Raw genomic sequence first — 56446 nt, 5'->3', positions numbered from 1 at the left:
GAAGGCGGGCTGGTCCCAATAGTTGGATACGTCGGTTGTCAACGCCTGCGCCAGTTGGCCTGGCAGCGCACGGAATGCGCTTTGGATCGCGCCCATGTCAACGGCGAGTGGGGTGTCCGGGGTGTTGCCGGTATGGGTCAGGACGTCTGGGCGGGTGTCGACCAGTTTGCTGTTGGCGGGCAAGTCGGGGACCGCACCGTCTACCAGGTATTCCAGGGCCAGCGTCGTCAGCGGCTTGCGTTTGAACTGACCCGGGTTGTCCGGGTCGGGCTGGGCCAAGTCGACCTGATTGATGTCGAAGTCCAGCCCGGGTGATGCACTCTTTATGGCGTCCGTCAGCAGCCGTCCCACGACCGCTTGCAAACCGGGCTCGCCGGCAAACTGCTGCCTGGCGATCTCGGCGGTCGGGGAGCGGCGGGGAGGGATGGTGATGGGTTTATCGGCGGCAGCTTGCTGATCGAGTTGTTGTTTGACGGCCAGTTGGTTTTGCTTGACCTCCCGTGATCGCGGGTCGTGCGCAGCGTTGGTCAACGCGCTGAAACCGTTGCGATTGAGGGCCGAGCTCTGCTTGAGCACGCCTTGCAGGCTGGGATCCGCCGGCGGCTCGCCATAGAAACTCAGAACCTGGCCCAGGCTTGCGGTTTCAACGTTGAAGCACGGTACGAGCGCCCCGGTTCCGGCACTCAGTTTTTTCGCCAGCGCCACTATGGCCGGGGCCACCTGCGCCCAGCCTGACGAGTCATCGCGCGTGAACATCTTGGGTGGCGCATCGGAGCCTTTGTGGCTGCGGACCAGCAGGTTGCCGGTGGTCGGGTCCACCCTGAGGTTGGCAACGACCAGGTTGTTTTTTTCGACGAAATCCAAAAAAGCCTCACTGGAGAGGGCTTCGTTAAATGCCTTGAATGTTTGGGCCAGTGTCGAAAGGGGCGGCAGTTCCAGAAACAGGCGTCTGGCAGGGGGCAGGGCAGCAGCGGGGCGCGTTTCTTTGCGCAGCGTCAGCAGGGCTGTCGCGGTGTTCTGCGCCAACTCCCGGTCAGCCTCATCAACCTGCGCGGACGGCGTTTGCTCAAGAGGCACTGAGGCGGGTTCTTTGGCGAGGACCTCTGCGGTTTGGCGTTGCTGTTCGACGATATGTGCAGCTTGCAGGCTATTGGTGTTTGCCGGCAGGAGGGAGGGAAACGATTGCTGGGTCAGCAACTGCTCGATTGAGGCTGACCGCTGGCTTTTGGTGCTGTAGGCGTCATGGCCGTAGAAGTCGCCGATCAGCGCCAGCGGAGCACTGTGTTCCCCGGTATGCACGAAGGAGTGCTCAGCGCTGGGTTCCAGTGCTCTTGCCGCAGCGGCAACGTCTGCGGATGCCGCTTCCCACCCGGGGGTGTATTTCGAGAAGTGGCCAGACGCACCGCGAATTTCGAAGTCCAGCGACGCTGAACTGGGGGTCCAGGTAAAGTTTTGCGTATTGATGGTGTTGTTTTTGGCAAACGTTGCAAAAGGCTCTGCTTTCAAGGCGTCGTTGAATTTTTTCCAGGCCCTGCCGAATGTGGAGTAGGGCGGGATGTTGTTAACGGTCATTTTGCTCGGGTCGAAGTCTGCAGCAGGCTCGTTGGATGTCTCGTGAAAGGCCAGGGTCAGGGCGTACTGTTTCGCCAGTTCGCGGTCACTGTCTTGCACAAGTTGCCGGGCATTCTCCAGTTCGTGGGCAGTCACATCCACGGCGTCGCGCCGGGATCGACTTGACGTAAGGGCTGCGCCCGATTCCGGCGGGGGTTCTGCGAAGGAGCGTGTGGCATTGGAAAAACTAGGTAGGCGTGATTCGATAGAATTCATGGACACGTCCTTGGAAAGAAGGGGGGAGATGATTCTTTGAACGCAGTGATTCAGCGGCCAGGGCAATGACTGGGTGATGAGCGACGAGCATCAGTTCCGCTGCACGTTGTAAGCGCCTTCAAGTGCGATCCACAGGGGCTGGTTTACGGCGTGTGGGCGGCCTACAGTGGCGCGACTTGCCTGGATCGCTGTGACATCTAGAAATCACTTAACCCGTGGAGCTTTGTATGCCGGCCACCCGCTTGACCCTGATTGCCCACGCCAGCACCCAGGCCCGCAAACGCACGCGCTTTGCCTTGGATGAACCGTTGGAGACGGAGGGGCAGCAGATGCCGTTGGCCCAGGCAAAGCGCTTCAAGCGCGCCCCCCGTTTGCTGTGCGGCCCCGAGCTGCGCACCCGGCAGACGGCCCTGCTGTTTGGCGAGCACCCGCAGGTAGACGAGGCCCTGCGCGATTGTGATTTCGGGCGATGGCGAGGGCAGCGGCTGGATGAGATAGAGCAAGCCGAACCCGAGGCTTTGCAGGCCTGGTTGACGGACAGCACGGCCGCTCCCCATGGCGGCGAATCCGTTGCACAAGTGTGTGAACGGGTCGGGCAGTGGCTGCACACCCTGGAGCAGATCCCGGGCCATGTCGTGGCGGTGACTCACCCCTTTGTGATCCGCGCCGCGTTGCTCTGCGTCATGCAAGGCCCGCTGGCGATGTTCAACCGGATAGATGTGGAGCCGTTGTCCTCCACCGAACTGCGTTTCAACGGTGTGTGGCGCCTGCGCCTGGAAACACGCGAGACCTGAGCCGCGCGAACATGGCAAAATCGCAGCCCCGCACTGAGAACCCCTTCATGAAAAAGATCCTGATCATCGGCATTGGCGCCGGCAACCCCGACTACATCACGATGCAGGCGGTGAAGGCGCTTAACCGCACCGACGTGTTTTTCCTGATGGACAAGGGCCAGAGCAAGGACAAGCTGATCGACCTGCGCCGGGAAATCTGCCAGACCTATATCGACGCCGACCGCACCTACCGCTTTGTCGAAGCCGACTGCCCCGAGCGTGTGCGTGGCGAGATCGACTACACCACGGCCGTGCAGGATCTGAATCGCGACAAGCAACAGACGTTCGAGCGCATGATCAACCAGGAAATGGCCGACGGCGAAGTGGGCGCTTTCCTGGCCTGGGGCGACCCGGCGTTGTACGACAGCACCATCCGCATCCTGCAGGCGATCCTGGCCAGTGGCGGCAGTGAGTTTGAGTTCGAGGTTATCCCCGGGATTACCAGCGTCCAGGCCCTGGCGGCCCAGCACAAAGTGCCGTTGAACCGCATTGGCCGGTCCATCGAGATCACCACCGGGCGCCGGCTCGCGGCGGGGCAGGCCAGCGATGCCGATACCCTGGTGGTGATGCTCGACGCCGAGGACTCCTACCGCAGCGTCGCGGACCAGGACCTGGAGATTTACTGGGGCGCGTACCTGGGCACGCCGGATGAAATCCTGATCAGCGGCAAGGTGGCCGAGGTGGCCGAGGAAATCGAGCGCGTGCGCAAGGCGGCGCGCCAGGCCAATGGCTGGATCATGGATACCTACCTGCTACGCAAGCCGTAGGGGGGAATGCAATAAACAAAGTGGGAGCGGGCTTGCCCGCGATGGCGGCGTGTCAGTCAGCCTATGTATTGGCTGATACACCGCGATCGCGGGCAAACCCGCTCCCACATTGGATGTGTGGTGCTTAGGGGAATGTCACTTGCCGCTGGTGATCTGCCTGACCAGCAGCCCATGCCCCGTCACATCCTCAGCCCGGGAAATAGCCTGGATCACCAGCAACCGGTTGCCGGAGCCTGCGAGGAAGGTCGAGTTCAAGGTCTTGCCGCCGCCCATGGTGGCCGTGCCATCAATCTGGCGCAGGCCCACGCCTTTGATCAGCAGTTTCTTCTGCGCCAGTTTCTTGTAGTCCGGCAGGCTGGTGCCGACGTCCTTGAGGAAACCCTCGACCGCGCTGTCGAGAAACAGCGGTTCGTCGTCCTTCAAGTCGATCCCGTCATTGCGCAGGGTCTGGGCCACCACCACCACGCTTTTTGAGGCCTGGTTGATATACATCGTGCCGTTGGCGCCAGCGGTGCCCTGGGCTTGCGCGCCGGCAGGCAGGGCATCGGCGACATAGCCCTTGGGCAGGGTGAAGGTGAATTTGCCGTCCAGGGTCGAGACGATCTGGAAGTCGTCCGGCGGCGCGGCGGCCGGCTTGGCTGCCGCGAACAGCGGGCTGGCGCCCAGGCTGACGGTCAGCGCCAGGGCCAGGCGGGTGGCGATTTTGCTGAGGGTGAGCATGAGGTCTTCCAATGGATGAACGAAATTGCGCCATATTCTGTCAGAAAATTCGCAATTTCGTTCGGATCCATCCTCAGACCTTTGCGGACTCCTCTTCGAGGCGGTCCATTTCAAACAACCGCGCCAGTTCCGCACGGGCTTCCTGGGCCGACTGCATCACCTTGGCCGCGTCGTCGTACACCGCGTGCTGGGCCGCCAGCAATTGCAGGTCGTGGTGCTTGAAGCGGTTGATCCGCGCATCGGCCTGGGTCTCGCTCAGGCCCAGGCCGACCAGGGTGCGGCGGCTCATTTCGAGGCTGGAATAGAAGGTTTCGCGCACCGGTGACGCGTCCAGGTCCACCAGGCGGTGTACGTGCTGGCGGTTACGGGCGCGGGCGATGATCTTCATGTGCGGGTAGAGATTGCGCACCAGCTCGGCGGTCTTGATGTTGATTTCCGGATCATCCATGGCAATCACGAAATACTCGGCCTGGTCGACCTTCGCCGCGTGCAGGATCTCTGGGCGCTGGGGATCGCCGTAGAACACCGGCATGCCGCCGAAACTGCGGGTCAGATCGATGGTTTCCACCGAGGTGTCGAGGGCGATAAATGAAATGTTCTGCGCCCGCAGGATCCGCGCCACGATCTGCCCCATCCGGCCCATCCCGGCGATCACCACGCGCGGCGCATCGCTCTCGATCGCGCGGTATTCTTCCGGCACGTCCACCGGCTTGGTCTTGGGCCGGAACAGCTTCGGGCACAGCAATAGCAGGAGCGGGGTGAGGGCCATGGACAGGGTGATGGTCAGCACCAGCACATCGTACAGGTGCGGGGCAAACAGGCCCTGGTCGCGGCCGATCTTGAACACCACAAAGGCAAACTCACCGCCGGCCGCCAGGACCACGCCCAGGCGCACCGCGCTCTCGCGGTTCAGCTCGCCGACCATCTGCCCGACTGCGTACAGCAGCGGCAACTTGATGGCGATCAGCAGCAGGGTCAGGCCCAGCACCACGAAGGGCGTGCTGAACAACAGGCCGATATTGGCGCCCATGCCCACGCTGATAAAGAACAACCCCAGCAGCAGGCCCTTGAACGGCTCGATCTGCGATTCCAGTTCGTGGCGGTACTCCGAGTCGGCCAGCAGCAGGCCGGCGAGGAATGCGCCGAGGGCCATGGACACGCCCACCAGCTCCATCAGCCAGGCGGTGCCGATCACCACCAGCAGCGCGGTGGCGGTGGACACTTCGCGCAGGCCGGTCTTGGCGACAATACGAAACACCGGCCGCAGCAGGTAGCGACCGCCGATGATCACCACGGCGATGCTGCCCAGTACCTGCAAACCGTGGTTCAGGTCCTGGGCGGCAGTGGTGGTGTGGTCGCTGCCGGCCAGCAGCGGCACCATGGCGATCAGCGGGATCGCCGCGATGTCCTGGAACAGCAGGATCGCAAAGGCCAGGCGCCCGTGGGGGCTGTTCAGTTCCTTGCGTTCGGCCAGGCTTTGCAGGCCGAAGGCGGTGGAGGACAGCGCCAGGCCCAGGCCCAGCACAATCGCGCTATTCCACGACTGACCAAAGGCCCAGAGCGCTACTGCACCTATCACCATCGCGGTCAGCAGCACCTGCGCCAGGCCCACGCCAAACACCGCCTTGCGCATCACCCACAGGCGTTTTGGCGACAGTTCCAGGCCGATGATGAACAGCAACAACACCACCCCCAGCTCGGAGAACTGCGCGACACTTTGCGGGTTGCCCACCAACCCCAGCACCGAGGGGCCGATGATCACACCGGCGAACAGATAGCCCAGTACCGCGCCCAATTGCAGGCGCTTGGCCAGAGGCACGGTCAGCACCGCCGCCAACAGGAAAACTACGGCCGCTTGTAACAGGTTGCCTTCATGAGGCATCGCTTACTCCAGAATCTTTGAGGCGAATCGACAGGGCGCTATTAGAGCGCGCTTTTACGCTGTTGAATCTGAATTTTTGCCAAGGCACGACGCATTGCGCCAGCGCCTGTTGAGCCAGGAAAGCCTGGCCAAGGCATTAGATATCAACCAGGCGGCGGTTTCCAAGATGGAGCGTCGTACCGACCTTGCGCAACTACATCCGGGCGACGTTCCCGGACGGGCAGGTCAAGATCGACAACTTCGCCACCTGTTGTGCTGGATGCAGTCCTTTACAGGGCCAGGTCCCGCGCCAATTCTTGTTACTATCGCCCTGCGTTTTCACCAGGAGCCAACGCCTCATGCAACACCAGTGGAATGAAATGCACCGCACCCGCAAGCCCTCGTTCGTGCTGTGCGGCGAGCCCCAGGGGCAGGTGCTCAATCTCTATGTCCATGGTTATTCTGCGTTTTTCAACCAGCAACAACTGGCCAGTTTCCAGGCGCAGCTGGCGGGGATCGAGGGTTCGACCAACCTGATGCTGTTCTGGCCGGCCGGGCATTTCCTGGAAAACCTCTTCGCCCCCTTCAAGGACATCATTGCCTCGATGCTCGGCGGCGGCAGCCTGGGCGCGGCGACCGTGGGTCTGGGCAAGGCGGTGGGTTATTTTCTCGATCACTACAAAAGTGTCGAGGCGCGAGTGGACGAGGTGGCCAGGACGCTGTTGGCGGAGCTGGCCAACTACCTGCACGCCGAGTCGATCGAGGTCCGTCAGATCAACTTGATCGGCCACTCCCTGGGCGCACGCCTGCTGGTCAAGAGCCTGTTGGCCAGCCCGGAGCTGGCCCGGGAACTGCCCCTCAATCACCTGTTGTTGATGGGCGGGGCGATTTGCACGTCCAGCCCCTGGGAGCAGGTGTCGGCACCGCTCAAGGGGCGCGTGATCAATTGCCATTCCAGCAAGGACTGGGCCCTGGCGCTCAAGCCGGATACCGAGCGCTGTATTGGCCGCTATGCCATCCCCCTGACGCCATCCCTCAAGGGCAAAGTGACCAATGTGCATCTGGTCACGTTCGACCACGCTGCCTACTGGCCGCAGTTGCAGACCGTGGTGCAGTACACCGACTTGCTGCAAGAGCGCCGAGGCATGATCCGTGCGGACCAGCGCAGTGCCGAGGTGCGCTTTGCCGAAGAGGATGTGGACCTGTATCCGGTGCTGCTCCAGGCACGGGCGCCAGAGTTGCAGTTCCTCGCCGAGCTGATGGCCGCCAAGCGCAGTGCGACCATCGCTGCGGATGTGCGCGACCCACTGCAGTTGGCCATCGAGTTGCAGCGCATGGGCGGTGACAGCTTTATGAACTTGGCCCGTGGGCACGGCGTGAGTTACCGCCAATTGGCCCAGGACGTGGCCCTGCGCGTCGGTATCAAGTTTGACCAGCCGATCGACAGCGTGGCCCTGGTGAGCCTGGAAGAGCGGGTCGCCGAGACCCTGATCGAACAGTACAAGGACAAACTCAGCCAGGCCGACCGCCAGGTGTTCGAGGCCGAACTCCGGGCCGCCGCGCAAAAGGAACAGGGGTTTTTCCACCGTTTCGATGTTGGCCGCTCGGCCACCACCGCCTTGAGCGGAACGGCGCTGGCCGGGTTGACCGGGTTTATCCTGCGGCGCGGTGCGGCCACGGCGATTCCGGTGGTGGGGCAGGCGCTGGCGGCGGCCATGCTGCTGGTGAGCGGGGTACGGGCGTTTTCCGGGCCGGCGTATTCCATCACGACCCTGGCGGTGCTGGTGCTGGGGGTGATTCGCCAGCGCATGGAGCGCGAGGCGCTGAATCAGGAAATGGACCTGGTGGTGCAGGTGGTCGAGGCGCTTGATCTGCCCCGGGAAACGCTGATGCGCACGGTCTCGCCTGACTGCTAAGCTGCGTCCTTGTCTTGTGTGTCTGCCGGGTACCCCGCGTGAAATTCAGCCTGCCGAAAATTGCGACCGCCCCGTTTTGCCCTCCGGAAGTGGCGGGCACCATCCCCGTCGATCCCCGTGCGCCGTTTTTCAAACGGGTGCTGCAGTTTGCCGGTCCCGGCCTGCTGATTTCCATCGGCTACATGGACCCCGGCAACTGGGCCACGGCCATCGAGGCCGGGTCGCGCTATGGCTATAACCTGCTGTTTGTGGTGTTGCTCGCCAGCCTGGCGGGGATGGCGGTGCAGTGCCTGTGTTCGCGGCTGGGCATCGCCACCGGCAAGGACCTGGCGCAGCTGTGCCGCGAGCGCTACAGCCGGCGTTCAGCGCGCACGCAATGGGTGCTGGCGGAAATCTCGATTATCGCCACCGACCTGGCCGAAGTCCTCGGCTGCGCCCTGGCGTTCCACCTGTTGCTGGGGGTATCGCTGACCACCGGTATTGTCATTACCGCGTTTGACACGCTGCTGATCCTGGCCCTGCAAAACCGCGGCTTCCGGCGCCTGGAAGCGATCATGCTGGCGCTGGTGGCGACCATCGGTGTGTGTTTCTTTGTCGAACTGGTGTTGATCAAGCCCTATTGGCCGGACGTCATGCGTGGCTTCACCCCGTCGCTCTCGGCGATCAGTGATGCGGCGCCGTTGTACCTGGCCATCGGTATCCTCGGGGCCACCGTGATGCCACATAACCTGTATCTGCACACGTCCATCGTGCAAACCCGCCTGTTCGGCAAAGACCTGGCCAGCCGCCAGGACGCGGTCAAGCTGGCGCGTATCGACACCATCGGTTCCCTGGCCCTGGCCTTGCTGGTCAACTCGGCGATCCTGGTGCTGGCCGCCGCGGCATTCCACCAGAGCGGTCATACCGAGGTCGTGGAAATCCAGGACGCCTACCACCTGCTGGACCCGCTGGTGGGCGGCGCCTTTGCCAGTATCCTGTTCGGCATTGCCTTGCTGGCGTCCGGGCAAAGCTCGACCTTCACCGGCACCATCGCCGGCCAGGTGATCATGGAGGGTTACCTCAACCTGCGCATTCCTTGCTGGCAACGCCGCCTGATCACCCGTGGCCTGGCGCTGATCCCGGCGTTTCTCGGGGTGTGGTTGATGGGCGATGATGCCATTGGAAAGTTGCTGATCCTCAGCCAGGTGGTGCTCAGCCTGCAGTTGCCCTTTGCTCTGTACCCGTTGATCCGCATGACCGGCGACCGGCAATTGATGGGGCCGTTCGTCAATCGCCTGCCCACCAGGATCCTGGCCTGGAGCCTGTTTAGTGTGATCAGCGGCGCCAACGCCTGGCTGATCGGCCAGTGGCTGTTCTGAGTCAGCGGTCCCAGTAGGGCACGCTGCCGAAGCGTTCGACAAAGAAGTCGATGACCGTGCGCACCTTCACCGACAACCGCCGGCTGCCGGGCCACAGCGCGGCAATCTGCTGCGGCTCCAGGGTGGTGGCCACTTCATATTCGGTCAGCACCGCCTGCAAGCGTCCGGCGCGCAGGCTGTCGCCGATCAGCCACGAAGGGAACACCACGAACCCCAGGCCCTGTTCGGCGGCGTGCGCCAGGGTGTCGGCGTGGTTGCCGGTGATCGGGCCCTTGACTGTATAGGGCGTCCAGTCGTCCTGGGCGCGGCGGAAGAACCAACGCTGCTGGCCGTTCACGCCCTTGTACGCCAGGCACTGGTGATTGAGCAGTTCATCGGGATGGCGTGGAGTGCCAAAGCGCGCCAGGTAGTCGGGGCTGGCGGCGATCCGGTAGCGCTGGGGCGCGAAAATACGCGCCTGCATTCCGGAATCGTTGAGCACACCGATACGGAACAACAAGTCGGCGCCTTCCTGCAGAGGATCGACGTAGGTGTCGGTCTGCTGGATATCCAGTTGCAGCTTGGGGTATCGCTGGCACAACTCGGCCAGCCAGGGTGACAGGTGGCGCTGGCCGAACACCATGGGCGCATTGATGCGCACCAGGCCGCTGGGCTCGCTTTCCTGTTCCTGCAGGGCCTGCCCGGCTTCTTCCAGCTGTTGCAGCATCAAGCGCGCATGATGCCCGAGCAAGCGCCCGGCCTCCGTGGGGCTGACCGCACGGGTATGCCGATACAGCAATTGCTGGCTCAGGGCCTGTTCCATCAACTGGATCTGCCGGGAGATGGAAGAGGGCGCCAGGCCTTCGCGGCGTGCGACTTCAGAGAAGCTGCCGTGGTCCAGCACCGCGACAAACAGGCGTAGCGCCTTGAAACTCAGCTCGTTGAAGCCCTGCATCGTCACTCCATGCTGTGCGTATTGCGCAAAGGTGTTGTCGGCATGCTCCCATTTATCGCACAGGTGTGCCACCGGATAATGCGCGTCATTGTTCTTCTGACCTGTAGGTGCTGTATGCAAAGTTCTTCTCTTGAGGCCGCGGCCCAGGCCCGACCAAAAAACCGCCTGGGGCTGCTGCTGTTGCCGCTGGTGATCCTGGCAGGCATGGGCCTGTCGGTGGAGGCCGGGTTGCTGGGGCCGTTGGGTGCCCAGGTGGGGCACTTGTGGGCGACCTTGAGCATCTTCGCGGTGGGCACGGCGATCCTCCTGTTACTGCTGCTGTTCAGCGGCCCACAACAAGGTCCGGCCCTCAACGAGCTGCCGCGCTGGCAGCTGATCGGTGGGTTCCTGGGGCCGATGTATGTGGTGGTGCTGACCCTGGCCACGCCCCATATCGGCATTGCCATGACCATGATCGCGATCCTCTCCGGGCAGGTCGGCAAGAGTGTGCTGATCGACCACTTTGGCTGGTTCGGCACCGCCCGCAAGCGGGTCAACGGTGAACGCTGGATTGCGCTGCTGTTGATTGTGGTGGCTCTTGTTTTGATTGCGCGGGGTTAAGGCGATGAATCTGCTTCTATTGTTGGTGCTGGTGGTTGCCGCCGGCGCGGTGTTGAGTGTGCAGGCGGCGATCAATGGGCGCCTGGGGCAAACCGTCGGTGTGTTGCGCAGCAGTCTGGTGACGTTCTCGGTGGGCACGCTGGTGACTGGCCTGCTGATCCTGTTCTTCGAACCGGCCCAGGCCGTCAGCCTGTTGGAGGTGCCCAAGTGGCAACTGACCGGGGCGTTATTCGGTGTGGTGTACATGATGGTGATGGTCGGTGCGGTGCCGATCGTGGGCACGGCGGTGGCGACGGTCGCGGTGATCGTCGGTCAATTGGCCATGGGCATGCTGATCGACAACTTCGGCTGGCTGGGCAACACCGCCATCGAACTGTCCGGCAGCCGGGTGCTGGCGATGCTGTGCCTGGCGTTGGCACTGGTGTTCATGTACCGCAGCAGTGCACGCCAGGCTGATTAACGGCGCTGAACCTTGGGTGGCGGGCGGGAGTCACTGCTTAAGGTGCCAGCATTCGCTGCACCAGGACGACCATGAAAAAGGAGTCTTAACATGCCAGATCCAACCTGTGCTTGCCCGCATTGCAAATGTGTACTGGGGCCGAACGCTGTGATCAAAGACGGCAAGGGCTATTGCTGCCAGGGTTGTGCCGAGCACCATGCCCATGGTGAGCCGTGCGAATCGGCGACCGGGTGCGAGTGTGCCAAGTCGGCCCATGGCTGATCGGCCAATAGCGCCAACACCACCAGGCAGCGTAAGCTGCCTGACTTTTTCCCCTGTCGTGGAGTTTTATCGTGGCCAAAGCAGCTGCTGTCATTGAAATCCCGGTCTCGGCCGATCAAGTCTGGCAACTGGTCGGCGGGTTCAACTCGTTGCCTGACTGGCTGCCATTGATTGCCAAGAGCGAGCCGGGTGAAGGCGGGCGCGTGCGTCACCTGCAAACGGCGGATGGCGCCGTGGTGGTCGAGCACTTGCAGACCTTTGACAACGTTGCGCGCACCTACAGCTACACCATCAGCGAATCGCCGTTTCCGGTCAGTGCCTATTTGGCGACATTGCAGGTTGAAGCGCTGGGTGAGCATTCGGCCAAAGTCACTTGGTCCGGTGTGTTCACTCCGATTGCCGGCGTGACGGATGCCGAGGTGGAAGAGCTGTTCAGCGGCGTCTACACCGGCGGCGTCGAGGCCCTGCGCAAAAACTTCCCGGCCTGATCCGCCACTATCGACGGCAAGTCGGCTCCTACAGCGGCTGTTGTGTGCGGCACTCCAGGGTCAACCGCGCGCCCCCACGCTCGCTACTGCCGACTTCCAGGCCGAAGCCATGCAGGTTGACGATCGCCGCCACAATCGACAGGCCCAGGCCAAAGCTGCCCTGCTGACCACCGTCGACCCGGTAAAACCGCTGGAATACCGCCGCGCGTTCCGTTTCCGGGATTCCCGGGCCGGAGTCCAGTACCTCGATGCGCGCACTGCCCGCCTGGTCGAGCCCGCGCAGAATCACTTCGCCGCCCGACGGGGTGAACTTGATCGAATTGCTCAGCAGGTTGGCCAGGGCCTCGAACAACAGTGCGCGGTCACCGGTGATCGGCGGCAATGATTCGGGGGCTTGCAGCAGCAGCTCCAACTGGCCTTCTTCCGCCAGTGGCAGGTAGAAATCATGCAGTTCCTGGAGCAAGGGCAGGGGATCGAAGACCAGGAAGCCGGAGCGTCGTTGACGGTCTTCCAGCTCGGAGATGCGCAACAGGCCGCGAAAGCGCGCCATCAGGGTGTCGGTCTCGCTGATGACTTCATCAAGCTGCAGGGCCTGCGGCGAACCTTCATCGGTCTGCTGCTTGATTCGGTACAGCTGCGCACGCAAGCGGGTCAGTGGGGTGCGCAGGTCGTGGGCAATGTTGTCGCACACGCCCTTGACCTCGTTCATCAGCTTTTCAATACGCTCAAGCATGGCATTGACGATGGCCGCGAGCATGTCCAGTTCATCGCGGCGGTTGGACAGCGGCAGGCGGTGAGTCAGGTCGCCGGCGACGATGGCTTCGGCGCTGGCCTGGATCCCGCGAATCCGCCGCAAAGGGCGCCGCCGCAACAGATGCCAGCCGGCGACGCCGGGGATGATGGTCAGAGAGATCGCCCAGAGCAGGGCCTGCAGGATGATCCGCGTCACGCCCAGCAACGAGCCGTTGTCGCGCACCAGCACCAGCCAGCGGCCATCCTGGGTGTGGGTCGCCACGGCGTCGCAGCTGCCCCGGGGCAGTTTCGGGTCATCCGATTCGATGCAGTTGGCCAAGGCATGGATGCGCCCGTCCAGGGGCAAGCCTGCGGGGATCTGCTGGAGCGGGCCGCTGAGGGGGCGTTGTTGCCCATCGAACAGGCCATAGGCATCCATGCCCTTCATATCGAAGGTCATGCTGGTGGCCAGGGCTTCATCCAGTTGCGCGCCGTTGAAACGCTGGAACAGATGCTGACGCTGCATCAGCGAGTGGCGCGACAGGTCGCCCAGATAACCCGAGACCTCGTAATACAGCACTCCCATGAGGATGCAGCTCCAGGCCACGAACAGCGAGCTGTACAGTGCCAGCAGACGGCTGCTGGACGAGCGCCAGCCGTTAGACGGGTTCAGCAATGACATAGCCCGAACCTCGTACCGTGCGGATCAGCGGCGTCAGGCCCGGCGGGTCGATTTTTTTGCGCAGGCGGCCAATGTGCACGTCGATCAGGTTGGTCCCCGGGTCGAAGTGATAACCCCAGACTTCCTCGAAGATCATCATCCGCGAGAGGATCTGCCCGGTGTTGCGCATCAGGAATTCCAGCAACTTGTACTCGGTCGGCAGCAGGCTCAGCGGCTGGTCGGCACGGCTGGCCTCGCGGCTGATCAGGTTCAGTTCCAGGTCAGCCACGCGCAGTGCGGTTTGCGCGGCCTTGACCGCGTTGTTGCGGCGCAGCAGCACCTCGACCCGCGCGGCCATCTCGTCGGAGGCAAAGGGTTTGGTCAGGTAGTCATCGCCACCGGCGCGCAGGCCGCGTACCCGTTCATCCACGTCGGAGAGGGCGCTGATCATCAGGATCGGCGTCGACACGCCGAGGGTGCGCAAGGTGGTGACAATGGCCAGGCCATCGAGCTCCGGGAGCATGCGATCGAGGGTGATCAGGTCGTAATCGCCACTGACTGCCCGCGTCAGGCCTTCGCGGCCGTTGTCGACCCAGTCCACGTCCAGTCCATGACTGCTTAACTCAGCGACGATCTCGCGGGCCGTCACGGCGTCGTCTTCGATGGTCAAAATGCGGGTCATACAGGTTACCTGGTCACACGGGAGTGGGGCATTTTGCCAAGAAATGCCAGCGAGGTTTCTAAAAGAAAATTCATGTAGGCCATTCTCAAGGTCGCCTCGGTCAAATGTGGGAGCCGGCGTGCTCGCGATAGCGGTAGATCAGCCCAAGCATTCGGTGACTGACACGCCGCTATCGCGGGCAAGCCCGCTCCCACAGGGGTTGGCGGTGTCGGTCCTGGGAGTGCATAACGCCCGCCCTCTATGCCTGGTTCTTGCAAGTTGCATGATTCTTGGAAGTTCAACTTGCTTATCTGATTGAAATTAATGGGTTTTTATTTTCAAGGCGACTGGCACGGCGTCTGCACCGTCCGTTTCGACAGATGTAACACCATTTTTCAATGCCTGGAGCACAACAACAATGATGACATCCTCATCCACTTTGCAAGAGTCGAGCACGCTCTCCGGGGTTTCCTGGGGGGCGATCTTTGCCGGGGCTGCGGCCGCCGCTGCGTTGTCCCTGGTCCTGGTGCTGCTGGGCTTCGGCCTGGGCTTTTCGGCGGTGTCGCCGTGGGCCGACAGTGGCATCAGCGCCAAGGGCCTGGGCATTTCCACGATTGTCTGGCTGGCCTTCACCCAGATTGTCGCGGCGGGACTGGGCGGTTATCTCGCCGGTCGGCTGCGGGTCAAGTGGGCCAATATGCATGGCGATGAGGTGTACTTTCGCGACACCGCCCATGGTTTTCTCGCCTGGGCCGTGGCCACGCTGGTGACCGCGACCCTGGTGGTCGGCTCGGTCAGCAGCATCGTCGGTGGTGGGGTGCAGGCCGGTGCGAGTGTGGCCTCGGGCGCAGCCAGCGGCTTGACCCAGGCCGCCGGCAATGCGGCCAATGGCGACGATTTCGGCTATTACGTTGACAGCCTGTTCCGCGATGATCGCCCGGCAGCCGCCAGTGATGACGCAGTGCATGGGGTGGTGGCGCGGATCTTCGCCCGCACCCTGGGCAATGACGGCCAGTTGGCCCCGCAGGACCGTGCCTACCTGGCGCAGTTGATCAGCCAGCGCACCAACCTCAGCCAGGCCGATGCCGAACGGCGCGTCGACCAGGTCTACGGTGACGCCCGCAAAGCCCTGGAAGAGGCCAAGTTGCAAGCCAAGCAGGCCGCCGACACCGCCAGCAAAATCGCCGCCGTGACCTCGCTGTGGACCTTCGTCGCACTGTTGCTCGGTGCTTTCTTCGCCAGTTTCGCCGCCACCTTCGGCGGTCGCCGCCGCGACGCCGTGGTGTATCTGGAAACCATTCGTTAACTCAAGGAGAACGTCATGCGCTCATTACTGCTGTGGTTCCTCGGTGTGCCGATCCCGGTCATTATCCTGATCGCGATCTTCATGCACTAACCCGCGTACCCGCTTGATCAAGGCCGCTCCTGCATGGCAGGGCGGCCTTTTTTAGTCGTCAAACCCTACCTGTTCGTGAATCTCATCAACCTTCAGTTCCAGCCGGTACGCCACCGCAATAAACAGCGCCTGGCACAGGCACAGCGTGGCACTCAGCGAGCGGAACGCGAACGACGACCCTTCATTGACCAGCAGCACCGTGTTGGCGCGCTTGGCCAGCGGTGACAGGTTGCTGTCGGTGATGATCAGCGTCTTGGCCTGGTGGTGCTGGGCGATACGCAGGCAGTGCTGGGTTTCCTTGCCGTAGGGCGTGAAGCTGATCGCGATCACCAAGTCATTGGCGCGCACGCTGCGCATCTGTTCGCGGTAGCTGCCGCCCAGGCCCGAGACCAGGTGGATACGCTTGTTGGTGTGCTGCAGGTTGTAGACCAGATAGTCGGCCACCGCAAAGGAGCGGCGTACGCCGACCACATAGATATTGTCGGCGTTGACCACCAGGTCCACGGCTTTCTCGAAGGCCGCGTCGTCCAGCTCCAGGCCCAGGCGCTCGATGCCCGACAGCGTGGCATTCACGCATTCACGGGCCAGGTCGCCGCCGCTGGCTTTCTGCGACTTGTTGGCGATCATGCTGCGGATGCGCTGCTGGTAGTTCTGCACCGGCGTGGTCTTGTGGGTATACGCCTCGCGAAACAGCGCCTGCATTTCGCTGAAGCCGCTGAAACCAAAGCGCTGGGAAAACCGCACGATGGCCGAAGGGTGAACTTCGCATTCCCGGGCGATATCGCTGATGCGGTCGACCATGATCCGATCGCTCTGCTGGCTCATATAGCTGGCGATGCGCTTGAGCTGGCGGGGCAGGCTTTCGTATTCATCGGTGATCAACTGCAACAGACGCTCGGCATTGATCGGAGGACTGGCGAGAACCTCGGTGACCTCGGTCTCGGCGGGAGCCTGCTGATCGGTGCGGGACATAGGCAATCCTTCTGGCTTGTTCTTACGGAGCATGCGGCTGGCACGTCGCCCCTGACAATAGGTCAATGGGCACAAGTCTACAGGGAAGGCGGCAAAAAATATCTTAATGGAAAATATATTCCACATAAAAAATTTATAGAATAAATATTGATTGATGGCGCCGGACGTCCTAGTCTGCATCCACCAAGAGCGTCGCCGTCACGATGGCAGGCGCGGGCTGATAAAAATAACAGGAGCCAGCATGGGCCAGACTCGTTTTGCCAGTGGTCGTCAATTGGATCTGATTTGTCTTGGACGCATGGGCGTCGATCTTTACGCGCAGCAAGTCGGGGCGCGGCTGGAAGATGTCACCAGTTTCGCCAAGTACCTGGGTGGATCGTCCGCCAATATTGCCTTCGGTACGGCGCGCCTGGGGCTTAAGTCGGCGATGCTGAGCCGGGTCGGCGACGATCATATGGGGCGCTTCCTCGTAGAGTCCCTGGCGCGCGAGGGCTGTGATGTCAGCGGTATCACGCTCGACCCGCAGCGCCTGACCGCCATGGTCCTGCTGGGCCTCAAGGACCGCGAAACCTTCCCCCTGGTGTTCTACCGCGAAAACTGTGCCGACATGGCCCTGCGTGCCGAGGACATTCGCGAAGCCTTTATCGCCAGCAGCAAGGCGCTGCTGATCACCGGCACCCATTTCTCCACCGACGGCGTGTACCAGGCCAGCCTCCAGGCCCTGGATTACGCCGAGCAGCACGGCGTCAAGCGTGTGCTGGATATCGACTACCGCCCAGTGCTCTGGGGCCTGGCAGGCAAGGCTGACGGCGAGACGCGTTTTGTCGCCGACCAGAACGTCAGCCAGCACCTGCAAGGCATCCTGCCGCGCTTTGACCTGATTGTCGGCACCGAAGAGGAATTTTTGATTGCCGGTGCCAGCCACGACCTGCTCAGCGCTTTGCGTAACGTGCGCCAACTGACGGCGGCGACCCTGGTGGTCAAGCTCGGCCCGCAAGGGTGCACGGTGATTCATGGGGATATACCGGCGCGCCTCGAAGACGGTGCGATCTATCCCGGCGTGCGCGTCGAAGTGCTGAATGTGCTGGGCGCCGGCGATGCGTTTATGTCGGGCTTCCTCAGTGGCTGGTTGAACGACGCCGGTGATGCGCGTTGCTGCCAACTGGCCAATGCCTGCGGCGGGTTGGTGGTGTCGCGCCATGCCTGCGCCCCGGCAATGCCGACCCCGGCGGAGCTTGAGTATCTGTTCAACAGCCCGGTGCCTATCACCCGGCCGGATCAGGATTTGGTACTGCAGCGTTTGCATCAGGTCAGTGTGCCGCGCAAAACCTGGAAGCAGCTGTTTGTGTTCGCTTTTGACCATCGCTGGCAATTGCTGGAACTGGCGCAAAAAGGCGGCCAGGACCCGGCGCGGGTCAGCGCGATCAAGCAGCTGTTTATCCAGGCAGTGGAGCGTGTGGAGAGCAAGCTGGGCGAGCAGGGGGTGGAGGCCGATGTGGGCATTTTGGCCGACCAGCGTTTCGGCCAGGATGCGCTGAACGCCGCCACCGGCCGTGGTTGGTGGGTGGCGCGCCCGGTAGAGGTACAGGGTTCGCGGCCGCTGGCGTTCGAACATGGCCGCTCGATCGGCAGCAACCTGATTGCCTGGCCCCAGGAGCAGATCATCAAGTGCCTGGTGCAGTTTCACCCCGACGACGAGCCGCTGCTGCGCCTGGAGCAGGAGGCGCAGCTCAAGGCCCTGTATCAGGCCGCGCAAACCAGTGGCCATGAACTGCTGCTGGAAGTGGTGCCGCCCAAGGATCATCCCTCGACCTACCCGGATGTGCTCTATCGCAGCCTCAAGCGCCTGTACAACCTGGGCATCTACCCGGCCTGGTGGAAGATCGAGGCGCAGAGTGCCGAGCAGTGGCGGCAGCTTGATGAGCTGATCGAGGAGCGCGACCCTTATTGCCGGGGCGTGGTATTGCTGGGCCTGAATGCCTCGGCGCAAGCGTTGGCCGAGGGGTTCCAGCAGGCCAGCCAGAGCCGGACCTGCCGTGGGTTTGCCGTGGGCCGGACGATTTTCCAGGAGCCGAGCAGGGCGTGGATGGCGGGGGAGATTGATGATGAAACCCTGATCCAGCAGGTGCAGCAAACCTTCGAACAACTGATCCAGGCTTGGCGCAGCTCCAGAATTTAAACACGCTCAAAGGTGGGAGCTGGCAAGCCAGCTCCCACAGAAGCAGATATCAGCAGCCTTAAGGTTAAAACAATAAAAGGTGCAGCCATGCCCGCAATCCGTATTGGCATCAACCCCATCTCCTGGAGTAACGACGACCTGCCGGCCCTGGGCGGCGAAACGCCCTTGAGCACCGCGCTCAGCGAAGGCAAGGCCATCGGTTACGAAGGTTTTGAACTCAACGGCAAGTTCCCCAAGGACGCCAAGGGCGTGGGCGATGTGTTACGCCCCTACGACCTGGCACTGGTCTCCGGCTGGTACTCCAGCCGCCTGGCCCGGCGCTCGGTGGCCGAGGAAATCGACGCCATCGCCAGCCATGTGCAACTGCTGCGCGAGAACGGCGCCACGGTGCTGGTCTACGGCGAAGTGGCCGACTCGATCCAGGGCTCGCCGATCCGCCTGATCGAACGCCCGCGTTTTCACAGCGAGCAGGCATGGCAAGCCTATGCCGACAAACTCACCGAATTGGCGCGTTTTACCCTGTCCCAGGGCGTGCGCCTGGCCTACCACCATCATATGGGCGCGTACGTCGAGTCCCCGGAGGACATTGACACCCTGATGCGCCTCACCGGCCCGGAGGTCGGCCTGCTGTTCGATTCGGGGCACTGCTATATGGGCGGCGGCGAGCCGGTCGAGGTGCTACGCAAGCATCTGGGGCGCGTGTGCCATGTGCACTTCAAGGATGTGCGCAAAGCGGTGGTGCAACTGGCGCGCAACCAGCTGTGGAGCTTCCCCGACTGCATCGTCAATGGCACCTTCACCGTGCCGGGCGATGGCGATATCGACTTCGCCGAGTTGCTGGATGTGCTGCTGGGCGCCGGCTATCGTGGCTGGCTGGTGGTGGAAGCCGAGCAGGATCCGGCCGTGGCACCCAGCTATATCTATGCGAAAAAAGGCTTCGATACCTTGCGCGCGCTGCTGGATGCGAGGGCTGCACAATGAGCCTGCTGGTCAAAAGCACCCCGCGCGGGCCAACCATGGTCGCACTGCCAGAGGGGCGCCTGGAATATGTAGGGTTTGCCGCTTACCGCCTGAGCCTGGGGCAAACACTGCCGGTCAGCGCCGACGACAACGAGCTGTGCCTGGTGCTGCTCAGTGGCCGGGTCACGATCGAGGGCGAAGGGTTCAGTTGGCAGAACCTGGGTGATCGCCAATCGGTATTTGAAGACAAATCGCCGTTCGCCGCCTACCTGCCACCGGGCACCCTTGCCCAGGTGACCGCCCTGAGCGATGTGCAGATCGCCGTCTGCGCCGCGCCGGGCGCCACGGCCGGCGGTTTCACGCCCCGGCTGATCCGCCCTGAGCAGTGTCGGCGCAGCGTGCGTGGCAAGGGCGCCAACACGCGTTATGTCTGCGACATCCTGCCCGACAGCGAGCCGGCCCATTCGCTGCTGGTGGTGGAGGTGCGCACGCCGTCCGGGCACTCATCCAGCTACCCGCCGCACAAGCACGATACCGATGACTTGCCGCACCAGAGCTTTCTTGAAGAAACCTATTACCACCAGATCAACCCGTCCCAGGGCTTTGTGTTCCAGCGGGTGTACACCGACGACCGCAGCATCGACCAGGCCATGGCCGTGGAAAACCACGACCTGGTGGTGGTGCCCAAGGGCTATCACCCCGTCAGCGTGCCCTATGGCTACGAGTCCTATTACTTGAATGTGATGGCCGGCCCCAAGCGCGCCTGGCACTTTCACAATGACCCGCAGCACAGTTGGCTGCTGGATCTTTAACCCGTAGGCGCCGAGGGGACCCAACATGACCACCACCCGATTGACCATGGCCCAGGCCCTGGTGAAGTTCCTCGATAACCAGTACATCGAAGTCGATGGCGTGCAGAGCAAGTTTGTCGCCGGGGTGTTCACCATCTTCGGCCACGGCAATGTGCTGGGCCTGGGCCAGGCCCTGGAGCAAGACAGTGGCGACCTGGTGGTGCACCAGGGCCGCAACGAGCAGGGCATGGCCCATGCCGCGATTGGTTTTGCCAAGCAGCATCTGCGGCGCAAGGTCTACGCCTGCACCGCTTCGGTCGGCCCCGGCGCGGCGAATATGCTGACCGCCGCCGCCACTGCCACGGCCAACCGCATCCCTTTGTTACTGCTACCCGGCGATGTGTATGCCTGCCGCCAGCCGGACCCGGTGTTGCAGCAGATCGAACAATTCCATGACCTGAGCATCAGCACCAACGACGCGTTTCGTGCGGTGAGCAAGTACTGGGATCGCATCAACCGTCCCGAGCAGTTGATGAGTGCGGCGATCCACGCCATGCGTGTCTTGACCGACCCGGCCGAAACCGGCGCGGTGACCCTGGCCTTGCCCCAGGACGTGCAGGCCGAGGCCTGGGATTACCCCGATTATTTCCTGCAAAAGCGCGTGCACCGTCTGGAGCGCCGCCCGGCCAGCGAAGCGATGCTGCGCGACGCTGTCACGCTGCTCAAGTCCAAGGGCAAACCGCTGATTATCTGCGGTGGCGGGGTCAAGTACTCCGGCGCGAATGCCGCGCTGCAGGCCTTTGCCGAGCGCTTTCAGATCCCCTTTGCCGAGACCCAGGCCGGCAAGAGCGCCATCGTCTCCAGCCACCCGCTGAATGTCGGCGGTATCGGCGAAACCGGCTGCCTGGCCGCCAACCTGCTGGCTCGGGACGCCGACCTGATCATCGGCATTGGCACGCGCTATACCGACTTCACTACCTCCTCCAAGTCGCTGTTCCAGCATCCCGAGGTGCAGTTTCTCAACCTCAATATCAGCCCCGGCGATGTACTGAAACTCGACGGGGTCCAGGTGCTGGCAGATGCCAAGGTCGGGCTGCAAGCATTGGCCGACGCGCTGGGCGATTACGCTACGCAATGGGGCGAGCAGCCACGCCAGGCCCGTGCGCAGGGGGATGCCGAGGTGGACCGGGTCCATCAGGCGCGCTACACCGACGCCGACTTCACCCCAGAGGTCAACGACCATATGGACCCGGCGGTGCTGCGCGAATTTATCGAGCTGACCGGCTCCTGCCTGACCCAGAGCCAGGTGCTCGGCGTGCTCAACGCAACCCTGGCCGACGATGCGGTGATTGTCGCCGCCGCCGGCAGCCTGCCGGGGGATTTGCAGCGCAGCTGGCGCAGCAAGGGCGTCAACACTTACCACGTCGAGTACGGTTATTCGTGCATGGGCTACGAGATCAATGCGGCATTGGGCGTGAAGCTGGCCGAGCCGGCGCGGGAGGTCTATGCCCTGGTCGGCGATGGCTCGTACATGATGCTGCATTCGGAGCTGGCGACCTCGATCCAGGAGCGGCGCAAGATCAATGTGGTGTTGCTGGACAACATGGCCTTCGGTTGCATCAACAACCTGCAGATGGGCAATGGCATGGACAGCTTCGGCACCGAGTTTCGCTTCCGCAACCCCGACAGCGGCAAGCTCGATGGCGGCCTGGTGCCGGTGGATTTCGCCATGAGCGCGGCGGCCTATGGCTGCAAGACCTACAAGGTCACGACTGTGGAACAACTGCACGCCGCGCTGGCCGATGCGCGAGCGCAGAGCGTGTCGACGCTGATTGATATCAAGGTGCTGCCCAAAACCATGATTCACGGCTACCTGTCGTGGTGGCGGGTCGGTGTGGCGCAGGTCTCCACCAGCGAACGCACCAACGCCTGCGCCAAACAACTTAATGAACGCCTGGCCAAGGCCCGGCAGTACTGACAATAAGAGGAGTGTTGCCATGTCTTTGAAGCTGGGTGTGATCGGTACGGGCGCTATCGGCCGGGACCATATCCGCCGCTGCAGCCAGACCTTGCTCAACAGCCAGGTGGTGGCGGTCACCGATATCAACCTTGAGCAGGCGGCCCAGGTGGTGGCTGACTTGCAACTGAACGCCGAGGTGTACGCCGACGGTCATGCGCTGATCCATTCGGCGCAGGTCGAGGCGGTGCTGGTCACCTCCTGGGGGCCGAGCCATGAGGAATTTGTGCTGGCGGCTATCGCGGCCGGCAAACCGGTGTTCTGTGAAAAACCCCTGGCCGTCACCGCCGAGGGCTGTCGCAAGATCGTCGAGGCGGAAGTGGCCCACGGCAAACGCCTGGTCCAGGTCGGTTTTATGCGCCCGTATGACCAGGGCTACCAGGCCCTCAAGGCGGTGCTCGACAGCGGCCAGATCGGCGAACCGTTGATGCTGCATTGCGCCCACCGCAACCCGAGCGTGGGTGAGAACTACAACACCAGCATGGCCATCACCGACACCTTGATCCACGAGCTGGACGTGTTGCGCTGGCTGCTGGCCGATGACTATGTGTCGGTGCAGGTGGTGTTCCCGCGTAAAACCAGCAAGGCCCTGAGCCATTTGCGCGACCCGCAGATCGTGCTGCTGGAAACCGCCAGGGGCACGCGGATTGATGTGGAAGTGTTTGTGAACTGCCAGTACGGCTACGACATTCAGTGCGAGGTGGTGGGGGAGACCGGCATTGCCAAATTGCCAGAGCCGTCCCAGGTGCAATTGCGCAGCGGCGCCAAGCTGTCGAATGCGATTCTGATGGATTGGAAAGACCGCTTTATCGCGGCCTATGACGTCGAGTTGCAGGCCTTTATTGATGGCGTGCGGGCCGGCCAGGTAGGTGGGCCTTCGGCGTGGGATGGCTTTGCCGCAGCGGTGGCGGCGGACGCGTGTATCGAGGCCCAGGGCAGTGGGCAGATCGTTGCGGTCAGCCTGCCGCAGCGCCCGGCATTCTACGGCTAGTGCGGTCAGTGTAGGCGCTGGCTTGCCTGCGATAGCGGTGGATCAGCAACAGATGTAGGGCCTGAAACACCGCTATCGCAGGCACGCCAGCTCCCACATTTTTTGACTGGGTTTCCATTCCAAGAAGGAGTTGGTTCATGCGAATCGGACTGGTTGGATACGGCCATGGCGGCCGTTTTTTTCATGCCCCGCTGATCGCCACATTGCCCGGGGCGACGTTTGTCGGCGTGGTGACCCGCTCCCCCGAGCGCCGCCAGCAACTGGCGACGGAGCATCCCGGGGTGCCTGCCTTCGACAGCATTGCGCAGATCGTCGAAGCCGGGGTGGAGGTGCTGGTGATTTCCACCACCCTCAAAGGGCGCCCGGCCCTGGTGCTGGAGGCCATTGAGTACGGTGTGGCGGTGGTCAGCGACAAACCCTTCGCCAGCAATGCCGAGCAGGCCCTGGCGCTGATTAGCGCCGCCGAACGCGAGGGGGTAGCACTCAGCGTCTACCAGAACCGGCGTTGGGACTCGGACTACCTGACCCTGCGCAAGCTGATCGACGCCGGCGCCCTGGGCAGCATCACCCGCTTTGAGTCCCGGGTGGAGCGCTACAGCCCACAGGCCCTGGGCAACGCCAGCGGTGGCGGGTTCCTGCGTGACCTGGGCAGTCACCTGGTGGACCAGGCCTTGCAACTGTTTGGCCCGGTGGAGCGGGTGTATGCACAATTGCAGTACAGCGCCGAGCACCCCACCCTCGATCATGGCTTTTTTGTCAGCCTGACCCACGCCAACGGGGTGATTTCCCACCTGTGGGGCAGCGCCCTGCAAAACTGCCAGGGCCCGCGTTTTCGGGTCAATGGCACGGCGGGCTGCTACACCGTCGACGGCCTGGACGGCCAGGAGCAAGCGCTGCTGGCCGGCAAAAGTCCGAAGACCGAAGGCGAGCACTGGGGCGCCGAAGAACATCGACGCTGGGGCTGGTTCGAGCAAGGTGCGGAACGCGAGCGTATCCCCTCGGAAAAGGGCGCCTGGAACCAGTTCTATCGCCAGTTGCAAAGTGCAATCCAGGGCCAGGGCGCGCTGCCGGTGCAGGCCATGGATGCCTGGGAAACCACGCGCGTGCTGGATGCCGCCCGGCTCAGCGCCGAGCGCCGGCAAGTGGTGGAGATGGTGACGATGGAAGGCGGAGAATGGAAATAGAATAAAATTCTAAAATGAGTTGATATGGAAATTATTTTCCAATAAAGTCATTTCCAGGTTGCCGAAAGTCCATCTCGTCCTTCCTTTATAAGGGGGCCGGGGGACTCAACAAAAACAAGATAAAACAACCAGGTACCGTCAGATGAAAATCTTCAGCGCTGTACTGCGAGTGTTACGTTCTGCCTTCCTGCCCCGCGCACGGCCCTTCTATTTCTCTTTTCTCAATGTCCTTTGCGTGGAAAGCAAGGGTGCCCTGGTGTGCTGCATTCCGGGAGCGCCGGTGGTCCGGCTGCCTGCCGCAGCCCCCTCGCTCTGATAAACGCTACGTCCAGAAAACCAACAAGAAAGTGGAGACAGACCGTTCATGAAGACCCAGATCCGTTTCGCCTCGCTGGCCTTGTCGATGATGCTCGGCAGTGGCGTGGCTTCAGCCGCCGATATCAAGATTGGCGTCAGCATGTCGCAGTTCGACGACACCTTCCTCACCTACCTGCGTGAGGATATGGACAAGCAAGCCAAGTCCTACCCCAAGGGCGATGCTGTGCAACTGCAGTTCGAGGACGCCCGTGCCGACGTGGTCAAGCAACTGAGCCAGGTCGAGAACTTTATCAGCCAGAAAGTCGATGCCATGGTGGTCAACCCGGTGGATACGGCCTCCACCGCGCGCATCACTAAAGCGGCGGTGGCGGCGGGTATCCCGCTGGTCTACGTCAACCGTCGTCCGGATCAGGCCGACCTGCCCAAAGGGGTGGTGACGGTGACGTCCAATGACGTCGAGGCCGGCAGGCTGCAAATGCAGTACGTGGCCGAGAAGCTGGGCGGCAAAGGCAAAATCGTGATTCTGCTGGGTGACCTGGCCAACAACTCGACGACCAATCGCACCAAGGGTGTCAAGGAGATCCTCGACAAATACCCGGACATCAAGATTGAACAGGAACAGACCGGGATCTGGCTGCGGGACAAGGGCATGACCCTGGTGAACGATTGGCTGACCCAGGGCCGCGAGTTCAATGCGGTCGTGGCCAACAACGACGAAATGGCAATTGGCGCCGCCATGGCCTTGAAAACCGCCGGGGTGAAACCCGGCAGCGTGTTGATTGGCGGCGTCGATGGCACGCCCGACGGGTTGAATGCGATCACCAAGGGCGAGATGGCGCTCTCGGTGTTCCAGGATGCCAAGGGGCAGGCGATCGGTTCGGTGGAGGCGGCCGTGAAAATGGCCAGGGGCGAGGCGGTCGAGCAAAACGTCGTGGTGCCTTTCCAACTGATCACCCCTGACAACGTCGCGTCATTTAAGTAGCGTTCAATCACAACAATAAGCGGGCAGGGCGGTCACAGCCGCCCTGCCGATGGAGCCCCGATATGCTTGTTCAAGCGACTGCTGTGCAGCCCGCAGGTGTAGAACAACCCTACCTGTTGGAAATCGCCCATATCAGCAAAGGCTTTCCCGGCGTCGTGGCCCTGGACGATGTGCAACTGCGGGTGCGCCCAGGCTCGGTCCTGGCACTGATGGGAGAGAACGGCGCCGGCAAGTCGACGCTGATGAAAATCATCGCCGGCATCTACCAGCCCGACGCCGGGGAAATCCGCCTGCGGGGCAAGCCGGTGGTGTTTGACACGCCTCTGGCCGCCTTGCAGGCGGGCATCGCGATGATCCACCAGGAGCTCAACCTGATGCCCCATATGAGCATCGCCGAGAACATCTGGATCGGCCGCGAACAGCTCAACGGCCTGCGCCTAGTCAATCACCGCGCCATGCATCGCCGCACTGCCGAGTTGCTGGCGCGCCTGCGGATCAACCTGGACCCAGAGGAGCAGGTCGGCAACCTGAGCATTGCCGAGCGGCAGATGGTGGAGATTGCCAAGGCGGTGTCCTACGACTCGGACATCCTGATCATGGATGAGCCGACGTCGGCGATTACCGACAAGGAAGTGGCCCACCTGTTTTCGATCATTGCCGACCTCAAGGCCCAGGGCAAAGGCATCATCTATATCACCCACAAAATGAATGAAGTGTTCGCCATCGCCGATGAAGTGGCAGTGTTTCGCGATGGCGCCTACATCGGTCTGCAACGGGCCGACAGCATGGACAGCGACAGCCTGATCTCGATGATGGTCGGGCGCGAATTGAGCCAGTTGTTCCCGGTGCGCGAGACGCCCATCGGCGAGTTGTTGCTGTCGGTGCGCGACCTGCGCCTGGACGGAGTGTTCCAGGGCGTGTCCTTTGATCTGCATGCCGGCGAAATCCTCGGCATTGCCGGGCTGATGGGCTCGGGTCGCACCAACGTGGCGGAAACGCTCTTCGGCATTACCCCCAGCGACGGCGGCGAGATCCGCCTCGACGGCCAGGCGTTGCGTATCAGCGACCCGCATATGGCCATCCAGCAGGGGTTTGCACTGTTGACCGAGGACCGCAAGCTCAGTGGCCTGTTCCCGTGCCTGTCGGTCCTGGAAAACATGGAAATGGCCGTGCTGCCCCATTACTCGGGCAATGGCTTTATCCAGCAAAAAGCCCTGCGCGCCTTGTGCGAAGACATGTGCAAGAAACTGCGGGTGAAAACCCCCTCCCTTGAGCAGTGCATCGACACCCTGTCTGGTGGCAATCAGCAAAAGGCCCTGCTGGCACGTTGGCTGATGACCAATCCTCGGCTGTTGATCCTTGACGAACCGACCCGTGGTATCGACGTCGGCGCCAAGGCCGAGATCTACCGCTTGATTGCCTTCCTGGCCAGTGAAGGCATGGCGGTGATCATGATTTCTTCGGAACTGCCGGAGGTGCTGGGTATGAGCGACCGGGTGATGGTCATGCACGAAGGCGATTTGATGGGCACCCTGGACCGGGCCGAGGCCACCCAGGAAAAAGTCATGCAGTTGGCTTCCGGTATGACGGCAGTCCACTAACGAATAAAAAGGTGACGGGCAATGAACGCAATACTGGAAAGCAAACCCGAGGAAAAGAAGCCCGCCGCGGCACCGGTCAAGAGTCGGCGGCGGTTCCCTACCGAACTGAGCATTTTTCTGGTGCTGATCGGTATCGGCCTGGTGTTCGAACTGTTTGGCTGGATCGTACGGGACCAGAGCTTTTTGATGAACTCCCAGCGCCTGGTGCTGATGATCCTGCAAGTGTCGATCATCGGTTTGCTGGCGATTGGCGTGACCCAGGTGATCATCACCACGGGGATCGACCTGTCCTCGGGTTCGGTGCTGGCGTTGTCGGCGATGATCGCCGCGAGTCTGGCGCAGACCTCGGACTTTTCCCGGGCGGTGTTTCCATCGCTGACGGACTTGCCGGTGTGGATCCCGGTGGTCGCCGGCCTGGGCGTGGGCCTGCTGGCGGGGGCAATCAATGGCAGCATCATCGCCATTACCGGCATCCCGCCGTTTATTGCGACCCTCGGCATGATGGTCTCGGCCCGTGGCCTGGCACGTTATTACACCGAAGGCCAGCCGGTGAGCATGCTCTCGGATTCCTACACGGCCATCGGCCATGGCGCGATGCCGGTGATCATCTTTCTGGTGGTGGCGGTGATCTTCCACATTGCCCTGCGCTACACCAAGTACGGCAAGTACACCTACGCCATCGGCGGCAACATGCAGGCGGCGCGCACCTCGGGGATCAACGTCAAGCGCCACCTGATCATCGTCTACAGCATCGCCGGGCTGCTGGCCGGGCTGGCGGGTGTGGTTGCCTCGGCACGGGCGGCTACCGGGCAGGCGGGGATGGGCATGTCTTATGAGCTGGACGCGATCGCGGCTGCGGTCATCGGCGGCACCAGCCTGGCGGGCGGGGTGGGGCGTATCACCGGCACGGTGATTGGCGCGCTGATTCTCGGGGTGATGGCCAGTGGGTTTACCTTCGTCGGGGTGGATGCCTATATCCAGGACATCATCAAGGGCCTGATCATCGTGGTGGCGGTGGTGATCGACCAGTATCGCAACAAGCGCAAACTCAAGCGCTGAGCGAGGTTTGAACCAAAAAGTGGGGCTTGTTTGTGTGGGAGCGGGCTTGCCTGCGATAGCGATGGGTCAGTCAAATATCTATCAACTGACCCACCGCTATCGCGGGCAAGCCCGCTTCCACATAACCGTTTGTCTTCTATATAGCTCCACGACACTGAATTTCTTGCTATAAACGCACTCCGATAACCGCCTGCCAAGCCCGTCCTGGTGCCTTTTAGGGGAATGTCGGACAAATTGCCTGTCATTTCAGTTGCTGCGCCCTCAAGTCGGCCGTAGACTGCCGCCCCTCGTAAATTGAGTGCCGGGTGGCGCTTGGAATGGACGGCGTCTTTCCCCGACCTCCAGAGGTTGGCCGGAACGCTCCCTTATTCGCCTTAATGCACGTATTTTTTATAGAGAAATCAATGACAAAGGAAAAGTTGCTGGCCATGCCGGCGGATGACTACATGAATGCCGAGCAGCACGCTTTTTTCGAGAAGTTGTTGCAAGACATGAAAGTCGAGCACCACGAGCGCATTGAGCAAAACCGCATCGCCATTGAAAGCCTGGACACCCCGGCCGACCCGGCTGACGCCGCCTCGGTTGAAGAAGAGCGCACCTGGTTGGTCAACGCCATCGACCGCGACCAGCGCATGCTGCCGCAACTTGAACAGGCCCTGGGCCGTATCAAGGAAGATTCCTTTGGCTGGTGTGACGACAGCGGCGAGCCTATCGGCCTCAAGCGCCTGCTGATCAGCCCGACCACCAAGTACTGCATCGAAGCGCAAGAGCGCCACGAGCAAATCGACAAGCATCAGCGCCAGGCCTGATCTGTTTGATGTTGTAGGCGCCGGCGAGCCGGCCCCTACAGATCCCCGCGTGTCATCCCCCCGTCTATTGATCTGCTGCAAGCCCTAACACCAAAGGCCCATAGATAATGGCCAGATAGTGGCGTTTAATGCAGGCACAATAATGACAAGCAGTGGGGTGACAAACATGGCCGGGGATGGATCTCTGATGGGCGCCGCCGTGGTGCCGCACACGGTGAACCGCCGGCTGGCTGGCTGGGTGACTCCGCTGCTGCAAAGCATCGCCCTGGTGCTGATACTGTCGGGCCTGGCGTTCGCCAACCTGTCGATCTACCTCTGCCTGCCCGTGGCCCTGTTGCTGATCTGGCTGCCGTGCCTGAAAAGGCCGGCCCGCAGTCCTGCGCCTGATGTCAGCGAGGATGCCATTGGCGCGTTGACTCGCGATCTGTCCTACACCACCAGCCATAATGCGCTGTCGGCCGCTGGCGTGGCCTATTCGGTCAAGCAACTGGCCGCCAGGTTGCAATCGCAATTGAGCGCGGCCCAGCAAATCGTCAGCAGTGCCGAAGTGATGATTGGCACCGAGCAAGTCACTTCCCAGCTCAGCCGCGAGGCCCTGGGGGCGGCCGGCCAGGCCCATCAGCGCAGCACCGAAGGGCGTGCGGTGCTGGGGGAGTCCATCAGCCGCATGCATCAGCTCAGCCAGCGTGCCAGCGACAGCCGGCAATTGATCGAGGCCCTGAGCCAGCGCAGCGAAGAAATCCAGCGCGTGACCCTGGTGATTCAGTCGATTGCCAGCCAGACCAATCTGTTGGCCTTGAATGCCGCCATTGAAGCCGCCCGCGCCGGTGAGCATGGGCGTGGGTTTGCCGTGGTGGCCGACGAAGTGCGCGGCCTGGCGGGCCGTACGGCGATCGCCACCGATGAAGTGGGGGTGATGGTCGCTGACATCCAGCAGCGTACCGCCCAGGTGGTGGAGCAAATCCGCCAACTGTCCGTGGATTTGCAGGCCGGCGTCGAGCAAGTGGAGCATGCCGGCGAGCAACTGGAGAGCATTGCCACGTTGGCGGCGGGTGTGGAGGGCCAGGTCAGCGAGATTGCCCAGGGCACCGAGACCAACCGTGCGCAACTCGACAGCCTGTTCCATGCCGTGGAGCAGATGCGCAGCGACCTGACCGTCAGCGACCAACAGACCCAGCAATTGGCCCAGGCCGCCGTGCAAATGGAAGGGCAGGCCGAAACCATCAGCGAGCGCCTGGCCGAAGTCGGTCTGGATGATTATCACCAACGTATCTACGACCTCGCCCGCGAAGGCGCCAGCCAGATCGCCGCGCAGTTCGAGGCGGATATCCAACAGAACCGCATCAGCCTTGATGACCTGTTCAATCGCAGCTACACGCCGATAGCCAACAGCCACCCGACCAAATATCACAGCCGCTTCGACGGCTACACCGATCAGGTCTTGCCCGCTATCCAGGAAGCCTTGCTGCCCCGTCATGAAGGGCTGGTGTTCGCAATTGCCTGCACACCACAGGGCTATGTGCCGACGCACAACAAGGCGTTTTCCCAGGCACTGACCGGGGATGCCCAGGTTGATGCCGTGAACAATCGCACCAAGCGCAAGTTTGAAGACCGCACCGGGATCCGCTGTGGCAGCCACCAGCAGGCTGTGTTGTTGCAAACCTATACCCGTGACACCGGGGAGTTGATGCACGATCTGTCCGTGCCGATCATGGTCAACGGCCGGCATTGGGGCGGTTTGCGCCTGGGCTATAAGCCTGAAGGGCAGGCTGGGGCGCGCTAGACCCTGGCCAGGATTGTTGCGTGTTATGCAAGGAAGCTTTTACGCCGGTCGCTTTTTCCGGTGAAAGGAACCGCTTAAGATGCGGCATGTCGTTAGCTGGCTAACTAATCTAGCGGAGAACTTCCATGCAAAACAAAGTCGATGTGGCGGTGATGATTGGCAGTGGGGTGCCACAGACCCTGCGTGCGCTGGGCCTGCGCGCCTGTTGGGTGGTGTTGCTCAACGGGGAACAGCGCGGCACGGCCTTCGCCAGTCGCGACGAAGCCCAGGAGTGCCGCGCCGCCTGGCAGGCCCTGATGGACCTCGAGCAATCAGACCGCCTGCACTGAGGGCCGGTCAGGCGCTCTGATGCAGGCGCTGGTTCAGCTCATCCACGGCAATCGCCCAGTCCGCATCTTCGCGTAGCTCTTCCTTGAGGAACTGCGCCTGTTGTGGGGTCCAGAAAGGCGCGTCGATCAGCTTCACATCCTCTGGCAGGGGTTGTTCACCGATAAATTTGTCAATGGCTGCAGGCGAGGCTTCCAGGCCCAATTGTTCGAACAGGTCGTGTAGGGTATGCGTTGGCGCGTCCATTTCATTCTCCAAAAGAGTGAGCTTCTACTCGTATGGGAGGTGTGCCAGTGCGCATAGTTCGATTTGGCTGCAGCCGCTCCTCAACGGGCAGGGGGGCAGAGGAGGGCTTCCAGTTCCTTGGCCAGGGCGCAGGCCTTGTTGTGATCACTGCGAAAGCCTTTGATCCGGCCGCTGGGCACTTCCAGGATATGGAAAAAATTCCTTCCCGCGGGGACGACGCGGTACAAGGCGAAATCTGCGCACACGCCATTGGCATACACGCTGTAGAATAGCGCGCTATCCTTGCGTGATAAGGCACCGGAAGTCTGTGTCGGTTGGCGTTGAACTCGTTGCATGACCAGCTCCTTTCGATCTATTGACCTGCTTGCAGCATTTCGGGTGGTTTTGAGCTGCGTTGCTGTTCTAATATTGTTGTCGGCAGCTCACGTTCGGTTCCATCCAACGTTTTTCCTTGGTTTTTGGCTGTCGGAAAACCACCCTTTCAAGTGGGGTATTCTCTGAAGTGGGGCGTCCAGTATTCTCTGGCCGATAAACCTGTGATTTCCTGCAAAGCCTGACGACCTTGTACAAGGACTGTCATGCCCGGCTGCACGAGTCTGGCGGGAATCAACTTCAGTATGTTTTTTCAATGTGTCGAGCCGTATCGGCCTTTTTTTGTGCTGCCTGCCTCGGGCGGGTAGCGCTTTTTTAGATGTGGGGGCGTTTCCTTGGCAGTCAGTAATCTGGATATGCACGCATTGTTCGTGCTGGGTGATTTGCGCGCGAAGTTGGTTAAACAATTTCAGTCGCGGTTTGTTTACATCACGGAACAAACCCCTGAAGGCATTTACATTGCCGAAATAGATACCGAAACAGCGCTGGTGGTAGATGACAAGCCTCGACTGGAACTCAAGGTCGGCGATCATTTTCGTGCGGCAGTCCTGCCCAGTCGTGAAGGTGGCAAGTTCGAACTGAAGTTTCGCGACATCAAGTTGACGGTCTATGGCCTGGGCGACTATGCATTTGTGTCCACCGCGCAGGGCGAGGGCATTGTGTTCAAGGAAGGTCACAGCGTAATGCTGGTGTTCGCCGCCAATGAACAATTGCAGGAAGGCCTGAGCAAGACCCTCAAGGCCGTGACCGGCAAAGCCGCCAAGTGGCGCAAAGGTGAGCTGGTGACGTTCAAGGCCAGCGAATAATGAGCGAAGGCCGGGCACAGTTTCACCAGCAACACCTGGCGGATGCCCAAGCCAAGGCTGCTGAACTGTTTGCCCGCAAAGATGATCTGCAAGGTGCCTGGTTGAACTGGGTGGCCAGCCAACTGTATGCCCTGCGGCCTGCCGAGTACGCCAGCATGGTGCGCCGGGAACTACAGCGTTTGCATCAGCAGCCCTGAATATCGGCAACCGTTTGAACCTCTACTACAGTTCAGTGGACTTAATTGTTCAGAGGCTTTCGCGGCGTGCCAGCAAAGCCATCCACCCTGGCTGTGCATACACGAGGTTCAAAGGCATGAAAGCAATTCGCGCGCTGTTGGCAGCGTCCGTTACCACCCTGGGCCTGTCGATGGCGGCCGCACCGGTAGCGGCTGCCCAGGCGCCCATTCACTTTGCCGACCTGAATTGGGAAAGTGGCAGCCTGATCACCGAAGTTCTGCGGTTTATCGTCGAGAAAGGCTACGATTTACCCACCGACACCTTGCCCGGAACCACCATCACCCTGGAAACCGCCCTGGCGAAAAATGATATCCAGGTGATTGGCGAGGAGTGGGCGGGCCGCAGCCCGGTGTGGATCAAGGCGCAAGCCGAGGGCAAGGTGGTTGGCCTGGGGGATACCGTCAAGGGTGCGACCGAAGGTTGGTGGGTGCCGGAATACGTGGTCAAAGGCGACCCGGACAAGGGCATTGCGCCGTTGGCACCTGAGCTGCGTAGCGTAAAGGACCTGGTGCGCTACAAGGACGTGTTCGCGGACCCGGAAGCCCCGGGCAAGGGGCGGTTCCTCAACAGCCCTATCGGCTGGACCTCGGAAGTGGTCAATAAGCAAAAACTCAAGGCTTACGGCCTGGACGACAGCTACGTCAACTTTCGCAGCGGTTCAGGCGCGGCGCTGGATGCCGAGATTGCCTCGTCGATCCGCCGTGGCAAGCCGATCCTGTTCTACTACTGGTCGCCAACCCCCTTGATGGGGCGTTACAAGTTGGTCCAGCTGGAGGAGCCGGCGTTCGACGCCGAGGCCTGGAAGACCCTGACCGATGCCGACAATCCCAACCCCAAGCCCACGCGTTCGTTGGCGTCCAAGCTGAGCATTGGCGTGTCCACGCCGTTCCAGCAGCAGTATCCGCAGATTGCGCAGTTCTTTGAAAAAGTCGACTTTCCGATTGGCCCGCTCAATCAGGCCCTGGCGACGATGAGCGAGAAACACACCCCGCCCCGTGAAGTGGCGCAGGCGTTTCTCAAGGATCACCCGCAGGTGTGGAAGGCCTGGTTGACGGAGGAAGTGGCCGCAAAGGTCGAGGCCAGCCTCAAATAACCTTTCATGTGAGGATCAAGCTGTGGGCGCGGGCTTGTGTGGGAGCGGGCTTGCCCGCGATAGCGGTGGTTCGGCAGCCCAATGTATTGACTGACACTCAGCCATCGCGGGCAAGCCCGCTCCCACAGTTTTAATTGCATTCCAGCCTTAGAACTGGGTCTGCACGGCCAATTCAAAGGTGCGCGGCGACCCCAGGTAATACGCCGGCGACACATGGGCAAACTGCGCATACACCTCATTGGTCAGGTTGCGCACCCGGCCCGTCACCGAGGTGTGTTGATCGACCTTATAGGTCAGGAACGTGCCAAACAGGGTATACGCGGGCACCGTCAGGGTATTGGCATTGTCGGCATACACCTGCGCCACGTACCGCGCGTCTACGCCACCTTGCCAGGCGGGGGCGATGTCATAGGTCAGCCACAGGTTGCCCACCCGTTTCGGTACGTTGGTCGGTGTATTGCCCTTGCGCGACACCACTGCGCCGCTGGCGGTTTTCTCGTTGAAGTCATCGTATTGCGCGTCGACCCAGGCGAAGTTGCCTTCCGCCAACAGCTTGGGGGTGATGCGCAATGAGCTGGCCAGCTCGATGCCCTTGGACGACTGCGCACCCACCGCAATGCTGCGGGTGGGGTCTTGTGGATCGGTCACGGCAAAGTCTTTGCGCTCGATGTGGTAGGCGGCCACGGTGGCTGAACCACGCCCGTCCAGATAATCGAACTTGCTGCCCACTTCCCATTGCTTGCCGGTGGAGACATCAAACACCTGGGTGGTGCTGGTGGGCTGTTCGGCGGCGGTGCTGTATTGCACGTAGACATTGGCCGACGGGATGAACTGGTAGGTCAGGCCCACCCGCCCGGTGACCGGCTCCCAACGTCGCTTGACGTTACCCAGGTTGTCGCGGTGGCTGGTCACGTCCAGATCGATGGCGTCATAACGCAGGCCGGTCAGCAGCGACAGCGTGTCGGTCAGGCCCAGGCGGTTTTCGACAAACAGCGCCTTGGTCGTCACTTCGGTGGTCTTGTCCTTGATAAAGCCGGGCCGGGTGCCGGGCAGGTCGTAGAAATGCCCCGGATCGTAGTGGTTGGGGTCCACCGCGTTCTTGGGGGATACGTTCAACGGGCTGTTGGTGGTGCTGTTGACCTTGTATTCGAAACCGCCGGACCAGGTAGTGGCCAGGCCGAACACACTGCTGTCATGGCGCAGCTCGAACTGGTTGCCGTTCTGTTCGCCCTGATGCCGTACCTGATAGGCCGTCGAGCGGTTCACCACGCTGTTGTCTGGGCTGTACTGGTAGGTCTCCAGGTTGCGGTAGTCGCGCTGGCTGTCCAGGTGGTAGAGGGTGTTGCGCAGGGTGGTGCTGTCGTTGATCCGATAGTCGATGATCGAGCGGGCCCAGATCGTGCGTTGTTCGTAGCGGCCATCGGCGACGTTGTAGTTGTTGAAACGGTTGTGCTTGTCGATCTTCAGCTCGCCGGCCTTGGGGTTGAGCACCGGGGTGCCCCAGTACGGGCTGTCTTCGTGTTCGTCCTGGTATTCCAGGGCCAGGGTGTGGGACAGGTTGGGCGTCAGGTCGCTGAGCAGGGAAAACGCCACGCTCCAGGACTCCCGTTGCTGGCGGTCGATATGGGTGTGGTTGGTGTTGCGGCTGACATCCAGGCGCGCATAGTGCTGGACCTCGGCGCCGGGCTCGGTCAGGGCGTGGTTGAGGCCCAGGGCGATGCCGGTGGTGTCGTAGCTGCCGTAGTTGATCTGGCCTTCGACGGCCTGTTCTTCGCGGTTGGCCAGCTTGGTCACGTAGTTCAGCGAACCGCCCACGGAGCCGGCACCGTTGATCAGCGAGGAGGGGCCGCCAACCAGTTCCACCCGGTCATAAATCCAGGCATCCACCGGTCGCGCCAGGCCACTGGCGACGTTGATGCCGTTGAACATCTGGGTGATCTGGCTGCTGGTAAAGCCCCGGTAGGAGATAAACCCGCCAAACCCCGGCGGCGCACTGGCGTTGACCCCAGGCAGGGTGTTGGCCGCATCCTGGAAGGTTTTGGCGCCACGGCGTTCGATATCGTGGCGGTCGGCGATGCTGATCGAAGCCGGGGTTTCCCGCACGCTCAGGCCCAGGCGCGAGGCCATGCCGCTGGATTGGTCCAGGGCCAGGCCAGGCTCGTTGGTGGCGGCGCCGTCAATGGTGGTGGGGGCCAGCTCAAGGGCCCAGGCGCTGAAAGGCAGGCAGCCGAACAGGCCCGCCAGTAGAGGTAAATGTTTCATCGGTAAATCCTGAAAAGCAGGGCTTGGAAGCAGCGCACAGCCGTCCGCGCTTCCCGGGGGAAGCTGCGCGGTGTGCGGATCAAAAAGCGCAGGTATCAGGCGTAGGCGGGCGGGGCGCGCGGATTAGCCGCAGGCCAGGTAAAACGGGTGGGAATGTCAGCGGTGAGCACCACCGCCGGAGGTGGCGCATGGGGCTGGGGAAGGACCGCGACGTTAAGGCTGGAGTTGAGCGCCGGGCCCATGCCGCCGGTGGAACACAGCGGGCAACCGAAGGCCTTGGACAGCGTGGGCAGCGACTCATCGCCCGTATTGACGGGGGCTGGCGCCTGGGTGCGCGGGTCTACCGTACAGAACTGGCCGCCAATGCCGTTGAGCTGCATGCCGACCATTTGCCCATGACCAATACTGCAGGCGAACACGTTGAACAGGACGCAGCCATAGAGCATCCAGGCAATCAACGAGCGGTCGGCACGGGCGAGTTTCATGGGCCGGCACTTTAACATCAGACGACTAAAACCCTGCAAAAAATCTGAAAAGGACTATCCTTTCTCGCACTTTTCCAGGGGTGTCCAGCCATGAGCTTTGTTATTGCGAGGTGGGTCGTCGGGGTCTTTGCGTTTATCAGCATGGTCCATGTGTACTGGGCCGCAGGCGGCAAGCTAGGCAGCACGGCGGCGATCCCGCAACTGCCCGGCGAGTTCGCCAGCGGGCCGCGACCGGCGTTCAAACCGTCAGCGCTGGGCACCTTCCTGGTGGCGGTGGGGTTGGTGCTGATTGCCTTGTTGGTAAGCCTGCGGGCGGGGCTGTTTTTCCAGCCAGTGGGGCATCAGGCCCTGCAGTGGGGCATCAGCGCGATTGCCTTGATCATGTTTGCGCGGGCGATTGGTGATTCGGAGCTGGTGGGGTTCTTCAAGAAAGTCGGCGGGTCGCGGTTTGCGCGGCTGGATACGTTTTTCTATTCGCCGCTGTGCCTGATGCTGGGGACTGGGCTGTTGGTCGTGGCCTGGGCCTGATTGACGGTATGCAGGGCCAAATGTGGGAGCGGGCTTGCTCGCGAAAGCGGTGGATCAGTTGGTAAATATTTGACTGGCCCACCACTTTCGCGAGCAAGCCCGCTCCCACATTGTTTAGCGCGTATATTCAGAGGGATCAGCTACCGCTGTCAGTCCTGCGACTGCTGACCTCGGCCGGTACATTTTCCCCCGCCATGCGCTTGCGGAACAGCGACGTGCGCGCCAGCAACAAGGTGGTCACCGGCACCGTGATCGACAGCAGGATCGGGATCAGCCAGCCATGCAGCACCGGCCCGGACTTGAGGGTCGAGAAGTAGATAATCGACGCCAGCGCCACGCACCAGGCGCCCAGGGTCGAGGCCAGTGCCGGCGGGTGCATGCGCTGGAAAAAGTCCTTCATGCGCAACAGCCCGATGGCGCCAATCAGCGCAAACAGGCTGCTGAGCACCAGCAGGATCGCCACGAGGATTTCCACCCACAGTGGCAGTTCACTGACATTGATCATTCGATCACCTCCCCACGCAGCAGGAATTTGGCCAAGGCAAACGAGCCGACAAAGCCGAACAGCGCAATCAACAGTGCCGCTTCGAAGTAGGTGTCACTGGCGTAGCGTATGCCCAGCACCAACATCATCAGCATGGCCAGGATATACAGGTAATCCAGGGCGAGGACCCGGTCCTGGGCCGAAGGACCCTTGAACAGGCGCACCAGGGTCAGGACCATGGCCAGGGAAAACAGGAACAGGCTGAGCAGGATCGCATTGGCGAGCAGGGCACTCATTCGAAGATCTCCATCAGGGGCCGCTCGTAGGCCTGCTTGAAGTGCTCGATAAACTGCGCGTCGTCATCCAGGTCGAACACGTGCAGCAACAGGATGCTGCGGTCCAGGGCCAGCTCCGACCACACGGTGCCGGGGGTCACGCTGGTGATCATCGACAGCACAGCCAGGCCGTTGGCGTCGCGCAGGTCCAGGGGGATTTTTACAAAGCGCGAGCGCGGCGGCCGCGAGCCGCAGGTCAAGACGCCCCAGGCCACGTGCAGGTTGGAGATGATGACATCGCGGCCGACCAGGAAGAACAGGCGAATGATCACCCCTGGGCGACGGATCCGTACCGGCAGCGGGCGCAGCGGCGCCATCATCAGCGGAGCGAGGATGCCGAGGATCGCCCCCAGCAACAGGTTGCCGGGGCTGATCGACAGGTTCAGCAACAGCCACAGCACCCACAGTGCCAATGACAGCCACGGGGCAGGGAACAGGCGTTTCATGGCTGCACCTCCACGGCGGCGGCCTGGGCTTGCGGGCCCGACACCGGGCGGGTGGCCATGACGGCCATCACGTAGTGCTCGGGATTGTTCAGGCTGTTGGCGGTGTCCTGGGTAAAGCGCATGAGCATTTCCGCCTTGAAGGTCAGGCCAATCGCCAGGCCGAGCAAGACGAAGATCGGTATGCACTCAAAGCGGCGCAGCAGCGGCGAAGGCCGTTCTTCCGGGGTCCAGAAGCGCTGGATGCCCAGCCGCGCAAAGGCGATCAGCGAGGCCAGGCCCGAGAAGATCAGCAGCGCGAACAGGCCCCAGGCTGCCGGGCGGATCGGCTCCGTCACGGCATGGCCCAGGCCCAGCGGGTTGACCAGCGCACTGAGCAGGCTGAGCTTGCCGATAAACCCTGACAGCGGCGGCATGCCGATGATCAGCAGGGCGCAGGCAATAAAGCTCAGGCCGAGGAAGGCCATGGTCCACGGGATGACCTGGCCGACTACGGCCTTTTGCTCATCGTCGAGGTTGGTACCCTTGGGTGGATGCAGAGATTCCACCGGCCGTGGCAACACTTCGATTTCATCGTCCAGGGGCAGCTCATTGGCCGAGCGCGAGCGCTCGATCAGTTCAGCCAGCAGGAACAGCGCGCTCAGGGCCAGGGTCGAGCTGACCAGGTAAAACAGCGCGCCGGCGGTCAGGTTGGGCTGGGCAAAACCCACCGCCGACAGGAGGATGCCGGCCGAGACCAGGATACTCAGGCTGGCCATGCGCTCCAGGCGTTGGGCGGCAAGCATCGCCAGGGCGGCGCAGAGGATGGTGGCCATGCCGCCGTACACCAGCCAGTCACCGCCAAACAGCGCCGAGGCGCCGGCCTGCCCGGAAAACAGCAGGGTCCACAGGCGCAACACGGTGTACACGCCGACCTTGGTCATGATCGCAAACATCGCCGCCACCGGCGCACTGGCCGAGGAGTAGGCCGGCGCCAGCCAGAAATTCAGCGGCCACATCCCGGCCTTGGCCAGGAACGCTGTGGCGAGGATCGCCGCGCCGGCATGCAGCAGGCCGCGATCGGCTTCTGGCACCAGCGGGATCTTCAGCGCCAGGTCAGCGAAATTCAGGGTGCCGGTGACCCCGTAGATCAGCGCCGCGCCAATCAGGAACAGCGACGAAGCCAGCAGGTTGATCGAGATGTAATGCAGTCCCGACGACACCCGCGCCCGGCCCGAACCGTGCAGCATCAGGCCGTAGGATGCGGCCAGCAGTACCTCGAAGAACACGAACAGGTTGAACAGGTCGGCGGTGAGGAAGGCCCCGTAGAGGCCCATCAACTGGATCTGGAACAACGCATGGAAGCTGGTGCCGGCACGGTCCCAGCGGGCCATGGCAAACAGCAGGGCGCTGACGCCGATGATCCCGGTGAGCACCAGCATCAGGGCCGACAGTTGGTCCACCACCAGCACGATGCCGAACGGCACCTGCCAGTTGCCCGGCAGGTACACGCCAATGGAGGCAGGGCCGCCTTTTTGCGTCCAGTACAGCATCAACATCGCGATGCCCAGGCCGGTCATGCTCGACAGCAGGTTGATCTTGGCCTTGAGCGGGCGGTGTTTCTCGCCCAGCATCATCATCAGCGCAGCGGTCAGCAACGGCAGCAGGATCGGCGCGATGATCAGTTGGTTCATCCAGCTCATTCCTTGGGCTCCCGGCCGTCCACATGGTCAGTGCCGGTCAGGCCCCGGGACGCCAGCAGCACCACTAGGAACAGCGCGGTCATGGCGAAGCTGATCACAATCGCCGTCAGCACCAGGGCCTGGGGCAGGGGATCGGTGTAATTGAGCAGATCCTGGGGCACGCCGTCCTTGATGATCGGCTCCTTGCCGATAAACAGGCTGCCCATGCTGAAGATGAACAGGTTGACCCCATAGGACAACAGGCACAGGCCCATCACCACCTGGAACGTCCGTGGCCGCAGCACCAGCCAGACGCCGGAGGCCGCCAGGACCCCAATGGCAATTGCGATGACTTCTTCCATCAGGCAGCAGCTCCTTGTGGTGGCGTGGCGGCGGCTTTCGCCTGGTTGCCGGGTTTATGGGCCCGTACCGATTGGTGGCCGAGGGCGGTGAGCATCAGCAGGGTCGAGCCGACCACCATGGCGTACACGCCGACGTCGAAGAACAGCGCGCTGGCGATATGGATGTCGCCCAACACCGGCAAGCTCATGTGCAGGGTGTGGGTGGTGAGGAACGGGTAGCCGAAAAACAGCGCCCCCAGCCCGGTCAGCGTCGCCGACAGCAAGCCAAAGCCCATCCAGCGCATCGGCCGCAGATTCATCTGCGCCTCGATCCATTGGGTACCGGCGACCATGTATTGCAGGATAAACGCCACCGACATCACCAGCCCGGCGACAAAGCCGCCGCCCGGCTGGTTGTGGCCGCGCATAAACAGATAGAACGACACCACCAGGGCAATCGGCAGCAGCAGGCGCACCAGCACCGCGGGCACCATCATAAAGCCCAGGGCGGTGTCGCTGGCCTGGCGTGGGTTGACCAGATCGGTGTCCACATCCGGCGCCAACAGTCGCTGTTGCGCGGGCAGTTGCTCGCTTTCCTTGGGCGGACGGAAGCGGCGTAGCAGTGCATAGACGGTCAGGGCTACGGCGCCCAGCACAGTGATCTCGCCCAGGGTATCGAAGCCCCGGAAGTCCACGAGCATCACATTTACCACATTGCTGCCGCCGCCTTCAGGCAGGGCGCGGCTGAGGTAGAACGAAGAAATATCGTTGGGGGTCTGGCGCGTCAGCATCGCGTAGGACAACAGCGCCATGCCGCCACCGACCACGGTCGACAGCAGCAAGTCGCGCAAGCGTCGGATGCGCGCCTTGCGCAACGAACTCGGGAGTGGCGAGACTTCTTCGATCCGCCGTGGCAGCCAGCGCAGGCCCAGCAGGATCAGGACCGTCGTCACCACCTCGACCACCAGTTGCGTCAATGCCAGGTCCGGTGCGGAGAACCAGACAAAAGTCACGCAGGTCATCAGGCCGCACACGCTGACCATGGTCAGGGCTGCCAGCCGGTGGTACTTGGCTTGCCACGCGGCGCCCAGGGCGCAGGTGATCGCCAACAGCCACAGGGTGACGAACACGATGGAACCCGGGATTTTCGGCCGGTCGCCCCAGCTCAGGCTGCTGCCCAGCATGGGGATCATCCCGGCAATCACCGCCACCAGCACCAGCAGGAACAACTGGGTCTGCAGGCGCTTGGTGCTGATGTGTTTTTCAATCTTGCGCACGCCACGCATCATCACCACCAGGCAGCGCTCGAACATGCGCTTGCCGTTGAAGTAGCTGATGATCGGCGGGTACTTGAAGCGTCCGCGCTTGAGTTGCTTGCGCAGCAGCAGGTACAGGACCACACCGCCGGTCATGGCCACCAGGCTCATGATCATCGGGGCGTTCCAGCCGTGCCAGATCGCCAGGCTGTACTCGGGCAACACGCCGCCGACCACCGGCAGGGCGGCGGCGGCGAGGATCGAGCCCACTACCTGGGCCGGGAAGATCCCCACCAGCAGGCAGGTAAACACCAGCAGCTCGACCGGCGCACGCATCCAGCGTGGCGGTTCGTGGGGCGTGTGCGGCAGGTCGGTGGCAGCCGGGCCGAAGAATACATCCACGGTGAAGCGCAGGGCATAGGCCACGCTGAAGGTGCCGGCGATGGTCGCAATCACCGGCAGGGCGATTTCTACCCACTGGGTCGAGGAGATAAACACAGTTTCGGCGAAGAACATCTCTTTGGACAGGAAACCGTTGAGCAACGGCACCCCGGCCATGGAGGCGCTGGCCACCATGGCCAGGGTCGCGGTAAACGGGATCAGGCGCACCAGGCCGCTGAGCTTGCGGATATCACGGGTGCCGCTTTCGTGGTCGATGATGCCGGCGGCCATGAACAGCGAGGCCTTGAACGTGGCGTGGTTAAGGATATGGAACACGGCCGCGACGGCGGCCAACGGGCTGTTGAGGCCCAGTAGCAGGGTAATCAGGCCCAGGTGGCTGATGGTCGAGTAGGCCAACAGGCCCTTGAGGTCGTTCTGGAACATCGCGCAATACGCGCCGAGCAACAGGGTCAGGGCGCCGGCACCGCCGACCATCCAGAACCACTCTTCGCTACCCGACAGCGAGGGCCACAGGCGGGCCAGCAGGAACACGCCGGCTTTCACCATCGTGGCCGAATGCAGGTAGGCCGACACGGGGGTCGGTGCAGCCATGGCGTGGGGGAGCCAGAAGTGGAAGGGGAATTGCGCGCTTTTGCTCAGGGCGCCGATCAGGATCAGCGTCAACAGGACGGGGTAGAGGGAGTGGGCACGGATCTGGTCACCGGCGGCGAGCACCTGGTCCAGATCGTAACTGCCGACGACATGGCCGAGCAGCATGACCCCCGCCAGCAGGCACAAACCACCCGCACCGGTGACCATCAGCGCCATATAGGCACCCCGGCGCGCATCGGAACGGTGGTGCCAATAGCCGATCAGCAGGAACGAGAACAGGCTGGTCAGCTCCCAGAAAAACACAATCTGGATCAGGTTGCCGGAGATCACCAACCCGAGCATCGCGCCCATGAACGCCAGAAAAAACGCGAAGAAACGCGGCACCGGGTCATCCGGCGACATGTAATAACGGGCGTACAAAGACACCAGGCTACCGATGCCCAACACCAGCATCGAGAACAACCAGGCAAAGCCATCCATGCGCAACACGAAGTCCAGACCCAGGCCGGGCACCCAGGAGAATTCTTCGCGGATCACGCCACCGTCGGCGATCTGGGGGTAGAGCAGGGCGACTTGTACAGTACCGACCAGGGCCACAAGGCCGGCCAGCAGGGATTCAGTATTACGTGCGTTGTGCGGCAGCAAGGCCGCCAGACAGCTGCCGATAAAAGGCAGAAGCAGTAGAACTATCAGGGACATAGGCTTCTAATCTGCGGTGGTTTGGGATGCATCATACGTGCCGGAAACCGGATTACCAAACGGCAACCTGTGGCAGGATCCTACAAGATGGACCGAAAATGCCTATCTGTCGCGGTGTAGGTGCGGGCTCCTACAGGGAGACGGGCTTGCGCTCTCGCGTCTTGATCTCACTGACAATCACCGCCGCCACAATCAACACCGCCCCCACCATGGCCATCGGCGGGAAGCGCTCACCGGCAATCCGCCCGATCACCCCGGCCCACACCGGCTCGCCGGCATAAATCAGGGTGGCACGGGTCGGCGAGACGCTTTTCTGCGCCCAGTTCATCGCCAATTGGATCACCGCACTGGTCAAGCCCAGGCCGATGGCGCTGAACAGCAACACCCAGGAAAAGCCCGGCAATGCCTCGCCGGTGGGCACTACCAGCAGGAACGACAGCAGCGAGGCGGTGGCCAGTTGCACCACGGTCACCCGGCGTACATCCACCTGGCCCGCATACGCGCTGATCAGGATGATTTCGGCGGCAATCGCAATCGCGCCGATCAACGTGGCGATTTCCCCGGGGCTGAAATTCAGTGATGCGCCGGCCGGGCCGGTCAGCAGCATCAGGCCGGCGAAGGCCAGCATAATGCCGATGCTTGGCATCAACCCCGGGCGCCGCCCCAGCACCAGCCACTGCAGCAGCGGCACAAACGGCACGTAGAGCGCGGTGATAAACGCCGACTGGCTGCTGAGGATGGTCTGCAGACCAATGGTTTGCAGGCCGTAGCCAAACATGATCGCCGTGCCGATAAAGGCGCCCGCCTTGAGCTCGAACAGGGTCAGGCTGCGCAGGTTGCGCCAGGAAAACAGGCCGACCACCAGCGCCGCTGCGGCAAAACGCAAGCCGACGAAGAACATCGGCCCGCTGACGGTCATGGCGTGTTGCACCAGGATAAACGTACCGCCCCAGATCATGGTGATCAGCACCAGCACGCATTCGGCTTTGCTGAAGCGGGAAAACAGCGGGGAGGCGGTCGAGGTGGTCATGGCGGCTCTGGTCTTGCACAGGAAGGGCGCGGAACGCACAATGCGCCGCAGCTGGGCAGTATACTGCGCAACCCCACCGAGTGAGCAATATAGTGCACAAAGAAAATCCGCAACGGGCCTCGGTCCTGCAGCACGTCAGCCAGAACGTTCGACGCCTGCGCCATGCGGCCGAACTGAGCCAGACAGCCCTGGCGGAAAAGTCCGGGGTCAGCCGGCGCATGCTGGTGGCCATCGAGGCCGGTGAAAAGAACGTCAGCCTGTCCACCCTTGACCGCGTGGCCGAAGCCCTGGACGTGGCCTTCAGCGACCTGATCCAGGCCCCTGACGCCCGTGACCACAGCCGCATCAACGAACTGGCCTGGGCCGGTGAAATAGATGGCAGCAAGGCCGTGTTACTGGCCAAGGCCACCGCCCGGCGGGAGGTGGAACTGTGGGAGTGGCGCCTGGAACCGGGCGACCGCTATTGTCCGGATCCCGACCTGGAAGGCTGGAGCGAACAGTTGTTCGTGTTCGAGGGTAGCCTGACCCTAGTGGTGGGTGACGTCGAAACCACCATCGCCGCTGGCGAGTTCTTTATGTTCCCCAGCCATCAGCCCCATGCCTATCGCAATGACGGGCCAGTGGCGGTGCGCTTTATCCGCAACGTGGTGATCTAGATCCACACATCATTGCGCTGGGTCCGTTCGCCGCCCTGATCGCCAGTGTTCAGCACGCCGCAGGGTTCTACCAGCAGCAGCTTCACCTCTCCCTCGGCATACGGTTTGTGCTCGATGCCTTTGGGCACCACGAACATCTCGCCAGCCCCGAGCTGTACCGCGCCATCGCGAAAATCAATGCGCAGCGCGCCCTCGAGGACGATAAAGGTCTCGTCGGTGTCCGCGTGGCTGTGCCAGACAAAATCCCCTTCGATCTTCACCACCTTGAATTGGTAGTCGTTCATCTGCGCGACGACCTTGGGTGTCCATTGCTCGCTGAACAGGCTGTATTTGTGCGCAAAGTTGATGGCGGTATAGGAGGGCATGTCCGTTATCTCTGTTGATCCGGGAAAGGCCAGACCTTAAATGCAGCGCGGCAGCAAGTATTGAATGATCGTGCGATTGTGAGTTTAAAAGAAACGTTATATTGTATCTCTTGATAACGATTCTCAGGCGTTGCCGCGCTTGAGATCGCCCCGCTTATTTTCGGCTCAAGGGATTGCAGATGAACCAGTTGCACGGGATAGCTCCGCGGTTTCCCACATTTTTGGCGGTGGGCTTGGTGTCGTCGCTCACCGGTCTACCTGCCGCTGCAGCGCAAGATCGCGAAGAATCGGTCACCGAGCTTGAAGCCATACGAGTCAGCGCGCCGCTGAACAAGGCCCTGGAAGTAAATGCCGGTGGCTTCGGCGCCAAGGACGCCATGGAAATCCCCCTGGCCATCCAGAGTTATTCCAACAAGACCATCGCCGACAGCTCCGCGCGCACCGCCGTGGATGTGCTGAGCCTCGACCCCTCGGTGCTCAGTTCGTCGGGCGGCAGCGGCTTTGACAACTTCCGCCTGCGCGGCTTTGCCATGGACAACTTCAACACCATCCGCCGCGATGGCCTGACCCTGGCCCCGCACCACGACGTACCCCTGGAAAACGTCGAGCGCATCGACGTGCTCAAGGGCCCATCGGGTTTCCTCTACGGTTTCAACTCGCCGGGCGGCACCATCAACTACATCCTCAAGCGCCCGACCCTGGAGCCGCTGCTCAATGTCAGCGTGCAAGGCTCGTCGTTGCTCGGCCGCTACGTGGCGATTGATACCAGCGATTCATTCAACGACGGCGCCTTTGGCTATCGCCTGAATGCCGGCTACGAGAAAAACGGCGACTTCGATCACGCCCGCGACATGGAACGCAAGTTTATCGGCCTGGCCACCGACTTCCGTCTGAGCGACCGCGCCCTGTTGCAGTTGAACGCCGACTGGTCGCGCAAGTCCACGGTCGCCGACCCATTGCTGCGTGCCGACCAGAGCGGCCGCGCCAACCCTCTGGACCCGTCCAGCTACGTGCTGCCACCCAAGGTCAATCGCCGCGATCTATTGACCGGCTCCTGGTTCCGTCACCAGACCGAAGGCGCCAACCTCGACGCCAAGTTCGAGTACGAGCTGGATGACAACTGGACCTCCGTGACCCAGGGCAACTACTCGCGGGTCGAGCGCCACGGCGGCTATAACGACCTGTTCGGGATCAAGCCTAACGGCGATATCGGCTCGGCCGACTTTTACGTGTCCCGTGGTGAAGTGTTCAGCACCTGGTCGCTGCAGTCGTACCTGGCCGGCAAGTTCGCCACCGGCAACATTTATCACGACGTGTTCTTCGGCACCGGCTACAAGCAGTTCAAGGACGTCAGCCCGTTCTGGGATTTGGTCGACAGTGGCACTCCAGGCATCGGCATTGGCGATGTCTCGGTGGGTAATATCCGTCACCCGGTCAACCCGCCCAAGTGGCACTTCGGCTCGGAACAGCCCACGGACTTTGTGTCCTCCATCAAGGAGACCTCGGTTTTCGCCAGCGACCTGATTTCCCTTACCGAACAGTTCCAGGTGATGTTGGGCGGGCGTTACATCTGGTACCGCGCGGATAAACTCTCAGCCACCGCGCCTTCGCAGAGCCACGACGTGTTTGTGCCCAGCGCTGCGCTGATCTACCGGCCCTGGGACAGCGTGATGACTTACGTCAGCTACTCCAAAGGCTTTGAAAAAGGCGACTACGCCCCCCAACATGCGACCAACGCCAACCAGCCCACCGACGCCATCGAGTCCCAGCAATACGAGGTGGGCCTGAAGTTGGACCTTAACGATCGCCTGAACCTGGGCCTGGCGGTGTTCGATATCCGGCGCAAGGCCAGTTACCTGAACACCAGCAATACCTATGTGAGCAATGGCGAATACCACCACCGTGGTGCCGAGCTGACCCTATCCGATCGCGTCACCGACGCCCTGACCCTCACCGCCAACGCCGCCTACCTGACCACGCGCATGGAAGATGTGGATGACGTCACCGTGGACGGCAAGCGCACTGAGAACGTGCCCAAGTGGAAAGGCGCGGTCGGCGCCCTGTACACCGTGGCCGCTGTGCCTGGCCTGTCGTTGGACAGCACCCTCAGCTATGTCGGCAGCCGCCCGGTGGATGCGCAGAACAGCGGCTACATCCCCAGCTACACCTTGCTCGACGCCGGTATCAGCTACCGCTCGAAACTGGCGGATACCCCGGTGACCTATCGCTTGCACGGCAAGAACCTGACCAACAAGTACTACTACGCCAGCGCCTATTACCTGGGCGGGCTGGATGTGGGGCGCGAGCGCGAAGTGTTCCTGTCGGCCAAGTTCGAGTTCTAGAACCATGACGTATTCCAGTTCATTGCCCGGCCTGCGCCACCTGTGGGTCGAGCGCCTGCTTGAGCGGCACGCGGGCACGTTGACCGAGTTGGTCGATGGCCTCGGCTCGCCGCTGCATCTGGTGTGCCCACAGGTCTTTCACGCCAATGTCGAAGCCTTCCAGCACAGCTTTACCCAGGCCCAGGTGCGCGGCAGCGTGTTGTTTGCGAAAAAGGCCAACAAGGCCAACTGTTTTATCCAGGCCTGCGCGCAGTGTGCGATTGGCGTGGATGTGGCCAGCGTCGGTGAGTTGCAAAAGGCCTTGGCGGGTGGGGTGGCTGGCACTGATATCGGCGTGTCCGGGCCACGTAAGAGCGACCAACTGCTCGGGCTGGGCCTGAGTCATCAATGCCTGCTGGCGGTGGACTCGCTGGAGGAACTGCTGCGTATCCAGCAATTGGCGCTATCCCTGCGCCAACGTGCGCGTCTGTTGTTGCGCTATTGCCCCAGCAGCCAGGCCCATAGTCGTTTCGGCCTCAACCCACGGGAGTGCGACCAGGCCCTGGTGTTCTGCCGCCAGCACGCGGCGAACCTGGACTTGCAAGGTTTCTCGTTTCATCTGGGCGGCTACGACACCGCCCAGCGTGCACAAGTCGCCAGCCACTTGGTCGACCTGTGCCGGGCCAGCGAGCTGGACAACTGCCGCACGGTCAACCTGGGGGGTGGCTTTGCCGTGCGCTATGTCGACCCGGCGCAGTGGCAGGCCTTTCTGGCCGAGGACTGCGCCGAGCGCTATCACAACGACAAGGGCTTCGCCGGCTTCTATCCCTATGGCGCGCTGCGCGCGGGGGCCGAGGCCCTTGACGATATCCTCGCCACGCCCGTCAGCCCCGGCCTGAGCCTGGCGCAAAAGGTCATCGAGCACGGCGTGCGGCTGATTATCGAACCCGGCCGCGCCTTGCTCGACCAGGCCGGTATCAGCGTGTTCCGCGTGCAGGGCGTCAAGGACCGCACGGCCAGTGATGGTTATGCCCAGGTCACTGTGCAGGGCAGCAGCTTCAACCTCTCCGAACAGTGGTTCAACAGCGAATTTCTACCCGACCCGCTGCTGTTGCCGGCCTCGCCACGGCCGCGGTCGCCGTTTGTCGCGTGTATTGGCGGGGCCACCTGCCTGGAGTCGGACATGCTGACCTGGCGCAAAGTCGCCTTCGACTACCCGATCCAGGCGGGTGACTTGCTTATCTACCTCAATACCGCCGGCTATCAGATGGACTCCAACGAGTCGCCTTTTCACGAAGCGCCCTTGCCACACAAAGTGGTGCTGGAGCTGCGTAACCCACACCTGCGCTGGAAGCTGGACAGCCTGGCTTAATCGTAAAGCCACTCAACAAGGAGCCTCGAGTGAACAGTTTGAATAAACCCGCTGCCCCCGCCGACCTATGGGTGCTGCCCCAGGCGGCGCTCGAAGACCTGGGGGTGAGTTACCGTGAAGTGCTGCAGGTAGTCGAGCAGGCGTACAAGGCCTTGCGCAATGGCGACTCGCAGAACCCGCTCAAGACCATTGTCGAACCGATGGACCGCCATTCCATCAGCTACTCGATGGTCGGCCGGGATGGCGCCAGCCACACCGTGGGCTTCAAGGTGGTGTACGAGCATGACCCGCAACGCACCCGCGATGCCTATCAATTCCACTCGTTTATCTTTCTGTGTGATGACCGCACCGGCCGCCCGATTGCCTTGATGGACGTGGTCAAGCTCGGCCCGTTGCGCACCTCGGCCACCTCGGCGTTGATGGCCAGGGCCGCCTGCCCGAATGCCCGCAGTGCCCTGGTCGTCGGTACCGGCGTGCAGGGGCAGGTGGCGTTGCCCATGTTGCTCGCGGCCATGCCGGACCTGGAGCGTTTGTATGTCTACGGGCACTACGCCGAAGGCCTGCGCGCGGTGCAAGACACCCTGCACAAACATTACCCGCTGCGCGATGTGGTGGTGGTCGATGACCTGCCGGCGGCGGCTGGCGAGGCCGATATCATCCTTGGCGTCGCCGGGCTTTCGGCGCGCCAGCAAGTGCAGCGGGCCTGGCTCAAGCCCGGCGCCGTGGCGGTGCTGGTGGGCTATGGGATTGACGCCGACGTATTGCATGGCGCCGACTACCGCATTGCTACCGACACCGCGCAGATGCAAGTCACCAGCGCCGACCTGGCGGCCGCCGACGGCAGCCTGCCCGCGGTGGACGCCGAGCTGCCGGACATCCTTCTGGGCCTGGCACCCGCACGCCGCCATCCCGACGATGTGGTGTTCGCCTACAACAGCGGCATGGTGGTGACCGATGTCGCCCTCGGGCGCTTGATGGCCGACCGAGCCCTGACGCAGAACCGTGGGCAGAGGGTCCAACTATGGTCGGCCTGACTGCCGCACAACCCGGCGCCTGGCGCGCCGACAGCCGGGCTCTGCTGTTGCTGGCGCTACCCCTGATCCTGACCAACCTGGCCTATGTGGCCCTGACCACCATCGACATCGTGGTGCTCGGCATGCTGGGTGCCAAGGAGCTGGCAGCCGGTGGCCTGGCCATCGCGCTGTTCAACCAGTTGCGCACCACCGGCACCGGGCTGGTCACCGGCGTCAGCAACCTGGTGGCCCAGGCCAATGCCCGGGGCGATGAAGCCCAGGTGCGGGCGTTGCTGGTGGCGGGGCTGTTCTGGGCGACCGTCAGCGGCCTGGTGTTTATGGGCGTGTTGCTGGGGTTGCGCCAGCCGCTGACCTGGCTGGGCCAGGATGCCAGCGTGGTGGCCAATGCCATGGACTTCCTGCTGATCATTGCTCCTGGCCTGCTGCCTTGCCTGTGGTTCCAGGCGCTGCGCCACTTTACCGTGGGCCTGAAATTCCCCGGGCCGTTGCTGGCGATCACCCTGGTGTCGATCTTCCTCACGGCGGCGCTCAACTACGTGCTGGTGTTCGGCAAGTTCGGCGTCCCGGCCTACGGGCTGGCGGGGGTGGCAATCACCAGCGCCGTGGTGTTCCTGCTGTCGTTCCTGATGTTCTTCGCGGTGGTACTGACCCATCGGCGCCTGGCCGGTTATTTCAAGCTGGCGCACTTGCGCTTTTCGCCGGCGGCGATCAAGGCCGTGTGGAAGCTCGGGCTGCCGATTGCCGGGACCTATGCCAGCGAGGCCGGGTTCTTCAGCGTACTGACCCTGCTGATCGGCACCCTGGGCATGGAGGCGCTGGCGGCGCAGACCGTGCTTAACCAGATCATCTACATCGTGTTCATGTTCTCTGCGGGCATCTCCCATGCCGCCTCGATCCATATCAGCGAGGCCTGCGGCACCGGGCAGTATCAGCGCGCGCGGCAACTGGGGCGCCTGGGCCTGGGCCTTGGGGTGCTGGTCATGCTGCTGTTTGCCATTCCTTACGCGTTGCTACCCGAACAGGTCATCGGCCTGTTTATCAGCACCGAGCACGCCAACAACCTGGATGCGGTGCGCCTGGCCACCACCGGTTTGTTGATTGCCATCGTCCTGCAGGTGTTCGACGCCAGCCAGAACATCGGCAACGGCATCCTGCGCGGCATCGGCGATACGGCGGGACCGCTGCGCATTTCCCTGTTCGGCTACTGGCTGGTGGGGCTGCCCGCTGCCTGGCTGCTGGGCATCGTCAGTCCTTACGGGATCTTCGGCGTGTGGGCCGGATTGGCGATAGGCCTGGCGGCTACCGCGTTGCTGCTGATTGTCTCGTTTGAACGGCAACTCAAGGCGCTGGACCGCGCGGGCGCCGTCGCACTGTCATAACAAGGAGGTGTTCCATGCATCAAGACGACCCTGCACACCGCGTCGAGGCGTTGGTGCGCCCCAGCGTGCGACGTTTGCCCCTGTACGACCCGGGCGCCGATCCACATCAGCTCGGTACGCCGACGGTGATCAAACTGTCCAACTGCGAAAACCCGCTGGGCATGTCGCCGGCTGCTGCGGCGATGCTGGAGCATCATGGCGGGGCAGGGCTGGAACGCTACCCCGACCCCAGTGGCCGGGCCCTGCGGCAGCTGATCGGCGGCCAGTTGGATGTGGACCCGGCGCGGGTCATCCTCGGCAACGGCTCGGAAAATATCCTCGAACTGTTGTGCCTGGCGCTGCTCGATCCCGAGGACCGGGTGGTGACCCAGCAGCCCTGTTTCAGCCTGCATGAAAGCCTGCCATTGATGATGGGCGCGACGGTGGACAAGGTGCCGCTCAACCCGGATTTCAGCGTTAACCTGCAGGCCTGGGCCACGGCCCTCGAGCAACCGGCGAAGCTGTTGATGCTGAGCACCCCCTGCAATCCGGTGGGCACGGCGCTGTCCAGCGCTGAACTGACGGCGCTGGTCGCCGCCGCTCACCCCGACACCTTGTTGGTGATCGACGAGGCGTATTTCGAATTCGTCGAGGACGCGGCTGACGCCCTGGCGATCCTCGACGCGCAGTCGCGGCCGTGGATCATTCTGCGCACGTTCTCCAAGGCGTATGGGCTGGCGGGGCTGCGGATCGGCTATGGCATCGCTTCGCACCGCAGCCTGATTGATGCGCTGCACCGGGTGCGCACGCCGTACAACGTCAATCAACCGGCCCAGGAGGCCGCCAAGGCCGCCTGGCTGGACCCGCAACACGTGATTCGCAGCCGCGAATTCGTCGCCATCGAACGCCAACGCCTGACCCAGGGGTTGCAGGCTGCGGGTTTTCGCGTGGCGCCGTCCCAGGCCAATTTCCTGTTTATCGACACCGCTTGCAACGCCTTGGAGGTGGTCGACGAATTGCTCAAGGACGGGATCATCGTCAAGGCCTGGCGCGAGCCGGGATACACCAGTTTTATCCGCGTGTCCCTGGGCCTGGCCCAGCAAAACCAGGCGTTTCTCGCCAGCCTGCAACGCGCCGTCGCGACCCTGGCCGGGTAAGCGCCGCGCCGGTTTTTCATACTGCCCAGAGGTTGTCATGATCAAGACTTGCCTGTCCGAACTGATCGGCGATACACCGCTGCTCAAATTGTGCGTCACTGAAAACGGCAGCTGCGTGCTGCTCAAGCTGGAACAATTCAACCCCACCGGCACCGCCAAGATCCGCATGGCCCGGCAGATGCTCGACGAGGCGCAGGCCTCGGGGCAGCTCAAGCCGGGTGGGCGGATTGTCGAGTCGACCTCGGGCAACACCGGATTGGGCCTGGCGCTGCTGGCCGCCGAGCGCGGCTACCGCTTCACTGCCGTGGTCGACGAACACGCCAGCCCCGACAAACTGCGGGCGATGCAGGCTTTTGGTGCGCAGTTGGTGCGGGTCGGCGACCCCGGTGGCGGGCTGTCCACCGCCGACCGCGATGCTACCGCCGAGCGTATTGCCACGGAGCAGGGCGCCTACTGGACCCGCCAGCACCACAACCCGGCCAATGCCAATGGCTACACGCAACTGGCAGCGGAATTGCGCGCAGTGCTGGGCGATGAAATCCACTACCTGGTGGGCGCCGTGGGCACCGGCGGCTCGTTGTGCGGCACTGCGCGTGCCTTGAAACGCCATGCCCATGGCCTGCAGGTGATCGGCGTCGAACCCTGCGGCTCGGTGATCTTTGGCGGCCCCGTTGCGCCGTATCATCAGTCCGGCACCGGCACCCCGGAGGGCGCAGAAATCGGCGCCGTGGTCGACTACGCGTTGATCGACAAAGGCCTGACTGTCAGCGACGCCCAGGCCTTCGAAACCGCGCGCTACCTGGCGCGGCATTACGGTCTGCTGCTCGGCGGCTCGGCCGGCGGGGTGATCTACCAGGCCCTGCGCGAGGCCTGGCATGCCCCGGCCCACAGCGTGATCGTGGCACTGGTGTGCGATGGCGGCGAAAAATACCTCGACACGGTGTTCAACGACCAATGGATGGCGGATCGGCAACTGCTGGCGCCCCAGGTTCATCGTGAGCTCGAGCAATGGTTGAGCGCGCTGCCCCAGGTCAAACAGCAAGCCTAGCGGCTTGCCTGGGGCGCCGGCCTTCGCTACTGTGGCGCCCCGCCTGCGTGAGCCCCGCCATGAGTGACACCACTGTCGAACTGATCCAGACCGGCCCTGAACAGGCCGAACTGATCTGCAACCTCTACCAGTTTTATGCCTATGAATCCTCCGATTGGGAGCAGGAAGACGTCGAGCAGGACGGCCGTTTCTATATCCACGAGGAACACCTGGCGCGCTACTGGCAAGAGCCGCAATGGAGCGCCAATCTGCTGCTGGTGGACGGTTACATCGCCGGTTTCCTGCTGATCGAGCGCAGCGAGCTGCCGGGGATCAATGCCCTGGAACTGGCTGACCTGTTTATCTTGAAACGCTATCGGCGCAAGGGCATAGGCCGCGCCCTGGCCACCCAGGTGTTGACCAGCGGCGAGACGGACTGGCTGGTGCGGTTCTATGACCAGGACGAGGCGTCCCAGGCGTTCTGGCGCAGCGTATTGGACAACCTGCCGCGCCCGGTGCAGGCCATCGAGCTGGATGATGAGCCGCAGTTGCTGAGCTTTTTGGTGACCCGGGCGGTTGTTCACTGACGTAATCCGTGCGGGCTCGTGTGGGAGCGGGTATGTGTTTGTTTGAATTACCGCCGATTTACGTGGGTTGAACGGTTGGGCGGCTATGCTGGTCAACTGACCTTCAATGTCGACGCAAAGAGGTGACCGCAATGGCCAAGACTTACAGCTACGCCGCCCGTGACGCCAAGGACGCCCTCAAACCCTTTACCTTCGAGCGCCGCGCCCCCGGGGCCGATGATGTTCAAATCGACATCCTCTACTGCGGAGTGTGCCACTCCGACCTGCACACGGCGCGCAATGAGTGGAACAACACCCTCTACCCATCGGTGCCGGGCCATGAAATCGTCGGCCGGGTGACGGCGGTGGGGGCCAATGTCAGCCGCTTCAAGGTCGGTGACCTGGCCGGCGTCGGCTGCATGGTCGACAGCTGCCAGCACTGCGCATCCTGCGCCGAGGGCGAGGAGCAATACTGCGAGAACGGCTTTACCGGCACTTACAACGGCCCGGTGTTTGGCGGTGAAAACACCTTTGGCGGCTATTCCGACAATATCGTGGTCAAGGAGAAGTTCGTCCTGCGCATTTCCCACGATGAGGCGCAATTGGCGGCCGTGGCGCCGCTGCTGTGTGCCGGGATCACCACCTACTCGCCGCTGCACCATTGGAAGGTCGGCCCTGGACAGAAGGTCGGCGTGGTCGGCCTCGGCGGCCTGGGCCATACGGCGGTGAAAATCGCCCATGCCATGGGCGCCCATGTGGTGTTGTTCACCACCTCGCCGAACAAACGCGAAGACGGCCTGCGCCTGGGGGCTGACGAAGTGGTGGTGTCGAAGAATCCGGACGAAATGGCCAAGGTCGCCAATAGCCTGGATTTCATCCTCAACACCGTGGCCGCGCCCCATGACCTGGACGCGTTCCTCAACCTGCTCAAGCGCGACGGCACCATGACCCTGGTGGGCGCGCCAGACAGCCCGCACCCGTCGCCTTCGGTGTTCAACCTGATCTTCAAACGCCGCAGCCTGGCGGGGTCATTGATTGGTGGCATCCAGGAGACCCAGGACATGCTGGACTTCTGCGCCCGGCACGGGATCGTCTCGGAGATCGAGATGATTGATATCCAGGGCATCAACGAATCCTACGAGCGCATGCTCAAGGGCGATGTGAAGTACCGTTTTGTGATCGACATGGACAGCCTCAAGCGCGAGATTCAGGCGGCCTGACCTTAATCTGGCGGTGGGCGCTGGGTTGTTTGTGATGGTCATGAGTCTTTACGCAGCGCTCTTTTTGGGTTGTTGGGGTTGTGTACATATCCGTTGTTGCGGTTATGGCGGCTATTGGTTCCGCCCTTACGGCGGCTCACTTTGGAAGAGCGCCAAAGTAAGCAAAGCGCTCTTGCCCCACCACTCGGCACCTCGCCTAGGCTCGGTGTGCCCGTCATCCGACATTGATTTGGGGGGCCGCCGCGATGGGCCATCCATGGCCCAGCGCGGCTAACCCGGCGTCCTGCCGGGTTACCCCCCAAATCAAAATCGGATGACGGCCAGCGTGGTTTAACGGGGCGCCTCAGATCAAAAGCAAAGCGAGGCGGCCTGACAGCCGACCTGATCGTCGAGGCGTGCGCATATACTTGTGGGAGCTGGCTTGCCTGCGATGGCGGTGTATCAGCCAATACATTGATCGACTGATACACCGCCATCGCAGGCAAGCCAGCTCCCACAGGGGAATGCAGCTTCGCACCCCAGCTTTGCTGTTGCTGTTGCTGTTGCTCTGCTTTTGATCTGGCTTTTGATCTTGATCTCAGGCGCCCCGTTAAACCACGATGGCCGCAGGCAGGTATTGCGCAGTGGGCACCCCGGCATGGATGCCGGGGT

Annotated in this window: 53 protein-coding genes and 2 pseudogenes (1 of these 55 cut by a window edge); 35 read left to right on the top strand and 20 right to left on the bottom strand. The window is 62.3% G+C overall.

What is annotated here, in order from left to right; genetic code table 11:
* Positions 1-1713, bottom strand: the beginning of a protein-coding gene (locus HBR94_RS16985; protein WP_170045234.1) for a hypothetical protein. The gene continues 2568 nt to the left of window position 1, outside the view; 1713 of the gene's 4281 nt are visible here — the first part of the coding sequence; its start codon is at positions 1711-1713; its stop codon lies beyond the left edge, outside the window.
* Between the two features lie 341 nt (positions 1714-2054).
* Here HBR94_RS16985 and HBR94_RS16980 point away from each other — a divergent pair, with 341 nt between their 5' ends.
* On the top strand, positions 2055-2621 hold the full coding sequence (locus HBR94_RS16980) for a histidine phosphatase family protein (protein WP_115127942.1): 567 nt from the start codon (positions 2055-2057) through the stop codon (positions 2619-2621).
* Between the two features lie 47 nt (positions 2622-2668).
* A complete protein-coding gene (gene cobF, locus HBR94_RS16975) occupies positions 2669-3427 on the top strand; it encodes a precorrin-6A synthase (deacetylating) (RefSeq protein WP_115127943.1) in 759 nt (252 codons plus the stop codon).
* Positions 3428-3562: 135 nt separating this feature from the next.
* Here the strand turns inward: cobF and HBR94_RS16970 are convergent, their stop codons facing one another.
* Both HBR94_RS16970 and HBR94_RS16965 read right to left on the bottom strand, forming a co-directional pair.
* On the bottom strand, positions 3563-4147 hold the full coding sequence (locus HBR94_RS16970; protein WP_057439079.1) for a hypothetical protein: 585 nt from the start codon (positions 4145-4147) through the stop codon (positions 3563-3565).
* A 73-nt stretch (positions 4148-4220) separates the two neighbouring features.
* Positions 4221-6029, bottom strand: coding sequence for a monovalent cation:proton antiporter-2 (CPA2) family protein (locus HBR94_RS16965; RefSeq protein WP_057959191.1), 1809 nt, complete (start codon positions 6027-6029; stop codon positions 4221-4223).
* A 40-nt stretch (positions 6030-6069) separates the two neighbouring features.
* Here HBR94_RS16965 and HBR94_RS16960 point away from each other — a divergent pair.
* The 3 genes and pseudogenes from HBR94_RS16960 to HBR94_RS16950 form a co-directional block, all read left to right on the top strand.
* A pseudogene (locus tag HBR94_RS16960) lies at positions 6070-6274 on the top strand (helix-turn-helix domain-containing protein); the annotation flags it as partial.
* Positions 6275-6367: 93 nt separating this feature from the next.
* Positions 6368-7924 carry a DUF726 domain-containing protein gene (locus tag HBR94_RS16955; protein WP_170045275.1) on the top strand — a complete coding sequence of 519 codons (1557 nt, stop codon included), beginning with the start codon at positions 6368-6370 and terminating at the stop codon, positions 7922-7924.
* A 38-nt stretch (positions 7925-7962) separates the two neighbouring features.
* The gene (locus HBR94_RS16950) at positions 7963-9282 is read left to right on the top strand and encodes an Nramp family divalent metal transporter (protein WP_057444760.1); all 1320 of its coding nucleotides are present in this window, start codon (positions 7963-7965) and stop codon (positions 9280-9282) included.
* Between the two features lies 1 nt (position 9283).
* Here the strand turns inward: HBR94_RS16950 and HBR94_RS16945 are convergent, their stop codons facing one another.
* A complete protein-coding gene (locus HBR94_RS16945) occupies positions 9284-10216 on the bottom strand; it encodes a LysR family transcriptional regulator (RefSeq protein ID WP_170045274.1) in 933 nt (310 codons plus the stop codon).
* Positions 10217-10330: 114 nt separating this feature from the next.
* On the opposite strand from HBR94_RS16945, the gene HBR94_RS16940 reads away from it, so the two are divergent.
* The 4 genes from HBR94_RS16940 to HBR94_RS16925 all read left to right on the top strand — a co-directional run bounded on the left by HBR94_RS16940 (position 10331) and on the right by HBR94_RS16925 (position 12025).
* Positions 10331-10816, top strand: coding sequence for a DMT family transporter (locus HBR94_RS16940; RefSeq protein WP_057439076.1), 486 nt, complete (start codon positions 10331-10333; stop codon positions 10814-10816).
* A gap of 4 nt (positions 10817-10820) precedes the next feature.
* A complete protein-coding gene (locus HBR94_RS16935; RefSeq protein ID WP_057439075.1) occupies positions 10821-11276 on the top strand; it encodes a DMT family transporter in 456 nt (151 codons plus the stop codon).
* Positions 11277-11366: 90 nt separating this feature from the next.
* Positions 11367-11537, top strand: coding sequence for a metallothionein (locus HBR94_RS16930; protein ID WP_081044213.1), 171 nt, complete (start codon positions 11367-11369; stop codon positions 11535-11537).
* Positions 11538-11608: 71 nt separating this feature from the next.
* A complete protein-coding gene (locus tag HBR94_RS16925; RefSeq protein ID WP_057439074.1) occupies positions 11609-12025 on the top strand; it encodes an SRPBCC family protein in 417 nt (138 codons plus the stop codon).
* 28 nt (positions 12026-12053) lie between these two features.
* Here the strand turns inward: HBR94_RS16925 and HBR94_RS16920 are convergent, their stop codons facing one another.
* Together HBR94_RS16920 and HBR94_RS16915 are read right to left on the bottom strand one after the other, a co-directional pair.
* Positions 12054-13439, bottom strand: a complete 1386-nt coding sequence (locus HBR94_RS16920; protein ID WP_170045233.1) for a HAMP domain-containing sensor histidine kinase — start codon at positions 13437-13439, stop codon at positions 12054-12056.
* Positions 13417-14100: a response regulator transcription factor gene (locus tag HBR94_RS16915; protein WP_057439073.1), complete on the bottom strand. Its 684-nt coding sequence runs from the start codon at positions 14098-14100 to the stop codon at positions 13417-13419. Before HBR94_RS16915 ends, HBR94_RS16920 begins: the two co-directional genes overlap by 23 nt.
* 397 nt (positions 14101-14497) lie before the next feature.
* On the opposite strand from HBR94_RS16915, the gene HBR94_RS16910 reads away from it, so the two are divergent.
* Positions 14498-15385 (top strand): hypothetical protein, encoded by an 888-nt coding sequence (locus HBR94_RS16910; protein WP_170045232.1) that lies wholly within the window; start codon positions 14498-14500, stop codon positions 15383-15385.
* 141 nt (positions 15386-15526) lie between these two features.
* Here the strand turns inward: HBR94_RS16910 and HBR94_RS16905 are convergent, their stop codons facing one another.
* Complete coding sequence (locus tag HBR94_RS16905) at positions 15527-16447, bottom strand: MurR/RpiR family transcriptional regulator (RefSeq protein WP_057444762.1); 921 nt, start codon at positions 16445-16447, stop codon at positions 15527-15529.
* A 241-nt stretch (positions 16448-16688) separates the two neighbouring features.
* Between HBR94_RS16905 and iolC the strand changes: the two genes are divergently transcribed.
* From iolC to HBR94_RS16845, 12 genes are all read left to right on the top strand, one after another.
* Positions 16689-18626: a 5-dehydro-2-deoxygluconokinase gene (gene iolC, locus HBR94_RS16900; RefSeq protein WP_170045231.1), complete on the top strand. Its 1938-nt coding sequence runs from the start codon at positions 16689-16691 to the stop codon at positions 18624-18626.
* 87 nt (positions 18627-18713) lie between these two features.
* A complete protein-coding gene (iolE, locus tag HBR94_RS16895) occupies positions 18714-19607 on the top strand; it encodes a myo-inosose-2 dehydratase (RefSeq protein WP_057439070.1) in 894 nt (297 codons plus the stop codon).
* Positions 19604-20398: a 5-deoxy-glucuronate isomerase gene (iolB, locus tag HBR94_RS16890; RefSeq protein WP_057959196.1), complete on the top strand. Its 795-nt coding sequence runs from the start codon at positions 19604-19606 to the stop codon at positions 20396-20398. The genes iolE and iolB overlap by 4 nt, the downstream gene beginning before the upstream one ends.
* A gap of 25 nt (positions 20399-20423) precedes the next feature.
* Positions 20424-22355, top strand: a complete 1932-nt coding sequence (gene iolD, locus HBR94_RS16885) for a 3D-(3,5/4)-trihydroxycyclohexane-1,2-dione acylhydrolase (decyclizing) (protein ID WP_115127950.1) — start codon at positions 20424-20426, stop codon at positions 22353-22355.
* A 19-nt stretch (positions 22356-22374) separates the two neighbouring features.
* Positions 22375-23385: a Gfo/Idh/MocA family oxidoreductase gene (locus HBR94_RS16880; RefSeq protein ID WP_057439067.1), complete on the top strand. Its 1011-nt coding sequence runs from the start codon at positions 22375-22377 to the stop codon at positions 23383-23385.
* 137 nt (positions 23386-23522) lie between these two features.
* On the top strand, positions 23523-24569 hold the full coding sequence (locus HBR94_RS16875) for a Gfo/Idh/MocA family oxidoreductase (protein ID WP_169960952.1): 1047 nt from the start codon (positions 23523-23525) through the stop codon (positions 24567-24569).
* A gap of 364 nt (positions 24570-24933) precedes the next feature.
* Positions 24934-25869: a sugar ABC transporter substrate-binding protein gene (locus HBR94_RS16870; RefSeq protein WP_057439065.1), complete on the top strand. Its 936-nt coding sequence runs from the start codon at positions 24934-24936 to the stop codon at positions 25867-25869.
* A gap of 62 nt (positions 25870-25931) precedes the next feature.
* Positions 25932-27470 (top strand): sugar ABC transporter ATP-binding protein, encoded by a 1539-nt coding sequence (locus HBR94_RS16865; protein WP_057439064.1) that lies wholly within the window; start codon positions 25932-25934, stop codon positions 27468-27470.
* Positions 27471-27491: 21 nt separating this feature from the next.
* Positions 27492-28529: an ABC transporter permease gene (locus HBR94_RS16860; protein WP_057439063.1), complete on the top strand. Its 1038-nt coding sequence runs from the start codon at positions 27492-27494 to the stop codon at positions 28527-28529.
* Between the two features lie 404 nt (positions 28530-28933).
* Positions 28934-29338: a TraR/DksA C4-type zinc finger protein gene (locus tag HBR94_RS16855; RefSeq protein ID WP_003214706.1), complete on the top strand. Its 405-nt coding sequence runs from the start codon at positions 28934-28936 to the stop codon at positions 29336-29338.
* Between the two features lie 187 nt (positions 29339-29525).
* A complete protein-coding gene (locus HBR94_RS16850) occupies positions 29526-31121 on the top strand; it encodes a methyl-accepting chemotaxis protein (protein WP_170045230.1) in 1596 nt (531 codons plus the stop codon).
* A 125-nt stretch (positions 31122-31246) separates the two neighbouring features.
* Positions 31247-31450 (top strand): hypothetical protein, encoded by a 204-nt coding sequence (locus HBR94_RS16845; RefSeq protein WP_057439061.1) that lies wholly within the window; start codon positions 31247-31249, stop codon positions 31448-31450.
* Between the two features lie 7 nt (positions 31451-31457).
* Here HBR94_RS16845 and HBR94_RS16840 read toward each other — a convergent pair whose 3' ends face one another.
* Positions 31458-31694: a DUF2789 domain-containing protein gene (locus tag HBR94_RS16840; RefSeq protein ID WP_170045229.1), complete on the bottom strand. Its 237-nt coding sequence runs from the start codon at positions 31692-31694 to the stop codon at positions 31458-31460.
* A gap of 80 nt (positions 31695-31774) precedes the next feature.
* Positions 31775-32029 carry a hypothetical protein gene (locus HBR94_RS16835; RefSeq protein ID WP_057959202.1) on the bottom strand — a complete coding sequence of 85 codons (255 nt, stop codon included), beginning with the start codon at positions 32027-32029 and terminating at the stop codon, positions 31775-31777.
* Between the two features lie 393 nt (positions 32030-32422).
* Here HBR94_RS16835 and HBR94_RS16830 point away from each other — a divergent pair, with 393 nt between their 5' ends.
* The 3 genes from HBR94_RS16830 to HBR94_RS16820 all read left to right on the top strand — a co-directional run bounded on the left by HBR94_RS16830 (position 32423) and on the right by HBR94_RS16820 (position 34202).
* Positions 32423-32872: a hypothetical protein gene (locus HBR94_RS16830; RefSeq protein ID WP_057439059.1), complete on the top strand. Its 450-nt coding sequence runs from the start codon at positions 32423-32425 to the stop codon at positions 32870-32872.
* Positions 32872-33069 (top strand): hypothetical protein, encoded by a 198-nt coding sequence (locus HBR94_RS16825; RefSeq protein ID WP_057439058.1) that lies wholly within the window; start codon positions 32872-32874, stop codon positions 33067-33069. Before HBR94_RS16830 ends, HBR94_RS16825 begins: the two co-directional genes overlap by 1 nt.
* A 116-nt stretch (positions 33070-33185) precedes the next feature.
* Positions 33186-34202 carry an ABC transporter substrate-binding protein gene (locus HBR94_RS16820; RefSeq protein WP_057439057.1) on the top strand — a complete coding sequence of 339 codons (1017 nt, stop codon included), beginning with the start codon at positions 33186-33188 and terminating at the stop codon, positions 34200-34202.
* Between the two features lie 147 nt (positions 34203-34349).
* Here HBR94_RS16820 and HBR94_RS16815 read toward each other — a convergent pair whose 3' ends face one another.
* Positions 34350-36464: a TonB-dependent receptor gene (locus HBR94_RS16815; protein ID WP_169960955.1), complete on the bottom strand. Its 2115-nt coding sequence runs from the start codon at positions 36462-36464 to the stop codon at positions 34350-34352.
* A 95-nt stretch (positions 36465-36559) separates the two neighbouring features.
* The gene (locus HBR94_RS16810; protein WP_057439055.1) at positions 36560-36949 is read right to left on the bottom strand and encodes a DUF2946 family protein; all 390 of its coding nucleotides are present in this window, start codon (positions 36947-36949) and stop codon (positions 36560-36562) included.
* 90 nt (positions 36950-37039) lie between these two features.
* Here HBR94_RS16810 and HBR94_RS16805 point away from each other — a divergent pair, with 90 nt between their 5' ends.
* The gene (locus HBR94_RS16805) at positions 37040-37477 is read left to right on the top strand and encodes a DUF3995 domain-containing protein (RefSeq protein ID WP_057439054.1); all 438 of its coding nucleotides are present in this window, start codon (positions 37040-37042) and stop codon (positions 37475-37477) included.
* Between the two features lie 136 nt (positions 37478-37613).
* On the opposite strand, the gene HBR94_RS16800 is transcribed toward HBR94_RS16805, so the two are convergent.
* From HBR94_RS16800 to HBR94_RS16770, 7 genes are all read right to left on the bottom strand, one after another.
* Complete coding sequence (locus tag HBR94_RS16800; protein WP_057439053.1) at positions 37614-37982, bottom strand: Na+/H+ antiporter subunit G; 369 nt, start codon at positions 37980-37982, stop codon at positions 37614-37616.
* The gene (locus HBR94_RS16795; protein WP_038440496.1) at positions 37979-38257 is read right to left on the bottom strand and encodes a K+/H+ antiporter subunit F; all 279 of its coding nucleotides are present in this window, start codon (positions 38255-38257) and stop codon (positions 37979-37981) included. Before HBR94_RS16795 ends, HBR94_RS16800 begins: the two co-directional genes overlap by 4 nt.
* Complete coding sequence (locus HBR94_RS16790) at positions 38254-38742, bottom strand: Na+/H+ antiporter subunit E (RefSeq protein ID WP_057439052.1); 489 nt, start codon at positions 38740-38742, stop codon at positions 38254-38256. Before HBR94_RS16790 ends, HBR94_RS16795 begins: the two co-directional genes overlap by 4 nt.
* Entirely contained in the window at positions 38739-40421 is a 1683-nt protein-coding gene (locus tag HBR94_RS16785) for a monovalent cation/H+ antiporter subunit D (protein WP_170045228.1), read from the bottom strand. The genes HBR94_RS16790 and HBR94_RS16785 overlap by 4 nt, the downstream gene beginning before the upstream one ends.
* The gene (locus HBR94_RS16780) at positions 40418-40762 is read right to left on the bottom strand and encodes a Na+/H+ antiporter subunit C (RefSeq protein ID WP_005789164.1); all 345 of its coding nucleotides are present in this window, start codon (positions 40760-40762) and stop codon (positions 40418-40420) included. The genes HBR94_RS16785 and HBR94_RS16780 overlap by 4 nt, the downstream gene beginning before the upstream one ends.
* Positions 40762-43689: a monovalent cation/H+ antiporter subunit A gene (locus HBR94_RS16775; protein ID WP_170045227.1), complete on the bottom strand. Its 2928-nt coding sequence runs from the start codon at positions 43687-43689 to the stop codon at positions 40762-40764. The genes HBR94_RS16780 and HBR94_RS16775 overlap by 1 nt, the downstream gene beginning before the upstream one ends.
* A gap of 130 nt (positions 43690-43819) precedes the next feature.
* Entirely contained in the window at positions 43820-44719 is a 900-nt protein-coding gene (locus HBR94_RS16770; RefSeq protein WP_170045226.1) for a DMT family transporter, read from the bottom strand.
* Between the two features lie 92 nt (positions 44720-44811).
* Between HBR94_RS16770 and HBR94_RS16765 the strand changes: the two genes are divergently transcribed.
* The gene (locus HBR94_RS16765; RefSeq protein WP_076965184.1) at positions 44812-45375 is read left to right on the top strand and encodes an XRE family transcriptional regulator; all 564 of its coding nucleotides are present in this window, start codon (positions 44812-44814) and stop codon (positions 45373-45375) included.
* Here the strand turns inward: HBR94_RS16765 and HBR94_RS16760 are convergent.
* Positions 45372-45740, bottom strand: coding sequence for a cupin domain-containing protein (locus HBR94_RS16760; RefSeq protein WP_057439047.1), 369 nt, complete (start codon positions 45738-45740; stop codon positions 45372-45374). The genes HBR94_RS16765 and HBR94_RS16760 overlap by 4 nt on opposite strands.
* 236 nt (positions 45741-45976) lie before the next feature.
* Here HBR94_RS16760 and HBR94_RS16755 point away from each other — a divergent pair, with 236 nt between their 5' ends.
* The 8 genes from HBR94_RS16755 (at position 45977) to HBR94_RS16720 (ending at position 55795) form a co-directional block, all read left to right on the top strand.
* Positions 45977-48082, top strand: a complete 2106-nt coding sequence (locus HBR94_RS16755; RefSeq protein ID WP_170045225.1) for a TonB-dependent siderophore receptor — start codon at positions 45977-45979, stop codon at positions 48080-48082.
* Between the two features lie 4 nt (positions 48083-48086).
* Positions 48087-49433 carry an alanine racemase gene (locus HBR94_RS16750; RefSeq protein ID WP_170045224.1) on the top strand — a complete coding sequence of 449 codons (1347 nt, stop codon included), beginning with the start codon at positions 48087-48089 and terminating at the stop codon, positions 49431-49433.
* A gap of 29 nt (positions 49434-49462) precedes the next feature.
* Entirely contained in the window at positions 49463-50467 is a 1005-nt protein-coding gene (locus HBR94_RS16745; RefSeq protein ID WP_198792323.1) for a hypothetical protein, read from the top strand.
* Positions 50455-51846 carry an MATE family efflux transporter gene (locus tag HBR94_RS16740; RefSeq protein ID WP_115127967.1) on the top strand — a complete coding sequence of 464 codons (1392 nt, stop codon included), beginning with the start codon at positions 50455-50457 and terminating at the stop codon, positions 51844-51846. Before HBR94_RS16745 ends, HBR94_RS16740 begins: the two co-directional genes overlap by 13 nt.
* A gap of 14 nt (positions 51847-51860) precedes the next feature.
* Positions 51861-52982 (top strand): histidinol-phosphate transaminase, encoded by a 1122-nt coding sequence (hisC, locus tag HBR94_RS16735; RefSeq protein WP_170045223.1) that lies wholly within the window; start codon positions 51861-51863, stop codon positions 52980-52982.
* 37 nt (positions 52983-53019) lie between these two features.
* Positions 53020-54030 carry a cysteine synthase family protein gene (locus tag HBR94_RS16730; protein ID WP_170045222.1) on the top strand — a complete coding sequence of 337 codons (1011 nt, stop codon included), beginning with the start codon at positions 53020-53022 and terminating at the stop codon, positions 54028-54030.
* 59 nt (positions 54031-54089) lie between these two features.
* Entirely contained in the window at positions 54090-54596 is a 507-nt protein-coding gene (locus HBR94_RS16725; RefSeq protein WP_057439041.1) for a GNAT family N-acetyltransferase, read from the top strand.
* Between the two features lie 131 nt (positions 54597-54727).
* Positions 54728-55795, top strand: coding sequence for an NAD(P)-dependent alcohol dehydrogenase (locus HBR94_RS16720; RefSeq protein ID WP_170045221.1), 1068 nt, complete (start codon positions 54728-54730; stop codon positions 55793-55795).
* 441 nt (positions 55796-56236) lie between these two features.
* Here the strand turns inward: HBR94_RS16720 and HBR94_RS28475 are convergent.
* Positions 56237-56446, bottom strand: a pseudogene (locus HBR94_RS28475) (hypothetical protein); the annotation flags it as partial.

Origin of the sequence: Pseudomonas sp. WS 5412 (assembly GCF_012985615.1) — a bacterium.
In the GTDB taxonomy this organism is placed as follows: Bacteria; Pseudomonadota; Gammaproteobacteria; order Pseudomonadales; family Pseudomonadaceae; genus Aquipseudomonas; species Aquipseudomonas shahriarae.
Note: the sequence above shows the minus strand (reverse complement) of the source record. Positions and strands in the feature narration are given on the sequence as shown.

What these genes read in the sequence shown, in the direction of transcription:
- HBR94_RS16980 (WP_115127942.1), top strand. Translation starts at nt 2,055, where the DNA reads ATGCCGGCCACCCGCTTGACCCTGATTGCCCACGCCAGCACCCAGGCC.
- cobF (WP_115127943.1), top strand. Translation starts at nt 2,669, where the DNA reads ATGAAAAAGATCCTGATCATCGGCATTGGCGCCGGCAACCCCGACTAC.
- HBR94_RS16970 (WP_057439079.1), bottom strand. Translation starts at nt 4,147, where the DNA reads ATGCTCACCCTCAGCAAAATCGCCACCCGCCTGGCCCTGGCGCTGACC.
- HBR94_RS16965 (WP_057959191.1), bottom strand. Translation starts at nt 6,029, where the DNA reads ATGCCTCATGAAGGCAACCTGTTACAAGCGGCCGTAGTTTTCCTGTTG.
- HBR94_RS16955 (WP_170045275.1), top strand. Translation starts at nt 6,368, where the DNA reads ATGCAACACCAGTGGAATGAAATGCACCGCACCCGCAAGCCCTCGTTC.
- HBR94_RS16945 (WP_170045274.1), bottom strand. Translation starts at nt 10,216, where the DNA reads ATGCAGGGCTTCAACGAGCTGAGTTTCAAGGCGCTACGCCTGTTTGTC.
- HBR94_RS16940 (WP_057439076.1), top strand. Translation starts at nt 10,331, where the DNA reads ATGCAAAGTTCTTCTCTTGAGGCCGCGGCCCAGGCCCGACCAAAAAAC.
- HBR94_RS16935 (WP_057439075.1), top strand. Translation starts at nt 10,821, where the DNA reads ATGAATCTGCTTCTATTGTTGGTGCTGGTGGTTGCCGCCGGCGCGGTG.
- HBR94_RS16930 (WP_081044213.1), top strand. Translation starts at nt 11,367, where the DNA reads ATGCCAGATCCAACCTGTGCTTGCCCGCATTGCAAATGTGTACTGGGG.
- HBR94_RS16920 (WP_170045233.1), bottom strand. Translation starts at nt 13,439, where the DNA reads ATGTCATTGCTGAACCCGTCTAACGGCTGGCGCTCGTCCAGCAGCCGT.
- HBR94_RS16915 (WP_057439073.1), bottom strand. Translation starts at nt 14,100, where the DNA reads ATGACCCGCATTTTGACCATCGAAGACGACGCCGTGACGGCCCGCGAG.
- HBR94_RS16910 (WP_170045232.1), top strand. Translation starts at nt 14,498, where the DNA reads ATGATGACATCCTCATCCACTTTGCAAGAGTCGAGCACGCTCTCCGGG.
- HBR94_RS16905 (WP_057444762.1), bottom strand. Translation starts at nt 16,447, where the DNA reads ATGTCCCGCACCGATCAGCAGGCTCCCGCCGAGACCGAGGTCACCGAG.
- iolC (WP_170045231.1), top strand. Translation starts at nt 16,689, where the DNA reads ATGGGCCAGACTCGTTTTGCCAGTGGTCGTCAATTGGATCTGATTTGT.
- iolE (WP_057439070.1), top strand. Translation starts at nt 18,714, where the DNA reads ATGCCCGCAATCCGTATTGGCATCAACCCCATCTCCTGGAGTAACGAC.
- iolB (WP_057959196.1), top strand. Translation starts at nt 19,604, where the DNA reads ATGAGCCTGCTGGTCAAAAGCACCCCGCGCGGGCCAACCATGGTCGCA.
- iolD (WP_115127950.1), top strand. Translation starts at nt 20,424, where the DNA reads ATGACCACCACCCGATTGACCATGGCCCAGGCCCTGGTGAAGTTCCTC.
- HBR94_RS16880 (WP_057439067.1), top strand. Translation starts at nt 22,375, where the DNA reads ATGTCTTTGAAGCTGGGTGTGATCGGTACGGGCGCTATCGGCCGGGAC.
- HBR94_RS16875 (WP_169960952.1), top strand. Translation starts at nt 23,523, where the DNA reads ATGCGAATCGGACTGGTTGGATACGGCCATGGCGGCCGTTTTTTTCAT.
- HBR94_RS16870 (WP_057439065.1), top strand. Translation starts at nt 24,934, where the DNA reads ATGAAGACCCAGATCCGTTTCGCCTCGCTGGCCTTGTCGATGATGCTC.
- HBR94_RS16865 (WP_057439064.1), top strand. Translation starts at nt 25,932, where the DNA reads ATGCTTGTTCAAGCGACTGCTGTGCAGCCCGCAGGTGTAGAACAACCC.
- HBR94_RS16860 (WP_057439063.1), top strand. Translation starts at nt 27,492, where the DNA reads ATGAACGCAATACTGGAAAGCAAACCCGAGGAAAAGAAGCCCGCCGCG.
- HBR94_RS16855 (WP_003214706.1), top strand. Translation starts at nt 28,934, where the DNA reads ATGACAAAGGAAAAGTTGCTGGCCATGCCGGCGGATGACTACATGAAT.
- HBR94_RS16850 (WP_170045230.1), top strand. Translation starts at nt 29,526, where the DNA reads ATGGGCGCCGCCGTGGTGCCGCACACGGTGAACCGCCGGCTGGCTGGC.
- HBR94_RS16845 (WP_057439061.1), top strand. Translation starts at nt 31,247, where the DNA reads ATGCAAAACAAAGTCGATGTGGCGGTGATGATTGGCAGTGGGGTGCCA.
- HBR94_RS16840 (WP_170045229.1), bottom strand. Translation starts at nt 31,694, where the DNA reads ATGGACGCGCCAACGCATACCCTACACGACCTGTTCGAACAATTGGGC.
- HBR94_RS16835 (WP_057959202.1), bottom strand. Translation starts at nt 32,029, where the DNA reads ATGCAACGAGTTCAACGCCAACCGACACAGACTTCCGGTGCCTTATCA.
- HBR94_RS16830 (WP_057439059.1), top strand. Translation starts at nt 32,423, where the DNA reads ATGCACGCATTGTTCGTGCTGGGTGATTTGCGCGCGAAGTTGGTTAAA.
- HBR94_RS16825 (WP_057439058.1), top strand. Translation starts at nt 32,872, where the DNA reads ATGAGCGAAGGCCGGGCACAGTTTCACCAGCAACACCTGGCGGATGCC.
- HBR94_RS16820 (WP_057439057.1), top strand. Translation starts at nt 33,186, where the DNA reads ATGAAAGCAATTCGCGCGCTGTTGGCAGCGTCCGTTACCACCCTGGGC.
- HBR94_RS16815 (WP_169960955.1), bottom strand. Translation starts at nt 36,464, where the DNA reads ATGAAACATTTACCTCTACTGGCGGGCCTGTTCGGCTGCCTGCCTTTC.
- HBR94_RS16810 (WP_057439055.1), bottom strand. Translation starts at nt 36,949, where the DNA reads ATGAAACTCGCCCGTGCCGACCGCTCGTTGATTGCCTGGATGCTCTAT.
- HBR94_RS16805 (WP_057439054.1), top strand. Translation starts at nt 37,040, where the DNA reads ATGAGCTTTGTTATTGCGAGGTGGGTCGTCGGGGTCTTTGCGTTTATC.
- HBR94_RS16800 (WP_057439053.1), bottom strand. Translation starts at nt 37,982, where the DNA reads ATGATCAATGTCAGTGAACTGCCACTGTGGGTGGAAATCCTCGTGGCG.
- HBR94_RS16795 (WP_038440496.1), bottom strand. Translation starts at nt 38,257, where the DNA reads ATGAGTGCCCTGCTCGCCAATGCGATCCTGCTCAGCCTGTTCCTGTTT.
- HBR94_RS16790 (WP_057439052.1), bottom strand. Translation starts at nt 38,742, where the DNA reads ATGAAACGCCTGTTCCCTGCCCCGTGGCTGTCATTGGCACTGTGGGTG.
- HBR94_RS16785 (WP_170045228.1), bottom strand. Translation starts at nt 40,421, where the DNA reads ATGAGCTGGATGAACCAACTGATCATCGCGCCGATCCTGCTGCCGTTG.
- HBR94_RS16780 (WP_005789164.1), bottom strand. Translation starts at nt 40,762, where the DNA reads ATGGAAGAAGTCATCGCAATTGCCATTGGGGTCCTGGCGGCCTCCGGC.
- HBR94_RS16775 (WP_170045227.1), bottom strand. Translation starts at nt 43,689, where the DNA reads ATGTCCCTGATAGTTCTACTGCTTCTGCCTTTTATCGGCAGCTGTCTG.
- HBR94_RS16770 (WP_170045226.1), bottom strand. Translation starts at nt 44,719, where the DNA reads ATGACCACCTCGACCGCCTCCCCGCTGTTTTCCCGCTTCAGCAAAGCC.
- HBR94_RS16760 (WP_057439047.1), bottom strand. Translation starts at nt 45,740, where the DNA reads ATGCCCTCCTATACCGCCATCAACTTTGCGCACAAATACAGCCTGTTC.
- HBR94_RS16750 (WP_170045224.1), top strand. Translation starts at nt 48,087, where the DNA reads ATGACGTATTCCAGTTCATTGCCCGGCCTGCGCCACCTGTGGGTCGAG.
- HBR94_RS16740 (WP_115127967.1), top strand. Translation starts at nt 50,455, where the DNA reads ATGGTCGGCCTGACTGCCGCACAACCCGGCGCCTGGCGCGCCGACAGC.
- hisC (WP_170045223.1), top strand. Translation starts at nt 51,861, where the DNA reads ATGCATCAAGACGACCCTGCACACCGCGTCGAGGCGTTGGTGCGCCCC.
- HBR94_RS16730 (WP_170045222.1), top strand. Translation starts at nt 53,020, where the DNA reads ATGATCAAGACTTGCCTGTCCGAACTGATCGGCGATACACCGCTGCTC.
- HBR94_RS16725 (WP_057439041.1), top strand. Translation starts at nt 54,090, where the DNA reads ATGAGTGACACCACTGTCGAACTGATCCAGACCGGCCCTGAACAGGCC.
- HBR94_RS16720 (WP_170045221.1), top strand. Translation starts at nt 54,728, where the DNA reads ATGGCCAAGACTTACAGCTACGCCGCCCGTGACGCCAAGGACGCCCTC.